We start from the raw sequence: 57671 nt of genomic DNA on the forward strand, positions 1-57671 counted from the left end.
CAGAAGTTAGGCAAGAAAGTTATGGTTGCCCTTCGTGAGCCATCCCTGGGACCTGTATTCGGTGTAAAGGGCGGCGCTGCAGGCGGCGGATACGCACAGGTAGTTCCTATGGAAGATATTAACCTGCATTTCACCGGTGACTTCCATGCTATCGGCGCAGCAAACAACCTGCTGGCAGCTATGCTGGACAACCACATTTATCAGGGAAATGAATTAAACATCGATCCAAGAAAGATCACCTGGAGAAGATGTGTAGATATGAATGACCGTCAGCTCCGTTTCGTAGTAGACGGCTTAGGCGGCAAGACAAATGGAAAGCCAAGAGAAGACGGATATGACATCACTGTTGCATCTGAGATCATGGCTGTTCTGTGTCTGGCCAGCGACATCACAGACCTGAAGGCAAGACTGGGACGTATCATCGTAGGTTATACATATGGAAAAGCATCTGAAGAGAAACCGGTTACCGCTCATGACCTTCACGCAGAAGGCGCTATGTGCGCACTGTTAAAAGACGCTCTGAAACCAAACCTGGTACAGACTCTGGAGCATGTACCTGCCATCGTACACGGCGGACCATTTGCAAACATCGCTCATGGATGTAACTCTGTGATCGCAACAAAGATGGCTATGAAGTTAGGTGACTACGCCATCACAGAAGCAGGCTTCGGCGCTGACCTGGGAGCTGAGAAATTCCTGGATATCAAGTGCCGTATGGCAGGCCTGACACCAAATGCAGTAGTAATCGTGGCGACTGTCCGTGCTCTGAAATACAACGGCGGCGTTCCAAAGGCTGACCTGAACAATGAGAACCTGGAAGCACTGGAAAAAGGACTTCCAAACCTGCTGAAACATGTAAGCAATATCAAGAATGTATACAAACTGCCATGTGTAGTTGCCATCAACGCATTCCCAACAGATACCAAGGCAGAGCTTGACCTGGTAGAACAGAAATGTAAAGAGCTGGGCGTAAATGTAGCCCTGTCTGAAGTATGGGCAAAAGGCGGCGAAGGCGGAATCGCTCTGGCAAAAGAAGTAATCCGTCTGGTAGAGGAACCAAACGACTTTACATATTCCTATGAACTGGAAGGAAGCATTGAGGATAAGCTGAACCAGATCGTACAGAAAGTATACGGAGGCAAGGGAGTAGTCCTTACTGCCAATGCACAGAAACAGGCACAGCAGCTTGAAAAACAGGGATTTGGCAACTGCCCGATCTGTGTAGCAAAGACTCAGTACAGCTTAACTGATGACCAGACAAAACTGGGAGCGCCTACAGACTTTGAAGTAACTGTCAGAAATCTGAAGATTTCCGCAGGAGCAGGCTTTGTAGTAGCTCTTACAGGAGAGATCATGACTATGCCTGGGCTTCCGAAAGTTCCGGCAGCAGAGCGTATTGATGTAGATGAGACAGGAAAGATTTCCGGCCTGTTCTAATTCAGCCATAGGGAGATATTCTCTTTTATAAGTGGGATACTGCCGTATTAAACAAAACTTGTTTAGTGCGGCAGTCCCATTTTACAAGGACAGCTTGAAGGGAGCGAATTACATATGTTTAAAGATGAATTTAAGGCGGTTGTCAATGGAGGTGTGGGAAAGGTCAACTTTCTGAAGAACAATCCTCTGGGGTATTTTGTTGCGGCAATGGTTGCCGGCATGTTTATCTCTTTCGGAAGTTTTGTTGCCTTTACCCTTGGTGCTGTGATCAATGCAGGAGATGCTGTTTCCTGGACAAAACCAGTGCAGGCTTTTGCTTTTGCATCAGCTCTGAGCCTGGTAGTCATGGCGGGAGCAGAACTGTTTACAGGAAACAATTTCGTAATGTCTTCTGCAGCATTCAGAAAAGCGGTAAGCTGGGCAGATACCATAAAGCTGTGGGTGGTTTGCTGGATCGGAAACCTGGTGGGATCTGTGATCTGCGTAGCCATTTTCCAGATAACCGGAATTCCCAGTGGTGATACAGCGGCATATTTTGGAAGTATTGCAGCCGGCAAGGTAGGATATGCGCCTATCCCTCTGCTGGCAAGAGCCATCCTCTGTAATATCCTGGTTTGCCTTGCCGTATGGTGTGCAACCAAGATGAAAACAGAATCCGGAAAACTGATCATGATCTTCTGGTGTATTTTCGTCTTCATGGTTTGCGGATTCGAGCATAGTGTTGCTAATATGAGCATTATCGGTGTGGCTCTGGCAAATGGATATGTAAGTATCGGCCAGTACGTATATAATGTTCTGCTTGCTACAATAGGAAACATGATAGGCGCCATTGTATTTGTGGCTCTGCCTTATCATCTGATTTCTAAAGAAAAATAGAATAGAGAGGGCATATTGGAAGCTCTACTCCGCAGGCTTCCATTGCTATAGAATAGACAGTCTGAGTAAACTTGGACTGTCTTTTCTTTATGAGAAAAGTCTTCTGGCAGCGGTATTTTATGAGATGGGCGGACATATGATTAACAACGCAGTAGACCAGTGAAAGGCGGAGAATATATGCAGGATCAGAAGGTGGAGAATTTACTGAACCTGGCTTTGGACGCTACCCCGGAGGAAAGAGAAAAATCCATTCAGCTTAACGTGGGATATGATTCGGCTGCAAATACTTGGGAGCTTATTGTAAAGTATTCGGGAAATCTGAGGGAGGTCCTGGATGAAAGTGTAGAAGTGGTGGAACTTTTGAATGGATTTGCCATTCTAACAGTACCGGAAGATCAGATAGATGCCCTGACCCAGTTAGAACAGATTGAGTATGTAGAAAAGCCTAAAAATCTTTTTTTTGCTGTAAGCCAGGGAAGAAGCGCTTCCTGTATGAATGTGGTGCAGGGTGATTTTTCGCCACTGGGAATATCCCTTACTGGGAAAGGAGTGCTGGTGGCCTGTGTAGATTCAGGTATAGATTATACCCATCCGGATTTCCGGAATCCGGACGGCAGCACCAGGATCCTGCGGCTGTGGGATCAGAGTCTTCCAGGAAGGCCGCCCAGGGGGTACCGGACAGGCACAGAATTTACCGGGGAAGATATTGACCGGATACTTCAGGGAGAAACAGAGGAAGTTGTGCCAAGCCGTGATCTGAGCGGACACGGAACGGGGGTTATGGGAATTGCGGCAGGAAACGGAAGGGCTTCAAGAGGAGTGAATCGGGGAGTTGCTTATGAGAGCAGTATAATGGCAGTAAAATTAGGGAATCCCCGGCAGGGTGGTTTTCCACGGACTACAGAGCTCATTCAGGGAATTGATTATCTGATCCGCCAGTCTTTAGAATGGAATATGCCTCTGGCCCTGAATCTCAGTTTTGGAAATAATTATGGCTCTCACAGTGGAGAATCCCTTATAGAGGTTTATATAGACAGTGTTTCAGACCTGGGGAGAAATGTGATCTGTGTAGGAACAGGAAATGAGGGAGGAGAAGCTCTGCATACTTCCGGGCTTTTGCAGGAGGGGAAAAAAACCTATGTGCAGCTGAATGTAGGAGAGTATGAGACCGGAGTGAATGTGCAGCTGTGGAAGCAATACGTAGATCAGGCAGAGATTGCTCTGATACACCCAAATGGACAGAGAGTGGGACCATTTCAGGAAATACTGGGGCCTCAGAGATTCTCTATAGGAAATACAGAAATACTGATTTATTATGGAGAACCCAGCCCTTATAGCATTTCTCAGGAAATATATATAGAGTGGATTCCTAAGGACAGCTATGTGGACAGCGGTACCTGGAGGCTTTTGCTGATACCGGAAAGGATTGTGGAGGGAAACTTTGACCTGTGGCTTCCAGGCGGCGGTGTATTGAATGAAGATACCAGGTTTCCTTTTCCTACGGCAGATACTACTCTGACTATTCCTTCAACATCCAGAAAAATTGTTTCTGTGGGGGCTTATAACTCAAGGCTGCTGTCCAATATGGAGTTTTCTGGAAGGGGATATACCAGAGTAAACAGGGAAATTAAACCGGATTTGGCAGCTCCGGGAGTAGATATCCTTACTACTGTGCCGGGAGGCGGATACGGGGCAAGAACAGGTACTTCTTTTGCAGCGCCTTTTGTTACGGGGAGTGCAGCTCTGATGATGGAATGGGGGATCATCAGAGGACAGGACCCTTATCTGTATGGAGAAAAAGTAAAGGCCTATTTGAGAAGGGGAGCCAGACGGCTTCCCGGAGGAACTTATCCGAATCCAGAGACCGGCTTTGGGTTTCTGTGTCTGAGGGACAGTTTTCCGGTATAAACCTGGAAATATCCGTTGCAAAGAAAAACTGCCGGGAGTATACTAATACAGCGATTCATAAATAGCGGACATATCTTTTGAGAAAAATCATAGAGAAAGATATAGTTATTTATGATAAACAGATCATTTATTGAAGGAGAAGAAAAATGCTGAAAACACTAAAGAAGCTTGGGGGATATTACAAGCCTTATAAGGGGCTGTTTTTTTCGGATATGTTTTTTGCCATACTGGGAGCGGCCATTACGCTGGTGATCCCGCTTATTGTCCGGTATATTACCAGTAATATTGTAAACCTGCCTGTAGAGAGGGCTACCGGTATGATCGTAAAACTGGGGATTTTTATGGTCCTCCTGGTACTGGTAGAGGCGTTTTGCAATTTTTATATTGCTTATTACGGACATATTATGGGAGCCAGGATTGAGCGTGATATGCGTAATGAAATCTTCGGCCATTATCAGAAATTGTCTTTTGCTTTTTACGACAATCAGAAGGTGGGACATTTGCTTTCCAGGATCACGGCGGACTTGTTTGATATCAGTGAGCTTCTGCACCATGGACCGGAAGATCTGGTGATCTCTATTATTAAATTCCTGGGGGCTTTTATTATTCTTATGCTGGTGAACGTAAGGCTGGCTTTGGCGGCTTTTCTTTTTGTCCCCTTTTTGATCCTCTATGCGGTTGTCTTTAACAGAAAGATGAAAACTGCTTTTAAGGAGAACCGGGCCAGGATCGCAGATATCAATACACAGATCGAGGACAGCCTTTCAGGAATCCGGGTGGTGAAGTCTTTTGCTAATGAGAAGCAGGAGATGGAAAAATTCCGGAGAGGAAACGAGAGATTTGTGGACTCTAAGAAGCTGAGCTATAAATATATGGGAGGCTATAACTCCGGAATGGGAGCATTTACTACCCTGATCACCATTTCTGTGCTGCTGGCAGGGGCATTTTTTCTTACCAGAGGAGAGATGCCGGTAGAGGATCTTGTGACGGCCCTTCTTTATATCAACAATCTTACCGATCCGGTGAAGAAGCTGATCACTTTTACAGAGCAGTTTCAGAACGGGTACAGCGGTTATTCCCGCTTCCTGGAGATTATGGCGGTGGCGCCGGATATCAAGGACCGGATAGATGCCAGAGAGCTTACGGAAGTAAAGGGGGAAATTGACTTCGAAAATGTATCTTTTGCTTATGAAGGAAATAAGGAAAAGGTATTAAGTCATGTAAATCTTCAGGTAAAAGCAGGAGAATATGTGGCTCTGGTAGGCAGTTCAGGGGCTGGAAAGACCACTCTTTGCAGCCTGATCCCAAGATTTTATGATGTGACAGAAGGAAGAGTACTTCTGGATGGTGAAGACATCCGGAATCTGAAGCTTCAGAGTCTGCGCAGCCATATCGGGATCGTACAGCAAGATGTGTATCTTTTTGCGGGAACGGTTATGGAAAATATCCGTTATGGAAAACCGGAGGCTTCAGACGAAGAGGTTATCCGGGCGGCAAAAGCCGCCAATGCTCATGAATTTATCATGGAACTGGAGAATGGATATGATACAGACATTGGTCAGAGAGGGGTAAAACTTTCCGGAGGGCAGAAACAGAGGATTTCTATTGCAAGAGTCTTTCTGAAAAATCCGCCGGTCCTGATTTTTGACGAGGCTACTTCGGCTCTTGATAACGAAAGCGAGAAAATAGTCCAGAAGTCCCTGGAGGAACTGGCAAAGAACCGGACAACTTTTGTTATCGCACATCGTCTTTCCACCATACGAAAAGCTCAGCGGATCCTGGTCCTGACAGAGGAAGGCATCGCTGAGGAAGGAACCCATGAAGAGCTGATGAAAAAAGATGGAATTTACAGCAGCCTGTATAAGCTGTCTTTTGCTTAAAAATTTCTGTAAAAGCTGATGTATGGAGGGCATGTCAGCAGACGGGTATCTGTGATAAAATGCAGATTTTGCAGAAATAACTACCAAAAATGCTAATATCTTGCGAGAAGGGTTTTCTCTGGGATATACTGTTTTTAGTGTCGGATTTTGACGAAAAAGTCAGTTCTGCATAAAGAACGGGGAGAAAAGAAAAAGATATGGTATTTTCAAGTTTATTATTTGTTTTCGTATTTTTAGTATTGAACCTGGTGATATATTTTTTGGTTGACAAAAAGTATAAAAATCAGGTTCTCCTTATTTTTTCACTTATTTTTTATGCCTGGGGAGGACCTCGGTTTCTGATCCTGCTGGTGGGGGAAACCTTTATCAGCTGGTTCTGCGGTGTCCGGATCCAGGAAGGGGGGAACCAGAGGATCCGGAAAATGTATATGATCCTGGAGTGCGTTCTCCTGCTGGGACTTCTGGGGCTTTTCGGAATCGGTACATCAGGATTTGCGGGACTGGAAGTTTCTACGGTGTTTATGGGAAATCTTTTCTTCCTGATCTTTGCGGTGATAAGCGTTACATCCTTGGGAAAAAATGTCCGGCGGTTTCTTTTTGAGACGGGAAAGACCAATGAGGCAGTGTTCATGATTTTTAATGTTCTGGAATTGCTTACACCGCCGCTGCTGCTGATTTTGTCAGTCCTTTCACTGATCGGGGCCAGCTACAATCCGTTTTTATATTTCCAGTTTTAAAAAACCAGGCAAATGAGAAGATGAGGAAAGATATATGAAGAGAAAATATACAAAAAACCAGAAAAAAATCATCGTGAAGTTCAGAAATCTGAGTGTCAGGATTTTTGCTGGGCTTATGCTCTTAGGCGGAATTGTGGGCCTGCTGTTTTTCTTTCGACCAGGCACTTCCACAGTGGAAAAAAGAGAATTGACAAAATTTCCCAAGCTGACGCTGAGCTCTCTTTGGGACGGTTCCTTTTTTACAGAGGTTTCTTTGTGGTATTCGGATACTTATCCCATGAGAGATAGATTGATAGCTGCAGATCAGACCTTGAAATCTGCTTACGGGGTCACTACTTCCACCATGATGGTAGGCGGTCACCAGCAGGGTGATGAGATTCCTACAGAGACGGCCAAGGCAGATACGGCAGATGAGACAGAGAGGGAAGAAATCCTCCGGGAAGAAAATACAGGTGAAGATACAGGCGCAGAAGAAAAGAAAGAGCCGGTAAGTGCTCCGGACAGCAAAGAGATGGAGGCTGAGATCCAGAATCAGATCCAACAGGGCTTATATGTGAAAAATGGAGCTGCCTACAGTGTTTATTACTACAGCCAGAGCGCTGCGGAAACTTATGCCCAGGCCTTGAATCAGGCGGCCAGGGAGCTGGAGGGCCAGGCCGATGTATATTCTATTCTGGTGCCCAATAACTCAGGAGCTATGCTCTCAGAAGAAGAGCTGGAAAGTCTGGGAGGTTCTGATCAGACTCAGGCGATTTCCTACTATCACAGTCTTTACGAAGGAGTAAAACCGGTGAAGACGATTGAGACACTAAGAGAGCATAATGACGAGTATCTGTATTTCCGTACAGACCATCACTGGACCCAGCTGGGAGCCTACTATGTATACCAGAATTTCTGTGAGGAAAAGGGAATCCAACCCCATGAACTGTCCGATTTTGATACTATGACATTTTCTCCTTTTCTTGGGACTTTTTATACGGAGCTGAAAAACCAGGATATGGAAGAAAACCCGGATACGGTGGAAGCTTATGTGCCTATGGGAACTAATGATATGACCTATTGGGATACAGACGGCACAGAGTATCAGTGGAACATTATCGAAGACGTGAGTGCCTGGGACCAAAGCTCCGGATATTACTGTTATATCGGCGGCGACAAACCGTTGAGTATTATAGAAAATCCAGAGATCCGGGACGGTTCTTCCTGTCTGGTACTGAAAGAATCTTACGGCAACTGCTTCGTACCCTTCCTGGTGGATCACTATGAGACGGTTTATGTGGTAGACTTCCGGTATGCCAATGTAAATGTGGTAGACTATGTAAAAGAGAAGAATATTCAGGATCTGATCATTATGAACAATATTACCATTATAGGCAGTGACAAGGTAGCTTCTACTATAGCCGGGCTGCTGTAAAAAGGCTGGTTCTGGAAAGCAAATCCGTAAGATATATCTATGGATTGGTCAGAGTACAGCCAATCTCCGGCAAACTGCTGAAATTAAAATGCATACTTACACAAAAGCATATTTTTTGGTAGAATATCACAGAAAATAAAATATTGGATCAGATGAAAATGGTAGTGAGATTATAGAACTGTAATCGCAGCGAAAGTTATAATGGCCCGGCAGAGGTATCTGCCGCCGCTGCTTTTACAGAAATAGAACTCGCTGCCTTTTTTTGTTCCATAAAAAAGAGGAGGACTAAAAATGCCAAAAACAAAATTTCAGGAAGTTATTTTTACGATTTTAATGGTGATGGTAATGGTTTATGCCATGGTGGTATATAATATCGCCTTTGACAAGGGAGAAATGAGCAACCAGATCTTCCTTCTGGCCTTTCATGAGTTTCCCATCATGGTGGCCGCAGGCTTTATTCTGGAGCTGCTGGTGGTGGGAAGAATCGTTCCGGGGCTGGCTTTCCGCATTGTAACACCTGGTAAAGACAGGCCAATAGCTGTGATCCTGGTGATTTCTGCTCTCACCGTATGTTTCATGTGTCCTATTATGAGCTTTATCGCAACTGTCCTTTTCCAGGGAGTGAACAGTGACCTGATCGTCAACTGGCTGCAGATATCTGTGCGGAATTTTCCCATGGCTTTGTGCTGGCAGATCTTTTACGCAGGACCTCTGGTAAGGTGGATTTTCGGAAAGATATTCAGACAAGGACGGGAACGTGCCACAGCACCGGCAGCCTGAGCTATATACTTTTACCTTTCTATTTGCTATAATGTGCGAAAAGACAATTCTGAATTAAAGCAACGGTATCCAATATCGTCGCTGTTTATGTAAAAGGCAGTATTCCTGTGATCATCAGAATCAAACGTAATCATCGTTCCAGACGTGCCTGCCCGATGGAACCTGCGGCTATTAGAAAAATAAGTCCCCCTGGAACTGGATGATACCAAGGGAAAAAAATGCTTTCAATAGGAGAGAGTTTATCATGGATCATTTTGAATTAGTATCAGAATACAAACCTACCGGTGACTAGCCCCAGGCCATTGAGCAGCTGGTCAAAGGCTTTAAGGAAGGCAACCAGTGTGAAACCCTTTTGGGCGTCACTGGTTCCGGAAAAACCTTCACGATGGCAAACGTCATCCAGCAATTAAATAAGCCGACCTTCATCATTGCCCACAATAAAACCCTGGCAGCACAGCTCTACAGTGAGTTTAAGGAGTTCTTCCCTGAGAACGCGGTAGAGTATTTTGTCTCTTAGTGTGCCGGGGTCGTGAAATGGGGGATATCTGGAGCTTTTTCGTGATGTTTCGTCCAGATTTTGTGGACAGAATGATACCAAACGGACTGGATGATACCAGGCGGACAAGATTATTTTGTGACTTTTGGCAGGAAAAATTCGTAATGGTAAAAAGTTATTGGGTTTAAAGGCGAAGAATATGAAAAAGAAATCCCTATATTACGCTCCTCGGTAACAAAGTATTTGACAGTTATTACTGCTACAGGAGAAAGTGATGTTAAGTATACATCGAATAAAACGGTGTATAGAAAAATAACCTTCGGCCTTTTATACTAGAAGATCAACGGTTATTGACAGAATCCTTTTACCAAGGAATCCGTTTTTGGCGTAAACCCTAAAAACTTTAATCCTAAGTTTATAGGAAAACCCTAAAGATTTCGCTATACGTTCTTATTTGATGTTTACGAAATAAAGAGTGGAGAGGTAGCGAAAGCTAAAGCTACCTCTTTTACATAAGATAGTAAAAGAGGATTATTTTCGTGAATAAATAAAAAAAAATTGTTAAAAATATTTGAAGCCAATTGCTTTTCATGCAACTTCAATGTATAATTAGATTGCAAAAATAGCGGAAAAACATTGACTATTATTGATTAGAAATGTATAATAGTTAGACTGTGCACATAATAGTTGATCAATAGTAGATGTAATGAGGAGGTAGATTATGGCTAACACAGGAAGGAAGATTGGCGTTAATATTTTTACGTTAATGCAGAACGCTGGAATTAGTCGAGAAGATTTGGCTGAAAAGTTGAACTATTCATATAGAGATATGTGTAGAATTCTCGAAGGCAAGCTGATGCTACCACCTGCAGAAGTGAGAAAGATTGCAGAATTTTTTGGTAAAACAAAGCAAGAATTAGTTCACTATGAAGCTGATAGATTTGTTCCAGAATTGCAATATATGAAAGAATTTAGCGATACAAACAATTTAGACAAAATTTTAGACTTGTTGGATGAATATGTAGATTTAAAGGAAGCTATGTAATATGAGGCTGTACGGTTTTCGTGCAGCCTTTTCTTCTAGAGGTGGTATTATGGATTGGAAAGAAATTGACAAAGTTATTCGGAAAATTGTTTCTGATATAAAAGACAAATGCATTATTAAGAATGTAGCTATTAGGGATAATATTTTTGGCATATTAGAAGATAATTGCACAGTAATCTACTATCCATTAGAGAATGAGAAAAATCGTGGCTTTCATATTAAGAGAATAGTAAAAAATGAATTAGAAGATTTTGTGTATATAAATACTGCAAAACCGATTGCAGAACAGATTTTTGCTGCTGCACATGAATTTGGACATATTTTTGAAGTATCTGATAAAGTTTGGAAGATGATGGAATATTCTGGATTTCCGACAGAAGAAGATGAAGAAAATATTACAAACAGATTCGCTGCAGAACTTCTCATGCCTGCCGAGGTATTCAAGCAATCTTTTTTGGAAAGCATGAAGGAATTGGGAATAAAAAGCGGAAAGGTGAAAGTAGATGATTTGGTTCGTGTAATGGTAATGCAGATGAATGCGTTTATGGTTCCATATGAAGCGGTCAGAAGAAGATTAGTAGAAGTAGGACTCATGCAACAGAGTGCAGCGGATTTTTTGGAATCTAAGGAAGAAGAAATATTACATTTAGTGGAACTGCTGACTCAGTATCAAAATTCCTATCTGGAAAAGGGAACAGGAAGAAAGACCATTTCTGGAATTAGAGAATTAATAGAAGAGGCTGAAACACGAGAAAATATAGATGATTTTTTAGTAAAAAGAATCAAAAGAGATTTAGAAATCGTGGATATGCCTGAAACAGATGAATTGGAGATTAATATAGGGGATAAGGACAATGAGTAAAAAAGAAGCAATAGTTGATACATGCTTTTTTAACAAGTTGTCTAATAATGGAAAAAACATTGAAGCTTTTAAAAAGGTATTAGTGGATTTAGAATACAAACCAGTCGTTCACCCATATATTGCAGAGAAAGAATTAGATGTATTCCCTCAGTTTAATAAATTGATAGAGGAAGGATTTATTCGGAAAGCGGAGTACAGCGAATTCATAGAAGATGAGGACGATGCTGAGCTGTATGAACAATATTTTCCAGAACTGTATGAGGAAATGAGGGAATATCTTGAAATAAAAGGGTCAAAAAAGCGAATTGAAAAGCTGGCAATACCAAAGGGTCAAACGATATACACATATCGTCGAGCTGGTATGAGTTTGGGAGACGTTCACATGATATTGATGGCCTTTTTTATGAGATTACCGATCATTCTTTCAGAGGATGGAGATATTGAATTTCTTCGTTCTGTTGCGAAAAGAAAAATATCGAGTAATTCCTACAATTTGGATATATATAATGTTGTGGACTTGATTATGATGATTGCACAAAAGGAAGATACTACATTTTCTAAAAAGGAATTGGAAAAAGTGGTTTTGGAGGTTAAGGAGAGGGCAAGATTATCCGAAGTCAAGCAAGCATGGAACGAGACCCATTCAAATGCATAATGACATATGAACAATAGGAATAAAATTGAATAGCAGTACATAGTAGTCATATCACATATGTTAGGGTATTCAAAAGAGATTATATCAGCAGACGTCTATGGGGATACTGCTGAAATTATTGAAGATTGCTTATATGCTATTGAACCATTTATGGAAGAAGTTCTTCCGGAAAGCCGGGAAGAGAAATACTATGATTACTCCGATCTAAAGGAAATAGACGAGGCAGCCGAGGAATATTTAATGGCAGCATGACAACAATATAAAGAAGAAACCATAAAAAAATACAGATGTACACCCGAACATTTGTACTTTTTTTGCTTTTCGACCTATATACTTTTATCATTATCTTTGCTATAATGTCCGAAAGGGCAGAGACAGGCATATACAAAACTGACTGCCATGCTCGTTAATGCTATCTTGTGTTATTTAGTCCTCAAAAAAGTGTTTTCCTAAAGGATACTGCGTAATGTGACTTTTGCCTTTCTGGATTCGTAATGGAGTCCTATAAGGCTATTATTTTGACATTTTCGTTACGAATGAATTTTTTGAGGGTGGCTGATATTGAACGTATCAAAAGTCACAAAGGAGAGATTTTGCTATGGATAAATTCGTTTTAAAGGCCCCGTATCAGCCTACCGGCGACCAGCCGCAGGCAATCGAGGCGCTTGTAAAAGGGTTCCGGGAAGGCAATCAATGCCAGACTTTACTAGGGGTTACGGGTTCTGGAAAGACGTTTACGATGGCCAACGTGATCGAGCAGTTGCAGAAACCCACACTGGTCATTGCCCATAATAAAACACTGGCCGCTCAGTTGTACGGAGAATTTAAGGAGATGTTCCCTGATAACGCAGTGGAGTATTTTGTCTCCTATTATGACTACTACCAGCCGGAAGCCTATGTCCCTTCCTCAGACACTTACATTGCCAAGGACTCTGCAGTAAATGATGAGATTGACAAGCTCCGTCTTTCAGCTACTGCGGCTTTAAGTGAGAGGAAAGATGTGATCATTGTTTCCAGCGTTTCCTGTATATATGGTATCGGAAGCCCTGATGATTACCAGAATATGATCATTTCTCTCCGCCCTGGCATGGAGAAGGACCGGGATGAGGTAATCCGGGAGCTGATCGACATCCAGTATGACAGAAATGAGATGGATTTCCACAGGGGAACCTTCCGGGTACGGGGAGATGTGGTGGAGATATTCCCGGCGGATTACAGCGATACAGCAGTGAGAGTAGAGTTCTTCGGAGATGAGATTGACCGTATCACAGAGATTGATGTGCTGACAGGGGAGATAAAAAGGTCTTTAAATCATATTGGAATTTTCCCAGCCTCTCATTACGTTGTGCCTATGGAAAAAATCCTGAAGGCAGCAGATGCTATTGAGGAAGAACTGAAGGAAAGAGTAGAGTATTTCAAAAGTGAGGACAAGCTGCTGGAAGCTCAGAGGATTGCAGAGCGGACAAACTTCGATATAGAAATGCTGAAGGAAACAGGCTTCTGTTCTGGAGTGGAGAATTATTCCAGGCATCTGGCAGGGCTAGAGCCGGGGCAGCCGCCATATACGCTGATCGATTATTTTGGTGACGACTTCCTTATTATTATAGATGAGTCTCATAAAACCGTTCCTCAGATCCGGGGTATGTTTGCAGGAGACCAGTCCAGAAAGCAGACTCTGGTGGATTATGGATTCCGACTGCCTTCAGCAAAAGATAACCGGCCTTTAAACTTTGAGGAATTTGAAAGCAAGATTGACCAGATTCTTTTTGTATCTGCCACTCCGGGAGAATATGAGGAAGAGCATGAGCTTCTTCGGGCAGAGCAGATCATTCGTCCTACAGGACTTCTGGACCCTATGGTTGAGGTGCGGCCAGTAGAGGGGCAGATTGATGACCTGGTAGGAGAGGTAAATAAAGAAGTAGAGAAAGGAAACAAAATCCTGATCACTACTTTGACTAAGCGAATGGCTGAGGATCTTACAGACTATATGAAAGATCTGGGAATCCGGGTGAAATATCTCCACTCGGATATTGATACCCTGGAGAGAACCCAGATTATTCGGGATATGCGCCTGAATGTATTTGACGTGCTGGTAGGAATCAATCTGCTGAGGGAAGGTCTGGATATTCCGGAAATTACTTTGGTGGCAATCCTGGACGCAGATAAAGAGGGATTTTTAAGATCTGAAACTTCTCTGATACAGACTATCGGACGTGCGGCCAGAAATGCCGAAGGCCGGGTTATCATGTATGCAGATGTGATGACAGACTCTATGCGGATTGCTATTGATGAGACTATGCGCCGCAGGAGTCTGCAGCAAAGGTATAATGAAGAACATGGCATTACGCCTACCACAATTAAGAAAGCAGTCCGGGATCTGATCAGTATTTCGAAGGCCGTAGCTGAGACGGAAGATAAGATGATGAAAGATCCAGAGTCCATGAGCAGGAAGGAGCTGGAGAAGCTGGTTAAGGATGTAGAAAAGCAGATGAGAGCTGCTGCTGCAGACCTGAATTTCGAGATGGCAGCGGAACTCAGGGACAAGATGATAGAGCTAAAGAAAAATTTAGAAGAAATCACTTGACAAATATTTTCAGTGGTGCTATCTTAAGAACATAGATGTTAGCACTCCACCACAACGAGTGCTAACAACTACAAAAGAAAGGAGCGAAAGATGGAATGGAAAACGAATTAGATGAAAGAAAACGAAAAATTCTGAAAGCCATTATCCAGACCTATTTGGAAACCGGTGAGCCGGTAGGTTCCAGAACAATTTCCAAGTATACGGACTTGAATCTTAGCTCCGCAACCATCCGCAATGAAATGTCTGACTTAGAGGAGCTGGGATATATTATCCAGCCTTATACATCGGCAGGGCGGATTCCTTCGGATTTGGGCTATCGTCTCTATGTAGATGAGCTTATGAAAGAGAAGGACAAAGAAGTAGCAGAGATTAAAGATCTGATGATAGAAAAGACAGACAAAATGGAAAAGGTGTTAAAGCAGGTAGTAAAAATCCTGGCTTCCAATACCAACTATGCAACTATGATCACGGGTCCAACTTATCATCGGAACAAATTAAAATTCATCCAGCTGTCCAGAGTAACAGAAACACAGCTTTTGGCAGTGGTGGTGGTAGAAGGAAATCTTGTGAAGAACCACATTATTGAACTTCGGGAACCAATGGATGAAGAAACAGTGCTGAAATTAAATCTTCTTCTGAATACACAGCTCAATGGACTTTCCATTGAAGAGATCAATCTGGCAATGATTTCCCGTATGAAGGAACAGGCGGGAATCCACAGCGAGGTGATCAGCAGCGTGATCGATGCAGTAGCTCAGGCTATTGCGGTAGATGATGAAGAGATGGAGATTTATACCAGCGGTGCAACAAACATTTTCAAGTATCCGGAGCTTGCAGATTCTTCCAAGGCCAGCGAATTGATTTCCGCCTTTGAAGAGAAAGAAGCTTTGGCAGAGTTCGTAAAGGATACGATGGATAACGAAAAGGATAGTGAGAACACCGGTATTCAGGTTTATATCGGAAATGAGAGTCCGGTGAAGACCATGAAGGACTGCAGCGTAGTGACAGCCACCTATGATCTGGGCGGCGGCATGCAGGGAACTATCGGAATCATAGGTCCCAAGCGGATGGATTATGAAAATGTAATGGATAATTTGAAAACCTTAAAAAATCAATTGGACAATATATTTAAGAAAACGTAGAAAGGTGGTAAGAATTCGTGGCAGAAGAAAAGAAAGAATTCAATTCCATGGAAGATGAAAACGTTTCTCCGGACCAAACAGAGGATATCCTGAAAGAGGATGACGAAAAAGCAGCAGAGAAAATGGAAGAAGCGGAAAATCAGGATCAGGCTGAAGAGACGGAAAGCCCGGAAGATACAGAGGCTTCTTCTGAAGACAGCAAGAAGGAACCGGAAAAAAAGGGATTCTTCGGAAAAAAGAAAAAAGACAAAAAAGATGAAAAAATAGAAGAGCTTACCGATATGGTTAAGCGGCAGATGGCGGAATTTGACAACTTCAGAAAACGTACAGAGAAGGAAAAAGCTTCCATGTATGAAATCGGAGCCAGAGAAGTGATTGAAAAGATCCTTCCTGTTGTGGATAACTTTGAAAGAGGTCTGGCTGCGGTTCCGGAAGAAGAAAAGGAAAGTCCTTTTGTAGATGGAATGAACAAGATTTACCGCCAGCTCCTTTCCTCATTTGAAGGGATGGGGGTTAAGGCCATTGAATCTGTAGGCCAGGAATTCAATCCGGATTATCATAATGCTGTGATGCATGTGGAAGATGAAGAAGCCGGAGAGAATGTAGTGGTGGAAGAGTTCCAGAAAGGTTATACCTACAAGGACACAGTGATCCGTCACAGCATGGTGAAGGTTGCCAATTAAGACAGGAGCCGGAACCATAACCAATTTTATATCCAGGAGAGATCCTGAAGGATTTTATCTTATAAACAGCCAATAATAACTAACAATAGAAATGATTCAAGGAGGAGTTATCATGAGCAAGATCATAGGTATTGACTTAGGTACTACAAACAGCTGTGTAGCCGTTATGGAAGGCGGACAGCCAACAGTTATTCCAAATGCAGAAGGCGCAAGAACAACACCTTCCGTTGTAGCTTTTACAAAATCAGGAGAGAGACTTGTAGGTGAGCCTGCAAAACGTCAGGCTGTTACTAACGCTGACAAGACTATTTCCTCTATCAAGAGACATATGGGTACAGACTACAGAGTTGCCATTGATGAGAAAAAATACTCTCCTCAGGAAATTTCCGCAATGATCCTTCAGAAAATGAAGGCAGATGCTGAGAACTATCTGGGCGAGAAAGTTACAGAGGCTGTTATCACAGTTCCGGCTTATTTCAACGATGCACAGCGTCAGGCTACCAAGGATGCAGGTAAGATTGCAGGCCTGGAGGTAAAACGTATCATCAACGAGCCTACTGCAGCAGCTCTGGCTTATGGACTGGACAATGAGAAAGAGCAGAAGATCATGGTATACGACTTAGGCGGCGGTACCTTTGATGTTTCCATCATTGAAATTGGCGACGGCGTTATCGAAGTTCTGTCTACAGCAGGTAATAACCATCTGGGCGGCGATGATTTCGACCAGAAGGTTGCTGACTATATGATTTCTGAATTCAAGAAGAAAGAAGGGGTTGACCTTTCTACAGATAAGATGGCTATGCAGCGTATCAAAGAAGCAGCAGAAAAAGCAAAGAAAGAGCTGTCTTCCGCTACAACAACTAACATCAACCTGCCATTTATCAGCATGAATGCCAACGGACCTCTTCACTTTGATATGGATCTGACAAGAGCAAAATTCGATGAGCTGACACACGACTTGGTAGAGAAGACTGCAGAACCTGTAAAACGTGCTCTTTCTGATGCTGGACTAAGTGCTTCTGAACTGGGCCAGGTACTGTTAGTTGGCGGTTCTACCCGTGTTCCCGCTGTACAGGATAAAGTAAAACAGCTGACAGGAAAAGAGCCAAGCAAGACTCTGAACCCAGATGAATGTGTTGCTCTGGGTGCTGCTGTACAGGGTGGAAAGCTGGCAGGAGACGCAGGTGCAGGAGATATCCTTCTGCTGGATGTTACTCCGCTGTCACTGTCAATCGAGACCATGGGAGGTATCGCTACAAGACTGATCGAGAGAAATACAACAATTCCTACCAAGAAGAGCCAGATCTTCTCCACAGCAGCAGACAATCAGACTGCTGTAGATATCAACGTAGTACAGGGTGAGAGACAGTTTGCAAGAGATAACAAATCCCTTGGACAGTTCCGTCTGGATGGAATTCCGCCAGCAAGAAGAGGCGTTCCTCAGATCGAAGTTACCTTTGATATCGATGCAAACGGTATTGTTAATGTTTCTGCAAAGGATCTGGGAACAGGAAAAGAACAGCACATTACCATTACTGCAGGTTCTAACATGTCTGATGATGAGATCGATAAGGCTGTAAGAGAGGCTGCTGAATACGAAGCTCAGGATAAGAAACGTAAAGAAGCTGTAGATACAAAGAATGATGCAGACGCTATGGTATTCCAGACAGAGAAAGCCATGGAAGAAGCTGGGGATAAGATTGATGCAAACGACAAGACTGCCGTAGAAGCAGATCTGAATGCACTGAAAGAAACTCTGGCAAAATGTTCCAATACAGATGAGATCACAGATGCTCAGGTAGAAGAACTGAAAGCTGGAAAAGAGAAACTGATGCAGAGCGCTCAGAAACTTTTCGCAAAAATGTATGAGCAGGCGCAGAGTGCACAGCAGGCAGGACCAAATCCAGGAGCAGGAACAGGTTCTCAGGACAGCGGAAATGAAGCATACGGCGATGATGTGGTAGACGGAGACTACAGAGAAGTTTAATCCGGGACATAAAAAGCAATAGAAAAGCATGGGGTGTTTTCGGGCATCCCATGCTTGTGTGTAGAAAGGGAAAAGACCAATGGCAGATAAAAGAGATTACTATGAAGTCCTGGGCGTGGACCGGGGAGCAGACGAGTCTGCAATAAAAAGTGCCTACCGGAAGCTTGCCAAGAAGTATCATCCGGATGTGAATCCGGGAGATAAAGAGGCAGAGAAAAAATTTAAAGAGGCTACAGAGGCATACAGTGTATTAAGCGACCCCCAGAAAAGACGACAGTATGACCAGTTCGGCCATGCGGCCTTTGAACAGGGAGGCGGCGGAGCCGGAGGATTTGACGGATTTGGCGGCTTCGGAGGTTTCAGCGGCGGAGATATGGGCGACATTTTCGGCGATATTTTCGGGGATCTTTTCGGCGGCGGAAGACGGAGACCTAATAATGGCCCTATGAAAGGTGCCAATGTACATGCTTCTGTAAGGATTACTTTTGAGGAAGCCGTATTCGGCTGTGAAAAAGAGCTGGACCTTACTTTGAAGGATACCTGTGAAACCTGTCATGGTACAGGGGCAAAGCCGGGAACTTCACCAGAGACCTGTTCTAAATGTCACGGAACCGGCCAGGTGGTATATACACAGCAGTCCATGTTTGGAACCATTCAGAATGTTCAGACCTGTCCGGACTGTCATGGAACCGGAAAAGTGATAAAAGATAAGTGTCCGGACTGCCGTGGAACCGGATTTATTTCCAACCGCAAGAAGATCAAGGTGACTATACCGGCAGGTATCGACAACGGACAGAGCATCCGTATCCGGGAGAAAGGCGAGCCGGGAACCAACGGCGGACCAAGAGGGGATCTGATGGTGGAAGTAGTGGTTGCCCGCCATCCGATTTTCCAGAGACAGGATATGAACATATTCTCTACAGCGCCCATTACCTTTGCTCAGGCAGCTCTGGGAGGAGAAGTGCGGATCAGCACTGTAGACGGCGATGTAATGTATGACATAAAACCGGGGACTCAGACCGATACAAAAGTGCGGCTGAAAGGAAAAGGAGTGCCTTCTCTGAGAAATAAAAATGTAAGAGGAGATCACTATGTGACCCTGGTAGTACAAGTGCCTGCCAAATTGAACGAGGAAGCTAAGGAAGCTCTGCGTAAATTTGATGCGGCTTGCGGTAACAGGCCGTCAGGCGGTGAAAAAAAGAAAAAATTCGGTGAGAAGCTGAAAGATATGTTTGAAAATTAATCTCCAATGACAGGAAGAACACGCTGCATAGATTTCTTTTTGAGATAGATGCAGCGTTCTTTTTTTTGAAGAGAAGCCCTGTTGCAATTTGAAATTTTTTCTTCTATAATAACATGAGGCCAGAGGCGAACTCTGTGGGCTCATTTGAGCATAAATACAAAGAAAGATAAATCAGAAAAAGGAAGAACGGGGAAAATGAGCGGTTTAGTAGTGCTGAAGCAGATGATCATGATTTTTATTCTGATCCTTACAGGCTTTATACTTTATAAAAAGAAAATGATATCTGACAGTGCTTCTAAAGATCTGTCGGCTTTAGTAGTCAATGTCTGCTCGCCAGGACTGGTAATCGTAAGTATGTTCAATGACCTTTCTCAGATTCCCAGAGAAAATGTGATTTTTGTAGGAATTCTTGCAGTTATTTTTTACCTCTTTCTTATTTTCTTCGGATATTTTCTTGTATGGGTGCTGAAAGTGCCGAACCATCTGAAAAATGCCTATGTGCTGATGACTGTTTTCGGAAATACAGGATTTATAGGAATACCTGTTGCCCTGGCAATTATCGGCCCGGAATCTATGGTATATGTGATCGTTTTCAATTTCCTTTTTAATTTTACTATTTTTACTTTTGGAATCATGCTGCTGAAAAACGGCGCAGAGGAAAAAAAACGGTCCTGGAAGGACTATCTAAGTCCGGGGCTTATTGCCTGTATGGCGGCATTTTTCATATACTGGTTTCAACTGGAATTACCGGAAGAAATTGAGACTCTTGCAGGATATTACGGCAATGCATGTACGCTTTTGTCTATGATCGTGATAGGAATCTCTCTGGCGGGAATGAAGCTCAAAGAAATGATAAAGAACAAAAGACTGCTTATATTTACAGCAATCCGGTTCATCGCATTTCCCATGATACTGGCTCTTATCCTGAAGCCGGTACTGACAGATTTTCTCATACGGGCTACGGTTGTGCTTATGGCGGCTCTTCCTGTAGGAAATTTTCCTGCAATGCTCTGCGAACAATATGGAAAGGACTCCAAACCTATTGCAGAGGGAATTGTGGTAACAACAGTTTTGTCGGTTTTTACGATTACACTGACTTTTATGCTGGTATAAAGTTAACATACAGTGGATATTTAAAAGAAAGGAATTCAATATGAAGTGGAAAAAATTCAGAATTAAAACGAAAACAGAAGCTGAAGATATTATTATCAGCAGCCTTTATGACATCGGCCTGGAGGGAGCTCAGATAGAGGATAATGTGCCTCTTACTGCACTGGAAAAGGAGCAGATGTTTGTAGATATCCTTCCCCAGATAGGTGAGGATGACGGCACGGCATATCTTAGCTTTTTTGTAGAAGAGACAGAAGAGGGAGAGCTTCTGGTAAACGGCGAGAAGACTACAGAAGAACAGGTGCTGGATATGGTGAATCAGGAGCTGGAAAGTCTGAAAGAGTTTTTGGATATAGGAGAGGGAACCATTGTTGTAGATGAGACAGAAGATATTGACTGGATCAATAACTGGAAGCAGTATTTCAAGCAGTTCTATGTGGATGATATCCTGATCATTCCTTCCTGGGAAGAGGTTAAGGAAGAGGATAAGGATCGGATGATCATTCATATTGATCCGGGAACTGCTTTTGGAACAGGTATGCACGAGACCACCCAGCTTTGCATCCGGCAGCTGAAGAAATATGTGACAAAAGACACGGTTCTTCTGGATGTAGGGACCGGCAGCGGAATTCTTTCCATTGTGGCTTTAAAGCTAGGCGCGTCTCATGCAGTAGGGACAGATCTGGATCCCTGTGCAGTGCCGGCAGTAGAAGAAAATAAAGAGGCCAATCAGATCCCAGATGGGGATTTTGAGATGATGATCGGCAATATTATCGATGACAGAGAAATACAGGATGCAGCAGGCTATGAGAAATATGATATCGTGACAGCCAATATCCTGGCAGACGTGCTGGTTCCTCTGACTCCGGTTATCGTACAGCACATGAAAAAAGGCGGAATCTATATTACTTCCGGTATTCTGGATGTAAAGGAATCTGTAGTGGTGGAAGCTGTGAAAAAAGCCGGACTGGAAGTGCTGGAGGTTACCCATCAGGGAGAGTGGGTATCTGTGACAGCCAGAAAGAATTAAGGTGGAAATATGTACCGTTTTTTTGCAGATCCTGCTCAGATAGGAGAAAAGCAGATTTCTATTACAGGCAGTGATGTAAATCATATAAAAAATGTCCTCCGTATGCGTCAGGGAGAAGAAATCCTGATCAGCGACGGAGGCAGCAAAGAATATACCTGTTATATCCAGGAGCTTCACGAAGAAGAGATCCTGGCTCACATTATGTATGTTCAGGAGGCAGGCTACGAACTGCCCTCTAAATTGTATCTCTTTCAGGGACTGCCTAAAGGAGATAAGATGGAGCTGATCATTCAGAAGGCCGTGGAACTTGGGGTCCACCAGGTGATCCCTGTGGCTTCCAAGCGTGCGGTGGTGAAACTGGATAAGAAAAAAGAAGAGAAAAAACTGGCCAGATGGCAGGCTATAGCAGAAAGTGCAGCCAAACAGTCTAAAAGAATGTATATTCCTGAGATTAAAGAGGTTATGAACTTTCAGGAGGCTGTCCAGTATGGGGCCCAGCTGGATGTGGTTCTGCTGCCTTATGAGCTGGCAAAAGATATGAAACACACAAGAGAAATCCTGGGACAGATTGCCAGGGGCCAGTCTGTGGGCATTTTTATCGGTCCGGAAGGCGGCTTTGAAGAAGAGGAAGTAAAACTGGCGGTTTCCGGGGCTGATGCCCAGGTGATCACTTTGGGAAAAAGGATACTGAGAACAGAGACTGCAGGTCTTGCGGTATTGTCTGTTCTGATGTTTGCATTGGAGGAATAGAAATGGAGGCATATCTGGATAATTCTGCTACTACCAGATGCTATGAGGCAGTGAAGGATATTGTGGTAAAGACTATGATGGAAGACTACGGAAATCCTTCGGCCATGCATTTAAAAGGCGTTCAGGCAGAGAATTATGTGAAAGAGGCGGCCAGGAAGATTGCAAAGACTCTGAAAGTACAGGAGAAAGATATATACTTTACTTCCGGAGGAACGGAGTCAGATAACTGGGCGCTGATCGGCACAGCCATGGCCAATCAGAGAAGGGGAAAGCATATTGTCACAACGGTTTTTGAACACGCAGCAGTATCTGCTCCTGTGGAGTGGCTGGAAGAACAGGGATTTGAGATTACCAGGATACCTGTGGATGAACAGGGAAATCTGTCTCTGGATGAGCTGTCTGCAGCCATAAGAGAGGATACGATCTTGGTGTCTGCCATGTATGTAAATAATGAACTGGGAGCCCTTCTGCCTGTGGAAGAAGTGGGCAGCCTTATCAAAGAGAAAAATCCGGAGACTCTTTTTCATGTAGATGCTATCCAGGCTTATGGCAAGTACAGGATTTATCCGAAGAAAATGAAGATTGACCTGCTTTCTGTAAGCAGCCATAAGATACACGGCCCCAAAGGCGTGGGATTTCTGTATATAGGCGATAAGGTGAAAATCCATCCCCTGATTTTGGGAGGAGGACAGCAGAAAGGCATGCGTTCAGGTACTGACAATGTACCGGGAATCGCCGGAATGGGAGAAGCCGCTAAAATCATATATGAACATCTGGATGAAAATACAGCTCATATGAGAGAGCTGAAAGAATATTTTGCCGGAGAGCTTGAAAAGCTGGAAAACGTGGTAATCAACGGCCCGGAACCTTCCAAAGGAGCTCCCCATATTTTAAATGTCAGCTTCCCGGGAGTGAGAAGCGAAGTGCTCCTTCATGCTCTTGAAGACAAAGGAATTTATGTCTCCGCAGGCAGTGCCTGCTCCAGCCACAAAAGGACAGGAAGCGCCTCTCTTGGGGCCATAGGTCTGAGTCCGGAGAGAAAAGAGTCCGCTGTTCGTTTCAGTTTCAGTGAATTTACTTCCAGGGAGGAACTGGACTATACCCTGGAGTCACTGAGAAGTCTTCTTCCCATGCTGCGGAGATATGCAAGAAAATAAAAGGAGAAAATTTGTATGTATAAGGCTTTTTTGATCAAATACGCAGAAATCGCTATTAAAGGAAAAAACCGTTATATCTTTGAGGATGCTCTGGTAGACCAGATCAGATATCAGCTGAGAAATGTAGAAGGCACTTTCAAGGTAGTAAAAGAAATGGGGCGTATCTTTGTATATCCCCAGGGCGATTTTGACTACGAGGAAGCTGTAGAGGCCATGAAACGGGTTTTCGGCATTTACGGCATCTGCCCTGCAGTGGTCCTGGAGGACCAGGGATTCGAACAGCTTTCTAAAGATGTGGCAGACTATGTGAAAAAGGTTTACGGGGAAAAATCCCTGACTTTTAAAGTAAATACCAGAAGAAATAAGAAAACCTATCCGATGCAGTCTATGGAGGTCAGCAGCGAGCTGGGAAGCGTGATCCTGGATGCCTGCCCCAATATGAAAGTAGATGTTCACAACCCTCAGGTGACAGTGAATGTGGAAATCAGGAATAAAATATATCTCTATTCTGAGAATATACCAGGACCTGGAGGTATGCCTCTGGGAACCAACGGAAGGGCTATGCTCCTGCTTTCAGGAGGAATCGACAGTCCTGTGGCAGGCTATATGATCGCTAAAAGAGGCGTGACCATTGACGCTGTTTATTTCCATGCGCCGCCATATACCAGCGAGCGTGCAAAGCAGAAGGTCATCGATCTGGCAAAACTGGTATCCAGGTATGCAGGACCTATTCGGCTTCATATCGTGAACTTTACAGATATCCAGCTTTATATTTATGACAAATGCCCTCATGAAGAACTGACCATCATCATGCGCCGGTATATGATGAAGATTGCAGAAGAATTTGCAAAGAAAGACGACTGTTTGGCACTGGTAACAGGGGAGAGTATCGGACAGGTAGCCAGCCAGACGATCCACAGCCTTGCAGCTACCAATGAGGTCTGCACTATGCCTGTATTCCGGCCTCTGATCGGCTTTGATAAACAGGAAATCGTAGATGTAGCTTTAAAAATCCAGACTTATGAGACATCTATCCTGCCCTACGAGGACTGCTGTACAATTTTTGTGGCCAAACATCCGGTGACCAAGCCTAATATCCAGGTGATCAAAAAATCTGAAGAGCGGCTCCAGGAAAAGATTGAGGATATGCTGAAAGAAGCAGTGGAGACTGCAGAAACGGTACTTTGTGAAGAATAAGGGGTAATATACCTTATTGCACCCTGAACGGAGGAATTTTATTCTATAGGAGGGTTGGAATACTTTCCTATAGAATAAAAAAGCTGCCGCATAAAGCGGCAGCCTTTTATATAAGTTCTGAGATTATACTAAGTATGGTTTTAATGTTTCTAAGATTTCATCAAGAGCGGCATCTGCTGCATGGATATTTAAGTCGATAGCTTTAGATAAATCTAAAGAAAAGATGCCCATGATGGACTTAGCATCGATTACATATCTACCGGAAACTAAATCGAAATCATAATCAAATTTTGTAATGTCATTTACAAAAGATTTAACTTTGTCGATAGAGTTCAGTGAAATTTTAACTGTTTTCATTGGAAAAATCCTCCCTTACCTCATTTTTAGTAATTGCATTTACAAGGATTATGTTACCGTTATTGGCAGAAAAAGTCAATATGAAAAAGGGAAAAATAAAACACAAAGAATCTGGTGACAATTCGTCAAAACGCTTAATGTATGGAGATAATAATAATGGAGAATATAAGAAAAAGAGTAGCATTGCACAATTTAGGATGCAAGGTTAATGCCTATGAAATGGAGGCTATGGAGCAGGACCTGAGGAAAGCAGGATACGAAATCGTACCCTTTGCCCCCGGAGCAGATGTATATATTATCAATACCTGCACGGTGACGAACATTGCTGACAGAAAGTCCAGACAGATGCTCCACAGAGCCAGAAAGATGAACCCTGAGGCCATTGTCATTGCCGCAGGATGTTATGTCCAGGCTCAAAAGGACTCTGAAAAAGTAGATGAAGCCATAGACATTGTACTGGGGAACAACCGAAAGCAAGAACTGCTGGATATTCTGGAAAATTATCACAAGGGACAGGGCCAGGAAAAGGTCCTGATGGATCTGGAAAAGCCAGTGGAATATGAAAATCTGGAACTTTCTTCCACAGGAGAACATACCAGAGCCTATCTGAAGGTACAGGACGGCTGCAATCAGTTCTGCAGCTACTGTATTATTCCTTACGTACGGGGACGGGTGCGTAGCAGGAAAAAAGAAGAGGTATTGGAAGAGGTAAGACGTCTTGTAGATAACGGCTACCAGGAATTTGTCCTTACTGGTATCCATTTGAGCTCCTATGGGATTGACATAGGAGAAAGCCTGCTGGGGCTGCTCCAGGCCGTCCATCAGATAGAAGGGGTAAAACGGATCCGTCTGGGCTCCCTGGAACCCAGGATCATTACAGAAGAATTCGGAAAAGCTCTGGGGAGTATGGAGAAAATCTGTCCCCATTTTCACTTATCACTTCAGAGTGGCTGCAATGAAACACTGAAGAGGATGAATCGGAAATATACGGCGGAAGAATATATGGAAGGATGCCGTATCCTGCGGAAATATTTCGAGAATCCGGCTCTTACCACAGATGTCATCGTGGGATTTCCTCAGGAAACAGAGGAAGAATTTGAAGCATCCAGAAAGTTTGTGGAGCAGGTAAACTTTTATGAGACTCATATATTTAAATACTCCAGAAGAAAAGGTACCAGGGCAGACCGTATGGAGGGACAGGTAGCCGAAGAGGAAAAGAACCGGAGGAGCCGTGTGCTTATTGGGATGGGAAAGGCTCATGAAAGAAACTATATGGAAAGTTTTCTGGGAAAAGAAGTAGAAATCCTTTTTGAGGAAACTGCAGAAATACAGGGAGAAACATATTGGACAGGACATACAAGAGAGTATCTGAAGACTGCGGTTAAAGCCAGTGAGAACCTGGAAAACCGCATAATGACAGCAACTGTTACAGGTTTTCTCCAGGATGGCATCTTTATTTGCAGAATATAATAGTTGAATTTCCGGGGAAGATATATTAGAATAAAGGTATAGTTGCAGTTGTATGTCCTTTTTTATCCCAGAGGGCTATAGCAGATTAGAACGAATTTTAGAGATAAGGGCGTGAATTGAGTATGGCAAATTTAGAGAATACACAATATTTTAATGTAAAATCAGACCCGGAAGTGAGAGTGAAAGAAGTTCTGGATCTGGTATATAATGCGATGTCAGAGAAAGGGTATAATCCGGTGAACCAGATTGTGGGCTATATTATGTCCGGAGACCCTACTTATATTACCAGCCATAAGGGAGCCAGAAGCACTATCATGAAAGTGGAGCGTGATGAGCTGGTAGAAGAGCTGCTGAAAGAATATATCAAGAATAAGTCCTGGAAACACGAATAAGCTATGAGGATCATGGGACTTGATTATGGCTCTAAGACCATAGGAGTGGCTATCAGCGACCCTATGGGACTGACAGCCCAGGGTTTGGAAATTATCAGGAGAGAAGAGGAAAACAAGCTTCGGAAATCTCTGCGGAGGATTGAAGAATTGGTACAGGAGTATCAGGTGGAAGAGATTGTTCTTGGTTTTCCTAAAAATATGAACAATACTATCGGTGAACGGGCAGAGAAATCACTGCAGCTAAAGGAAACCCTGGAACGCAGACTGGGATTGCCCGTTGTTATGTGGGACGAAAGACTTACAACCGTAGAGGCGGACCGCACATTGATCGAAGCAGGTGTGCGAAGAGAAAACAGAAAGAAATATGTGGATATGATAGCAGCTGTATTTATTCTGCAGGGCTATTTAGATGCAAAAGCAAACCCGGATACCGTTTGATTTCTGCTGGCAACGAGTCTCCGGGTTATGTGTATGCCTGAAAAACAAAAAGAAAGGACGAATGTATGGAAACAGTAGTATTTGATGGAGAGGACGGATCTGAATTAGAATTCGGGATTTTGGAACAGACCAGAGTGGGAGGAATAAATTATCTCCTGGTCATTGATCCAGATGAGGCAGAAAATGAAAACGGAAGTGCGGCGTACATTTTAAAGGACATTTCAGAGGACGGCGACAAAGACGGCTGCTATGTATTCGTAGAGGATGATACAGAATACGATGCGGTTTACAAGGTCTTTGCAGCCATGTTAGAGGACATTGAGTTTGAATAGTGTCATAAAATGACAGGAACGGAAATTATCGGAGGAATAACATTGAAAAGAAATCATAATGGAAAATTGAAGATCATTCCTTTGGGCGGACTGGAACAGATAGGAATGAACATTACAGCTTTTGAGTATGAAGATAGTATCGTTGTGGTAGACTGTGGTCTTTCTTTCCCGGAAAATGATATGCTGGGAATCGACCTGGTCATCCCTGACGTGAGCTACCTTAAAGAAAATATTGATAAAGTAAAGGGATTTGTGATCACCCATGGGCATGAGGACCATATTGGCGCCCTGCCCTATGTTTTGAAGGAAGTAAATGTACCGATTTATGCTACGAAACTGACCGTAGGACTTATTGATAATAAATTAAAAGAGCATAATTTACTGAGAACTACCAAGAGAAAAGTAATCAAACACGGACAGTCCATTAATCTGGGATGTTTCCGGATTGAATTTATCAAGACAAACCACAGTATTCAGGATGCTTCTGCCCTGGCAATCTATTCTCCGGCAGGAACTGTCATCCATACAGGAGACTTTAAAGTGGACTATACCCCTGTATTCGGAGATGCCATTGATCTGCAGAGATTTGCGGAGATTGGGAAAAAAGGCGTCCTGGCCCTGATGTGTGACAGTACAAATGCGGAAAGAAAAGGATTTACCATGTCTGAAAGGACGGTGGGAAAGACCTTTGATAATATTTTTTCTGAACACCGGAATACCAGGATCATTATTGCTACCTTTGCGTCTAACGTAGACAGAGTGCAGCAGATTATTAATTCTGCTTATAAGTATGGAAGAAAGGTAGCTGTGGAAGGGCGGAGTATGGTAAATGTTATTGGCACTGCCCAGGAGCTGGGATATCTGCAGGTTCCGGACAAGACCCTTGTAGAGATCGATCAGATTAAAAACTATCCGGATGATAAGGTAGTCCTGATCACTACAGGAAGCCAGGGTGAGTCTATGGCAGCCCTTTCCCGTATGGCGGCTAATATCCATAAAAAAGTTACCATCAAACCAAATGATACCATTATTTTTAGTTCGAATCCTATTCCGGGAAATGAGAAAGCAGTATCGAAAGTTATCAATGAGCTGAGCAGAAAAGGTGCAGATGTAATCTTCCAGGATGCCCATGTTTCCGGACATGCCTGTCAGGAAGAGATTAAGCTTATCTATTCTCTTGTAAAACCCAAGTATGCCATACCAGTCCATGGAGAGTACCGACATTTAAAAGCACAGGCGGGAATTGCAAGAGAACTGGGTATTCCTAAGGAAAATATCTTTATCCTCTCTTCCGGAGATGTTCTGGAGCTGAATGAGCAGGAACCAGCCAGAGTAACTGGAAAAGTCCGTACAGGAGCAATCCTGGTAGATGGACTGGGCGTAGGAGATGTTGGAAATATTGTTTTGAGAGACCGTCAGCATTTGGCAGAAGACGGTATTATGATCGTTGTCCTTACACTGGAGAAACACAGCGGAAATCTGCTGGCAGGTCCGGACATCGTATCAAGAGGTTTTGTATATGTTCGAGAATCGGAAGATCTGATGGACGAAGCCCGTATTGTGGTGGAAGACGCCATTGATGTGTGCCTGGATAAGCATATTACAGACTGGGGAAAGATTAAGAACATCATTAAAGATTCCCTGGGAGATTTCCTGTGGAAACGGACAAAGAGAAATCCGATGATCCTGCCGATCATTATGGAGGCGTAAAGAATGAGCTTTATTGATACCTGTACAGAAATGCTGATTTCAGCGATCAAAAACGGCAGTGTTTATAAACAGTACTGCGTGGCTCTGGAAGCAGTAAATAAGATACCTGGTCTGAAAGAACAGGTGGATGATCTGCGCCGTATGAATTACAGGGTCCAGAATGAGTATGAGGATAAGAATCTGTATGAGGTTATTGACGATCTGGATGAAAAAATGGAAGAGCTGTGCAAGATTGAGGAAGTAAATCAATTTCTGGAGGCTGAGTTGGCACTGTGCAAGCAGCTTCAGGGAATCAGCACGGCCATTCACCAGGGAATTAATCTGGATGTTCCGGAATTATCGTAGACCAAGGAGAATACTATGGGAAAACAAGTCAGAAAACAGAAAAAATCATCCATTGTAGCCGGAGGGTTTTTCCGTTTTGCCCTTTATCTGATCATAGCCATAGCAGTGATCTATATTGGAAAATCTGCATATGACTTTGGATACGACATTTTTTATCAGCAGCCTATGGATTCAGAAGAAGAGGGCAGAGACATTACCGTGGTGGTGGAAGATGGGGATTCCGTATATCAGATAGGGAAAACTCTGGAGAACAGAGGACTTATCCGTGATGCGAAAGTGTTTGTGGTTCAGGAGAAGCTTTCTAATTACAGCGGCAAGCTCCAGACGGGAACTTATATACTCAATACCAGTATGACCCCGGATGAGATGATGGAGATTCTGTCCAGAGAGAATATAAAGGGACAGCCCAATCAGACTCAGGAGGATGGTACTGCCCAGGAAGGAAGCTCTGACATCCAGAATGGAACCGATGCTGACGCAGAAGAAACCCAGGAAGAGGGAGGAACTGGAGAGTGATCGTAGACGAGAGGTTAGTCACCTATATCAATTCCCTGGACAGGGGAAATACAGACTTCCTCAATCAGCTGGAAATGGAGGCTCTCAGAGACCATGTACCCATTATCCGGCGGGAGACACAGAGTCTTTTGAAAGTTCTCCTGGAGCTTACAGCTCCCTCAAGGATTCTGGAAGTAGGGACAGCCGTGGGATTTTCTGCGCTTCTTATGAGTACTTACGGTCCGGGAGAATGCAGGATTACCACTATTGAAAATTATGAGAAACGGATATCAGCAGCCAGAGAGAATTTTAAAAAGGCTGGAAAAGAAAAGCAGATTACCCTTTTAGAAGGAGATGCCCAAAAGGTTCTGAAGACTCTTGAGGAACCTTTTGACTTTATTTTTATGGATGCGGCAAAGGGACAGTATATCCATTTTCTGCCGGACATTCTGCGCCTTCTTGTAAAAGGAGGAATTCTGATTTCTGACAATGTGCTCCAGGATGGAGATATTATCCAGTCCCACTTTGCAGTTGAGAGAAGGAACAGAACGATTTATAAACGTATGAGAGAGTATCTCGGTACGCTGAAGAACAGCAGCGAGCTGGAGACCGCCATTCTCCCTCTGGGAGACGGAGTGGCCCTCAGCGTAAGAAAGTAACAGGAGGAGAGAAATGAGGGAAAAACCGGAATTGCTGATTCCAGCAAGCAGCCTGGAGGTGCTGAAAATTGCAGTCATCTTTGGGGCTGATGCGGTATATATCGGCGGTGAAGCTTTCGGACTTCGGGCAAAAGCCAAGAACTTTTCTATGGAAGATATGAAGGAAGGTATTGCTTTCGCCCATGAGCATGGGGTGAAGGTTTATGTTACCGCCAATATCCTGGCTCACAATGAAGATCTTCCCAAGGTACGGGAATATTTTCAGGAGCTGAAGGAAATAAGACCGGACGCTCTGATCATTTCGGATCCGGGAATTTATATGATCGCTAAAGAGGTATGTCCTGAGACTGAAAGACATATCAGTACCCAGGCCAACAATACCAATTACGGAACTTATCTGTTCTGGTGGAATCTGGGAGCAAAAAGAGTGGTCAGCGCCAGGGAGTTGTCTCTTGAGGAAATCCGGGAAATCCGGGCCCACATTCCTGATGAGATGGAGATAGAGACTTTTATCCACGGAGCTATGTGCATTTCTTATTCCGGCAGATGTCTTCTTTCCAATTTTTTTACAGGAAGAGATGCTAACCGGGGAGCCTGCACCCATCCCTGCCGTTGGAAATATTCCATTGTGGAAGAGACCAGACCTGGAGAATATATGCCGGTTTATGAAAATGAGAGGGGAACCTATATCTTCAATTCGAAAGATCTGTGCATGATCGAGCATATGGACGATATTCTTGCCAGCGGCATTGACAGCCTGAAGATTGAGGGTAGAATGAAAACGGCTCTTTATGTGGCAACAGTTGCCAGGACTTATCGAAAGGCAATAGATGATTATCTGGAGGATCCGGCTAAATATCGGGAAAATATGCCCTGGTATCAGGAACAGATCAAAAGCTGCACCTACCGTCAGTTTACCACTGGATTTTTCTATGGAAAGCCCGACGAGACCAGCCAGATTTATGATAATAATACTTATGAAAAAGGATATACCTATCTGGGAATTGTCTGGGAGATAAAGGAAGGTCTGTGCAGGATTGAGCAGAGAAATAAGTTCTCTGTGGGAGAGACTGTTGAGATTATGAAGCCAGATGGCAGAAATATGCCGGTGACGGTGGAGAAAATTCTCAATGAAGAAGGACAGGAACAGGAGAGCGCGCCTCATCCTCAGCAGGTACTCTATGTAGCCCTCAGCCAGATGCCTGAGAAATATGACATTCTGAGAAGAAAAGAAGAGTAGAGATTTTTATATGTGCTTTGTACCGGATACAAATAAGGACCAGAAAAATTTGTATCCGGCATAGAGGCTGATCAAAAGTGTTCCCGCAGTTTCAGAAGAGCATTTTTTTCAATACGTGACACATAAGAGCGGCTGATATTCAGCCGCTTTGCTATTTCCCTCTGGGTCATTTCCTCCTTGCCGTAAAGACCATAGCGGAGGGTGATGATCTCCTGCTCTCTTTGAGAGAGGATTTTAGGGATAAGCTGATACAGATAGTCAATATCCTGTTTCAGAGAATAATTTTTTACCACATCTACAGGTTCTGTTTCAATCACATCCAGAAGGCTGATCTCATTCCCCTCTTTGTCTGTGCCGATGGGCTCATAGAGGGAAACTTCTTTACTGGATTTTTTCTTTGAACGAAGAAGCATAAGGAGCTCATTGTCAATACATCTTGCCGCATAGGTTGAGAGTCTGCTTGCTTTTTGAAAATCAAAGGTCTGAATGGCTTTGATCAGACCAATGGTTCCAATAGAGATCAGATCATCCAATTCTTCCGCAGCTCCCTGATATTTTTTTACAATATGTGCAACCAGTCGTAGATTTCGCTGAATCAGAATGTCTTTCGCTTCCAGGCTGCCCTGTTTGTATTCCTGAAGATAATATCTTTCCTCTTCCGGAGTCAGGGGCTTTAGAAATGTTTTCACACAAGCATACCTCGGAGGAATTTAATTATAGTTTATGTGAAGAGAGACGATTTAGTGCTTTTCCACTGTAAATTCCCCGATTTCTCGGAAAAGAAAGAAGAAATACGTCTTGCTGCCCTGGGAAAATAAGGCTATAATCATACATAAATACAACATCTGAATTTCTGGCGTTTCTGCCAAAAAATCCATTGGATCAAAACTGAAAACAATTAAGACTAAGGGGATATTATGCATTTACAGCGGGAATATACCCCGGAAAAGGAGGTATTATGTACAGCAGCGTTTTATCAGCCACGATTTCCGGTGTGGAAGGCGTGCCGGTGCTGGTGGAGGCAGATGTAAGCGGAGGTCTGCCAGTCTTTTCTATGGTAGGATATCTTTCTTCCAGAGTGAGAGAAGCCCAGGAGCGGGTGTGGACAGCACTTCGCAATACTGGTCTGACCTTTCCGCCCAAAAGAATCACAGTAAACCTTTCTCCGGCAGATATACGGAAAGAGGGAACCAGATTTGACCTTCCTATTGCGGCAGCTCTTCTGGGAGCTTTTGGATATCTGGAGCATGAGAAACTTCAGGGAGTATGTATGGCAGGAGAGTTGGGGCTCAACGGAGAGATCAAAGGCGTACGGGGAATCCTGCCTATTGTGGATACAGCAGTCAAAAACAGGTGCCCTTTGTGTATTGTTCCTTCTGCAAATCTGGCAGAAACAGCCGGATTCTGTGGAATCAAAGTCCTAGGCGTCAGCAGCCTGGAAGAATTTCTGGAGCTGGCAAAGCTGGAAGACTGGGGCGCCAGTCTGGTTTCAGAACCGGAAAGTAAAGAGGAGAAAGATGAGGAGTATCAGGATGACTTTTCCGATATATTAGGCCAGGAAGCGGCTAAGCGGGCAGCAGTTATTGCAGCAGCCGGTTTCCACAATATCCTTTTTATCGGAACTAAAGGTGCCGGAAAAACTATGATCGCAACCAGACTCCCCACCATATTCCCTGAGCTTGACAGGGAAGACAGTATGGAGCTTTCCAGGATATACAGTGTGGCAGGACTTCTTGGAGGAGAAAGAACCAGGATCAGAACCCGCCCTTTCCGCAGCCCTCACCACACAGCTACAGCAAAGGCTCTGGCCGGAGGAGGGGCCTATCCTACGCCGGGTGAGATTACTCTGGCTCATAAAGGCATACTGTTTCTGGATGAGCTTCCTGAGTTTTCCAGGTCTGCTCTGGAAATTCTGCGGCAGCCTCTGGAACAAAGAAAGATTTTTATTTCCAGAGTCCATGGAAATTATGAATTTCCTGCAGATTTCCTTCTGGCAGCCGCTATGAATCCCTGCCCCTGCGGCTATTATCCAGATAGGAACCGCTGTGCATGTACCAGACATCAGGTGGAAAACTACCTGGGAAAAATCAGCGGACCTCTTCTGGACCGGTTTGACATCTGTACAGAAATGAGAGAAGTACCTGGGGAAAAACTAAAACATCGGTCTGCTGGGAAGACCTCTGAAGAAATCCGCAGAGAAGTCCTTCGGGTCCATGAAATACAAAAAGAACGGTACAAAGGAACAGAAATTACCTTCAATAGCCGGCTTTCCGGAAAAGAAACGGAGAAATTCTGTATAACAGATAAAAATGCAGGAAGACTGTTGGGGAAGGTTTATGAAAAACTGGGGCTCAGCGTCAGAGGATACTATAAAATATTGAAAACTGCCAGGACCATTGCGGATCTGGAGGGCAGCGAGAAAATCAGAGAAAACCATATCAGTGAAGCAGTCTGCTACCGCTCTATAGATAAAAAATATTGGAAATAAAAAAGAGGAGGGGACATATGATGGAACAAAGAGACAGGGCGTGGATATGCAAGAGAGAAGACAGGCAATATCCGAAGAAACTGCAGTATTATGATTCCATGCCAGAGGTACTCTATATCAGAGGAGAACTGCCGGAGCCAGATAAGCCTGTGGTGGCTATAGTAGGCGCCAGAGCATGCAGCAGATACGGAGAGCATCAGGCCTATAGATTCGGAAAAATACTGGGAGAAAATGGGGTACAGGTCATCAGCGGCCTGGCCAGAGGCGTAGATGGGATGGCCCATAGAGGCGCTCTGGATGCAGGTGGAAAGACCTTTGCAGTCATGGGCTGCGGAGGTGATATCTGCTATCCTCCGGAACACAGAGAACTGTATGAGAGGATGAAAGAGGGAGACGGCGGAATCCTGTCAGAATTCCCGGACGGGACGCCTCCTTACGGAAGAAATTTTCCCAGAAGAAACAGGATCATCAGCGGCCTGGCAGACCTGGTCCTGGTAATCGAAGCCAGAACCAGGAGCGGTTCTCTTATTACAGCCGGCTATGCCCTGGAGCAGGGAAAGACAGTTTACGCTTTGCCGGGAAGAGTGGGAGATGCATTAAGCGAAGGCTGCAACCAGCTTATTGCAGACGGGGCGGGGATTGCCTGCTCTCCGGAAATGCTGCTGGAAGAAATAGGGATAAGGGCTGAAAGGAAAGTTAATTTCAGGCAAAATTCAAAGATAAGACTTGCAAGCCAGGAAGAAATGGTGTATAGTTGTCTGGATTTCCAACCAAAGAATATAGAAGATATTTATCAGGAAACACGTTTAGATACAAGAGTAATTGCAGAAGTTTTATTGAAATTGGAACTTGACGGGCTGGTTACAGAGCCTGTTAAGAATTACTATGCCAGAGCAGGAGGTTGACATGGCGAAATATCTGGTAATTGTGGAATCACCGGCAAAGGTAAAGACAATTAAAAAATTTCTGGGCTCAAATTATGAAGTAATGGCCTCTAACGGTCATGTGCGGGATCTTCCCAAGAGCCAGCTGGGGTTTGACGTAGAACATGATTATGAGCCTAAATATATTACAATCCGTGGTAAGGGAGATATTCTGGCTGCCCTGCGTAAAGCGGCAAAGAAAGCAGATAAGGTCTACCTGGCAACGGACCCTGACCGGGAAGGAGAGGCTATATCCTGGCATCTCTCCTATGCCCTGAAACTGGATAAGAAAAAAATGCGCAGGATTACCTTTAATGAGATTACAAAAAGTGCGGTGAAGGCTTCCATTAAACAGGCCAGGGATATTAATATGAATCTGGTAGACGCCCAGCAGGCCCGAAGAGTACTGGACCGTATGGTGGGCTATGAGATCAGTCCATTGCTTTGGGAAAAAGTAAAAAGAGGCCTCAGCGCAGGAAGAGTTCAGTCCGTGGCCCTGCGCATCATTGGAGACAGGGAGGAAGAGATCAATAACTTTATTCCCGAAGAATACTGGACCCTGGACGGAGAGTTCAATGTAGAAGGGGAGAAAAAGCCCCTGATCGCCAAATTTTACGGAAACAAAAATAAAAAGATAACCATACATTCTAAGGCAGAGCTGGACAAGATCCTGAAGGAACTCCAGGGAGTGACTTATAAAATTGCAGAAGTAAAGAAAGGTGAGAGGAGTAAAAAGGCTCCTTTACCCTTTACTACCAGTACCCTTCAGCAGGAGGCATCCAAGGTGCTGAACTTCTCAACTCAGAAGACTATGAGACTGGCTCAGCAGCTTTATGAAGGTGTGGATATAAAGGGAAGCGGCACGGTAGGTCTGATTACGTATCTGCGTACAGATTCTACTCGTATTTCGGAAGAAGCAGACCGGACTGCCAGAGAATATATTGCAGAGCAGTATGGACAGGAGTATGTGGCAGAGCCGGAAAAGAAAAATGATAACGGAAAACGTATTCAGGATGCTCATGAGGCCATCCGTCCTACGGATATTTCCAGACTGCCTGCCCAGGTAAAAGAGTCCCTGTCCAGAGACCAGTTCCGCCTGTATCAGCTGATCTGGAAGCGGTTTGCGGCCAGCAGGATGCAGCAGGCAAAATATGAGACGACTTCGGTAAAGGTACAGGGCGGGGAGTATTATTTCACCGCAGCGGCTTCTAAACTGAAATTCGATGGTTTTATGACTGTATATACACAGGATGATGAGGAGAAGCAGGAGAATCAGCTTCTGGCCAAAAACCTGGAAGAAGATACAGAGATCAGCCTGAAAGGATTAAAAGAGCTTCAGCATTTTACCCAGCCGCCGGCTCATTACACGGAAGCAGCTCTGGTAAAGACTCTGGAAGAACTGGGAATCGGAAGGCCAAGTACCTATGCGCCTACGATCACGACTATTATTGCAAGAAGATACGTGGCAAAGGAAAATAAGAATCTGTATATGACAGAGCTGGGTGAAGTGGTAAATAATATTATGAAAGAAGCTTTCCCCAGTATTGTGGATGTATATTTTACTGCTACCATGGAACAGCTTCTGGACAGTGTGGAAGAAGGAAAGGTACAGTGGAAGACGGTTATCCGCAACTTCTATCCGGACCTGGAAGAGGCAGTGAAAAAGGCCAGACAGGAGCTGGAACAGGTGAAGATCGAGGATGAGGTTACCGATGTGATCTGTGAACAATGCGGAAGAAACATGGTGGTAAAATACGGTCCTCATGGGAAATTTCTGGCATGTCCGGGATTTCCTGAGTGCAAAAATACCAAGCCTTATCTGGAAAAAATCGGTGTTCCCTGTCCTATTTGCGGAAAAGACGTGGTGATTAAGAGAAGTAAAAAGGGCAGGATATATTATGGATGTGAAAACAATCCGGACTGTGAATTCATGTCCTGGCAGAAGCCATCCAGAGAAAAATGCCCTTCCTGCCACAGCTATATGCTGGAAAAGGGAAACAAGCTGGTATGTTCAGATAAACAGTGCGGTTATGTGATGATGAAGCCTAAGGAAAAAACTGCAGAGGACAGCATTGCATAATATACGATTAAAAGGAGTTTTCCTGAAACAGAAGAGGTTTTTCTGCTTCGGAGAACTCCTTTTTTCTGCAGAACAGTCCTTCGGACTTATTCCGTTTTGCCTCAGAGCAGGGAGTAAATCCGGAAGATACTGAAGAATATAGAAAATAGTCTGGAAAAAGAGAAAACATTTCTTGATGAAGGAATTATTAGAAAACAGATAAAAAGACTGAAAATAGAAAAACTATACATTGATTTCAGAATAGTTGTATGCTAAAATAAATCATATAAACAGAAAGTATAGTTGCCGTCAGACTGTCAGCTTGTAATTTAAGTTGCCTTATTTTCCTTGTGCTGGAGCTCAGACATCTGTTTGCTTTCCGGTACAGGGAGGGTAACAAGATCATAAGAAAGGAGGTTCGCCATGAGCGTACAATTATTAGACAAGACCAGAAAAATCAACAAGCTGCTTCACAACAACCATGCGTCTAAGGTTCTTTTTAATGATATCTGTGAAGTCATGGTAGAGACATTGGATTCAAATATTCTGGTGATCAGCAGGAAGGGAAAGGTACTGGGCGTCGGTGCATGCCCTGGAGTAGAAAAAATAAACGAACTGATTGATAGCGAGGTAGGCGGTTATATTGACAAGCTGCTAAATGAAAGACTTCTGGGAGTATTATCCACAAAGGAAAATGTAAACCTGGAGACGCTGGGATTTGAAAGTGAGAATATCGGCCAGTATGTAGCCATTATCAGCCCTATTGATATTGCTGGAGAGAGGCTTGGAACTCTGTTTATGTACCGCAGTGAAAAGCCTTATGATATTGAAGACATTATCGTAAGTGAGTATGGCACTACAGTGGTAGGCCTGGAAATGATGCGGTCTGTACATGAGGAAAATGCAGAGGAAAACAGGAAAATCCAGGTGGTAAAATCTGCTTTTAATACCCTGTCATTTTCAGAACTGGAAGCAATCATTCATATTTTTGATGAACTGGACGGAGATGAGGGGATTCTGGTAGCCAGCAAGATTGCAGACCGTGTGGGAATCACCCGATCAGTTATTGTCAACGCACTGAGAAAGTTTGAAAGTGCAGGAGTTATTGAGTCCCGTTCTTCCGGCATGAAGGGAACCTATATCAAGGTACTCAATGAAGTGATTTTTGATGAACTGGAAGAAATTAAAAAACGAAAATTAGTGAAGAAATAAACATCGAAAGAGAAAAGGAGCCTTTCCTCAGAAATTGCTGATAAAGGAGTTTTTGAGGAAAGGCTCTTTTTCTTGGGATACACAAACAATGCTTATATTCTTACAATAAATTAACAGAAAAATAATAAAGATAAGAAAACAAAAGAAAAAATGAGATAAGATGAGATATAAGCATAATAAATGCAAATATACAGGTATAAATCCGGTTGCGAAAAAGTAATAAATTAACTAATATATGACTATCGGTTAGCACTCGACAGAAATGAGTGCTAATAAAACGAAAGAATGGAAATTTTGTAAGGAGGAAATAGATATGAAATTAGTACCATTAGGAGACAGAGTTGTATTAAAACAGTTAGAAGCAGAAGAGACAACCAAGTCAGGTATTGTACTTCCTGGTCAGGCCCAGGAAAAACCTCAGCAGGCAGAAGTTGTTGCTGTAGGTCCGGGCGGAGTTGTTGACGGCAAAGAAGTAAAGATGGAAGTTGCTGTAGGCGATCAGGTTATCTATTCCAAATATGCCGGAACAGATGTAAAACTTAACGAAGAGGAATACATCATCGTAAAACAGAGTGATATTCTGGCAATAGTAAAATAATAAATAACGATTAGAATTTATAGGAGGAATGTCATCATGGCAAAAGAAATCAAATACGGAGCAGAGGCTAGATCAGCTCTGGAAGCTGGCGTTAATAAATTAGCAGATACAGTAAGAGTAACACTGGGCCCAAAAGGAAGAAACGTAGTGCTGGATAAATCTTTCGGCGCTCCTTTGATCACCAACGACGGTGTTACTATTGCAAAAGAAATCGAGCTGGAAGACGGATTTGAAAACATGGGCGCTCAGCTTATCAAAGAAGTTGCTTCCAAAACAAACGATGTAGCAGGTGACGGTACTACAACAGCTACAGTTCTGGCTCAGGCAATGGTTCATGAAGGAATGAAGAACCTGGCAGCAGGAGCAAATCCTATCATCCTGAGAAAAGGTATGAAAAAAGCTACAGAAGCTGCTGTAAGCGCTATCCAGGAGATGAGTAAAAACATTGAAGGCAGAGACCAGATCGCAAGAGTAGCTGCTATTTCTGCAGGTGATGATGAAGTAGGCGAAATGGTAGCAGAAGCTATGGAAAAAGTCAGCAAAGACGGCGTTATCACTATCGAAGAGTCCAAGACAATGAAGACAGAACTGGACCTGGTAGAAGGTATGCAGTTTGACCGCGGATATATTTCTGCATACATGGCAACAGATATGGATAAGATGGAAGCAGTTCTTGAAGATCCATATATCCTGATCACAGACAAGAAGATCACAAACATTCAGGACATTCTGCCTCTGCTGGAGCAGATCGTTAAAACAGGCGCTAAGCTGCTGATCATCGCAGAGGATATCGAAGGTGAAGCACTGACTACTCTGATCGTTAATAAATTAAGAGGAACCTTCTCTGTATGCGCTGTAAAGGCTCCTGGATATGGCGACAGAAGAAAAGAAATGCTGAAAGATATTGCAATCCTTACAAACGGTACAGTTATTTCCGATGAACTGGGACTGGAATTAAAAGACGTAACTATGGATCAGCTGGGACGTGCAAAATCCGTTAAAGTTGAAAAAGAAAACACAGTTATCGTTGACGGTATGGGCGACAAAGAAGAAATCGCTGCAAGAGTTGCTCAGATCAAACATCAGATTGCAGAGACAACATCTGATTTCGACAGAGAAAAATTACAGGAAAGACTTGCAAAACTGGCAGGCGGCGTAGCTGTTATCCGTGTAGGCGCAGCTACAGAAACTGAAATGAAAGAAGCAAAACTTCGTATGGAAGATGCTCTCAACGCTACAAGAGCAGCTGTTGAGGAGGGTATCATCGCAGGCGGCGGCTCCGCTTACATCCATGCATCTAAAGAAGTTGCCAAAGAAGTAGAAAAACTGGAAGGCGACGAGAAGACAGGTGCAAGAGTTGTACTGAAAGCTCTGGAAGCTCCACTGTATCATATCGCTGCAAACGCAGGTCTGGAAGGCTCTGTGATCATCAATAAAGTAAGAGAGTCTGATAAAGGTGTTGGATTCGATGCTTTAAGAGAAGAATATGTAGATATGGTAAAAGAAGGAATCCTGGATCCTGCAAAAGTTACAAGAAGCGCACTGCAGAACGCTACAAGTGTTGCAGGAACTCTGCTGACAACAGAAGCAGTTGTTTCTACTATTAAAGAAGACACACCGGCAATGCCGGCTGGCGGACAGGGAATGATGTAATCCCCGAAAAATCGCTGCAATGACAGGATGTGCTCCCTTTCCAGGCAGACAAGAAACTGATAAAGACTTGCTGCCTGGCAGGGAGCATTTTTGTTTCTTGCAACAGAAATTTTTTTGTGATACACTGATTATCAGAACATATGAAATAACAGGAGGAACGTAAGATGACGGACATGTATTCGGAGCTTCTTGTAAAGAAGGAGACTACCGGAAAAGATCAGGCAATTAAGATTCTGATCATTGCGCTCATTGTGCTTACGGCAGCAGCCGGGCTGCTGATCACCCCTTTGGCGTGGGTGCTGACTATCGGATTGGGTATTGCGGCATATTTTGTATTACCCCTTCTGGACCTGGAATATGAGTATGTATTCGTAAATGGTGAACTGGATATTGACCGGATTGCTTCCAAAGCTAAGAGAAAGAGAATGAAAAGCTTTGACCTGGCTAAAATGGAAATGATGGCTCCGGTAAATTCTCACAGGATGGACTATCAGAACCATAATACGAATTTAAAGGTCCTGGATTTCTCATCAGGAAATCCCCAGCACAAAATTTTTGCAATGATCATTCCGGATGACAACAATGTATATAAAGTTCTTCTGGAGCCGGACAGAGAGCTGATAGATAATATCGCAAGAAGCTGTCCGAGAAAAGTTTTTCTGGATTGACAGTTTTGTCGTAATTTGTTATATTACTGTACTATAAACAAATTGAAGGGAGAATGAAAATGGGTAAGATTATTGGCGAAGGCATTACTTTTGATGATGTTCTGCTGGTTCCGGCGTATTCAGAAGTAATCCCCAATCAGGTAGAATTATCAACTTGGCTTACAAAAAAGGTAAAGCTGAACATACCGATGATGAGTGCAGGTATGGATACAGTTACTGAGCATCGTATGGCGATTGCCATGGCGAGACAGGGCGGTATCGGAATCATTCACAAAAATATGTCTATTGAAGAGCAGGCTGAAGAAGTAGATAAGGTGAAACGTTCTGAAAACGGCGTTATCACAGACCCATTTTTCCTGTCTCCGGAACATACGCTGGCAGATGCCAACGATCTGATGTCTAAGTTCCGCATTTCAGGAGTGCCTATTACAGAAGGAAAGAAACTGGTAGGTATTATCACAAACCGGGATTTGAAATTTGAAGAAGACTTTTCCAGAAAGATTAAAGAGTGTATGACTTCAGAGGGACTGGTTACTGCCAGAGAAGGTGTTACTCTGGAAGAGGCGAAAAAAATCCTGGCGAGATCTAGAAAAGAGAAACTCCCTATTGTAGATGAAAACTTTAATTTAAAAGGGCTTATCACCATCAAGGATATTGAGAAACAGATTAAATATCCTTTGTCCGCAAAAGATGCACAGGGCAGACTGCTGTGCGGTGCCGCAGTAGGAATTACAAATAATGTAATGGCCAGAATTGATGCCCTTGTAAATGCCCATGTGGATGTAGTGGTTGTGGACTCCGCACATGGACATTCTGCAAACATTCTTCGGACAGTACGGGAGATTAAGGAAAAATATCCGGATCTTCAGCTGATCGCTGGTAATGTTGCTACAGGTGAGGCTACTAAAGCATTGATCGATGCAGGAGTAGATGCTGTTAAGGTTGGTATCGGCCCTGGTTCTATCTGTACAACCCGTGTGGTTGCCGGTATCGGTGTGCCTCAGATTACCGCTATCATGGAATGCTATGAGGTTGCCAAGGAGTATGATATTCCGATCATCGCTGACGGAGGTATCAAGTATTCCGGCGATATGACCAAAGCTATCGCTGCAGGCGCCAACGTCTGTATGATGGGAAGCATCTTTGCAGGATGCGACGAGAGCCCTGGAGATTTCGAACTGTATCAGGGAAGAAAATATAAAGTATACAGAGGCATGGGCTCTATTGCAGCCATGGAAAACGGCAGCAAAGACCGCTATTTCCAGGAAGATGCAAAGAAACTGGTACCGGAAGGCGTAGAAGGCCGTGTGGCTTACAAAGGTCATGTAGAAGATACAGTATTCCAGCTTATCGGAGGAATCCGTTCCGGAATGGGATATTGTGGAGCAAAGGATATTGAGACTCTGAAGAGAACAGGAAAATTTGTAAAGATTTCTGCAGCAGCTTTAAAAGAATCTCATCCTCATGACATTCACATTACCAAAGAGGCTCCTAACTACAGTATTGACGAATAAGATAACAAAACACAGAGATATACGAATTTGGAAATGAGTATAGAGCAGAGGGGTTGCTGTAAACACGGCGGTCCCTCTGTTTTTTGCTTTGTACTGCAGCTTAAGAGGAAACGCTCTATGAAAAGACAAGAGTACGGAGAAAGCTACGAAAAAAGAAGAACAGAAAGAAAAAAACAGAGAAAAAAAGAAAGGCTTCGCAGGATTACAATTTTTGGCACAGCAGTCCTTACAGCTTGTGTAATCGCAGCAGGAGGCAATCGGATTACTGCGGCTATGGAGGAACAGCGGCTTTTGAAGGCCAGAAACGAGTCTTTTGTAGGGGCTCCTCCCTTTCAGGTGGACCTCCTGGAGGCGAACGAGTATTCCAGGCCGGGAATCCCTCTGGAAGAAATTAACGGAATCGTAATCCACTATACGGCAAATCCGGGAAGTACAGCTCAGAATAACAGAGATTATTTTGAAGGACTAAAAGACAGCCATGAGACAAAGGTGAGCAGCCATTTTGTGGTAGGAACTGAGGGAGAGATCGTCCAGTGCATTCCAAGCTCAGAGATTGCCTATGCCTCCAATTCCAGAAACAGTGATACGCTGTCTATAGAGTGCTGTCATTTAGATGAGACAGGAGCGTTTACAGATGCAACTTATACTTCACTGGTACGTCTTACAGGATGGCTGTGCTATCGATTCAATCTTACCAGCGAAGATGTGATCCGCCACTATGACGTAACAGGAAAGATATGCCCGAAATATTATGTGGACCATCCAGAGGCATGGGAACAGTTTAAAGAGGACGTGGAAGAACAGATAAAAGTTGTGGAGCAGGAGGTAGTGGCTGCGGAGGGGGAATAATATATGGAAGGTGTAGTAGAAAAGAAAGAGATATGTGGAATTAAAAAAGTGCGGGATTACTGCAAATCGCATATGTGGTGTTCGTTCGCAATGGCAATATTAGTTGCGATTATTTTGTTGATGACTATAATGTGGGTTTATATGAAAAATCAATATTATACTCATCTTGTAGAAACTACATATACCACGGAAGAAGCACTGATGAATTCCGTCAGGATTAATATGAAGAACCAAATGGAGACGTATATTAATTTGGGATCAGGACTTTCAATAAATGAAGAGACGGTAGATGCTATCCAGGATTTTGTGACAGGAGATGTGGATGCACAGACTAATAAAGACATGAGTAACGCTTTAAAGTCAGCAGCTAGAAGTTCTACTTTTATTGTAGGAATTGCAGTGGCTTCAGAGGAGGGGATCATATATCAGTATGATAAAAACGAAATGAGAATTGCTGGTTCAAGACCCATTTGGGAGGAAGACAGTGAAGAGATGATCAAAGAGGTTTTTTCAGAAATCAAAGAAAAAAATGGAAAAAATGAAATACCTAGATATAAGATTATCACACATCCTATGATACATCCTAATATGGAAAGTTTAGGCATGATTCATATTGCCTTTCCACTTAAAAATCTCAATTCTTATCAGAATGTAGAATATATGATGCTGGTTTCCTTTCAGACACAGCCTTTGACCAGTTTCCTTAGACAAATGAACCAGAATCAAGAAGAATATATACAAGCTTATATTGAGGACAGCGAAGGGGAGATCATGCTCCATACTCAAGGAAGGGAATATATGGGAATACGTTCATCAGATTATCAGAAGGAAAACCAGCTGACTGGGCTGACTGCACAGATTGGAAATTATGGCTGGACGCTTCATGCAGTGATTGACGAAGAAATGCTGATGAAAAAGGTGGACACTATATATGGACAGATGGTAATTATTTATGCTGGGGCTATATTGATTATTCTATTGATTCTCTTTTGGACTACGAACCGAATTCTCCGCCCCGTGAATATTATAAGCAACTCCATTAAAAGAGTAGAAGACAGTGAGACAAGAGAACAGATTGCTATTGAAGGGACCAATGAAGTTTGGCAGCTTGCCCAGGAATATAATAATATGCTTCAAAAAATCAGAAAAGCAGCCCAAGATGTAGAGGAGCAGCATGATAAAGTGATAGAGTCTCTGAAGATGAAGCAGCGGGCTGAAAGAGAGGCTTTAGAATCTCAGATCAATGCTCATTTTATTTGTAATATGCTTAATGCAATTAATTATGAGGCTATGGAAAGCGGAAATTTTAAAGTCTCCATTTTACTAAAAAAGCTGTCTAATATTTTAAGGTATACTTTTGACCAGAAGCACCAGAATGTATACATGTTTCAAGAGATTTCCTGGATAGAGCAGTATCTTTTCCTTCAAAGGGAACGGCTTGACAATGCCTTTTCCTATGAGATTGATTTTGATTCGGACTATGATAACTGGCCCTGTAGAAAATTAATGCTCCAGCCCTTTGTGGAAAATTCGATTGTTCATGGATTTGAAGGTATGGAGAATGGCGGAAATATTAAGATAACCGGAAAGGGATATAAAGAATTTTTAGAAATCATCATAGAAGATAATGGACAGGGGATAGCCGAGAAGAGAAAGGCTGTCATACAGGAAATTTTGGATGACCCTATGCTTGCAAAGAAAAGAGAAGTGGGGATTGGTATTTCTAATGTTATTACGCGAATGAGAATGCATTATGGAGAAAAAATGAAAGTGGAATTTTGGACAGAAGAGGGGAAAGGAACTAGATTTGTTTTTATTCTCCCTATGCCAGAATAAAAAAGATGTGATGAGGGTGAGATATTTATGAGGATTTTAATTGCAGAAGATGAAAGAAGAGCAATGAGGGGATTAAAAAATTTGATTGTCTCTATTTCTGAAGAGTACGAAGTTGTAGCAGAGGCCTCGAATGGACGGCAGGCACTGGAAATGGTACAGATTGTAAAACCCGATGTAGTTTTCACAGACTTAAAAATGCCTTATATGGATGGAATGTCTTTGATAAAAGCTGCTCAGGCTGCGGGAATATCTGCTCAATATGTGATCGTTACAGCGTATGAAGAATTTGAGGCGGCCAGAGAAGCAATCGTACTGGGAGTCAAAGACTATCTGGTGAAACCGATAACTTATGATGAAGTTTATGATCTTATGAAGCGTCTGGAGAGAAAAAAGGGAGTAGACGGAAGTGAACAGATAGGAAAGCTGAAGGAAAGATATCCGGACGCCCATCCTTTAGTAATAAAGTGTCTTAATTTTATTGACAATGGATATGGATCAAAGATTAATCAGAAAGAACTGGCAGAGAATTTAGGGGTATCTCAAGAATATCTATGTTATCTTTTTAATAAAGATATAGGAGAAACTTTTACAAAGTTTTTAAAGAACTATCGAATAGAGACGGCAAAAAGACTTCTGCTAGCAGGTTATCCTAGGGAAGAACTTCCCTATCATGTAGGGTTTTCAGACCCGAAGTATTTTAATAGAGTATTTCGGGAGACTGTAGGAATGAGCGTTGGGGAATTTGTGGAAAAAAATAATTCTATTATATGAGATTGATATAATCTTACAGAAACGGCGTTAGATGATGAGATTATTGTCTAGCGCTATTTTTATGCTGAAAAATATTTATCTTAAAATTTTCTCCCAATATTAAAAATTTACCTTAAAATTTTCTTCCAAATCTTAAAATGAGAAGTTTCGTATAATATGACGAAAATGTATAATAAAAACATCAAAAAATATACAAAGTGTAAGGAGGAAAAGATATGAAAAAACGATTTCAAAAGCTAGCAGCTCTATTTTTGGTCGGCTCATTAACTGCAGCTCTTGTATCTGGTTGTGGAGGCTCATCAGGAGGAAGCGATTCAGGGGATTCTTCAGATGGTGGAAGCTCATCGGGAGAACCAGCAGAAGTAACCTTGTGGCATTATTTTGAGGCTGAGGCACCTGCATTTGAGGCACTGATCGAGGAATACAATGAATCTCAGGATGCCATCCATATTACGCCAACGTTTGTTTCCAGGGAAGAATTGATGAATCAGTATACAATTGGTGCCGTTTCCGGAGAACTTCCGGATATCGGAATGGTGGATTCACCAGATATGGCTTCTTATATTTCTCTGGGGGTTTTTGAGGACATTACAGAGGATATACAGGATTGGGAAGATTTGGAGAACTTCTATGACGGTCCACTGTTAAGTGTTCAGGATGCAGAAGGACACTATTACGGTCTGCCACAGAATTCTAACTGTCTGACACTTTGCTGCAATATGGATATCTTGAATGCGGCAGGTTTTGATGCTCCTCCTACTACATGGGAAGAGTTCAGAGAAGTATGTGAGAAGACAACAGATACAGCAAATGGTGTTTATGGATTCTCCATGTGCGCTATCGGAACAGAAGAAGGTACTTTCCAGATTCTTCCATGGATCTGGTCAGCAGGCGGCGATATTGATAATCTGACCAGCGAAGGTTCTGTGAAAGCTATCCAGTTCCTTACAGACCTGGTTCAGAATGGATATATGAGCAAAGAAGTTGTAAACTGGCAGCAGTCTGATGCATATAACGCATTCTGTGCAGGAAAAGCAGCAATGTTTGAATCTGGTACATGGCAGCTCCAGGATATTGATGAGAAGATTAACGGCGCATTTAATTATGAATATGCATTGCTTCCAATGGATCAGGAATATGCTTCCTGTATCGGAGGTGAAAACTTTGGCGTCTGCACAGGCACAGAATACAAAGATGAATGTGTAGATTTCCTGAAATGGTTTATGAGTGCAGAGAAAAATGCAGAGTTTACAGCTGCAGCAACAAAACTTCCTGTTCGTTCTGATGCTGTTGGACTCCAGGAGATCTTTACAACAGATGAGAGATATGCAGTATTTAATGAAGCGATGAATTATGCAAAACCTCGTGGACCACATGCTCAGTGGCCGACATTGTCAGAAGCTTTATATAATGCAACACAGCAGGCTATGTTGGGAGATCAATCTGTTGAGGATGCTCTTTCTGCAGCTGCAGCTGTTATCGATCCGATTCTTGAAGAAGATCCTCTTCCAGAATCTACAGCCGGCGGAGGCGTAGCGGAGGATGTTAACCAATAAAATTACATAGTCCTATAGTTTATGCTAGATAAATAATGAGGGAGCCTCGGAAACAGTCTGGTATCCGGCTGGATTCCGGGGCTCTTTATATAGAGTCAAAAGAAGGGAGTGCATGAAATGAAGCTGAGTATAGCTGCAAAAAAGAAAAGAGAAGCATATATTTTTATTCTTCCCGGATTTCTGTATTTGCTGATTGTCTGTGGATATCCATTGGTTTACAATGTAGTGTTAAGTTTTAAAAATATGAATGTTAAAAATATGGCGACTGGCACATCTGTATTTGTCGGGTTAGAGAATTATAAGACTCTGTTTGCAGATCCGACATTCCAGATGGTTTTTAGAAATACCATTATTTTTACATTGGCTTGTCTGGTTATTCAATTTACTATTGGATTCCTGTTTGCGATGTTTTTTTCAAAGAAATTTACGCTGGCAGGACCTGTGCGTGGATTAATCCTGGTAGGTTACATGATGCCGATGTCTGTTACAGCTCTTTTAGGAAAAAATATGTTCCTGCTGGACGGAGGCGTTATTAATGATCTTCTTATGAAACTGCATATAATTTCTACGCCTGTTGACTGGCTGGTAAATGGAGGAACCGCATTAGCTGCAGTTATTGCAGTAAACTGCTGGGTAGGAATTCCTTTCAATATGCTCCTTTTGACATCTGGATTAACAGGTATCTCTGAAGATATCTATGAAAGCGCATCTATTGATGGAGCTAATAAATTTCAGCGATTTTTATATATCACTTTGCCTTTGATGAAGCCTGCAATGCTTTCAGTATTAATGCTTGGATTCATCTATACTTTCAAAGCATTCGACCTTATGTATATCATGACGTCAGGCGGTCCATATAATTCTACAGATGTTCTGGGAACTTATGCTTATTCCAAAGCTTTTACCCAGTATGAATTTTCTCAGGGCTCTGCTATTGCTATGATATTGTTCGTATGTCTGTTCCTGGTTGGCCTGTTTTATCTGAAATTATTAAGTAAGGAGGATGACTAGAATGAGTAATGAGAATGTAAGAACTGTTAAAAGACATTATTGGCAGACAAAAGAAGGACGGAGAAATGTGATCAACTGTGTTATTGCAGTTTTGATAGCTATATTCTTTCTGTTTCCGATCTACTGGCTGATCCAGATGTCATTTAAAACAGATATGGAGAGTTTCGGAAAAATTGTTACATATTATCCTCATGAATTTACCATAGACCCATGGCTGCAAAATCTTCAGGACGCAGATTTCCTTACATCATTGCGCAACAGTGTTCTTATCGCATTCTGCGCAATGCTGATTTCCCTAGTGTTTGGCGTACCAGCGGCATATGGAATGGGGCGTTATCAGGTAAAAGGCACAAAGTCCTTTATGCTTACATTTTTGGTAACTCAGATGCTTCCTGCATCCGTAATGCTTACACCTATGTATTTGACATTTTCAAAGCTGCATTTGCTGGGGACTTATTGGGCACCTGCTATTGCAGTTGCTTCAGGCTCAGTTCCTTTTATTGTGGTAACATTACGTCCATACTTTAAGAGTATACCGGTTTCTCTTGATGAGGCGGCCAGGATTGACGGATGCGGTGTGTTCCGCTCTTTCTTTAAGATTATGATACCTACTATAAAAACAGGTATTATTACAGTAGTTGTTATTTCATTCTTAAATGGCTGGAACGACTTGATCTATTCTATGACATTCAATGTAGATGCAGATATGAGGCCTTTGACAGCAAACATACGTAAGTTCCAGAGTAAATATGGAACAAAATGGAACTGTATCATGGCATATGGAGCTATTTTGGTTATCCCCGTTATTTTGGCCTTTGTCTTCCTCCAGAAATATATCGTAGGCGGTCTTACTGCCGGAGCGGTAAAAGAGTAAGAAATAAAACAGGTAAATATTTGACTAGTTTTCTATATGATTTGGCTGGCATAGAAGAAGGCTTAAATCTATAATCAGAGCTATAGAAAGGAGTAGTATTATGACAGACATTATCAAAAGAGAGGGGGAGCCTACCGGGGACTTCCGCTCAGACAACAAATTTTTATTAGGGTATTTTGAAGTGAAGGACAATGCCCTTTATTACCGCTATGACGCAGAGCGGGTGATCGTGGAACCATGGGGAAAAAACAGCCTCAGGGTCAGGGCCTCTAAGATGCCTGAAATGCCTCAGGAGCTCTGGGCACTGGATAAAAAGCCGGAAGATGACCAGCCGGAGATTAGGATTCATGAATTCAGCGCGGAGATTAAAAATGGTAAGATCAAAGCAGTGATCAATAACATCGGAAAGATTATTTTCTACAATCAGAAGGGCGAGACGCTTCTGGAGGAGTATGTACGTAACCGGGAGGACATGTTTGCGGATACCTGCAGCTCTCTGGAAGTAGAAGCCAGAGAGTTTAAGCCTATCATTGGCGGAGACTATCAGCTTACTATGCGTTTTGAGTCTAATCCTAATGAGAAAATCTATGGCATGGGACAGTATCAGCAGAAATTCCTGGATGTAAAAGGCGCTGAACTGGAGCTGGCTCACAGAAATTCACAGGCCAGCGTACCCTTTGCCCTGTCCTCTTTGGGATATGGATTCCTCTGGAACAACCCTGCAGTAGGAAGAGTAAGCTTCAACAAAAATATTACTACCTGGGTGGCCCAGTCTACAAAGAAATTAGATTACTGGATCACTGCAGGAGATACTCCGGCAGAGATTGAAGAAGCTTATGCAGACGCTACAGGAAAGGTTCCCATGATGCCGGAATATGGTATGGGATTCTGGCAGTGCAAGCTCCGGTATCAGACACAGGAAGAACTGCTGGAAGTAGCCAGAGAGTATAAGCGGAGAGGGATTCCTATTGATGTGATCGTAGTAGACTTTTTCCATTGGCCAAAACAGGGAGACTGGAGATTTGATCCCACTTATTGGCCGGATCCTGATGCAATGATACAGGAATTAAAGGAAATGGGAATTGAGCTGATGGTATCTATCTGGCCTATGGTAGATTACAAGAGTGAGAATTTTGAAGAGATGAAGGCCAAAGGACTTCTCACAAGAGTAGAGAAAGGCGTTCGCATTGACAATACTTATATGGGAAATACGATTCAGTACGATCCTACCAACCCGGAAGCCAGAGAGTATGTCTGGGGTAAGGCAAAGAAAAACTACTATGATAAAGGGGTTAAAATCTTCTGGCTGGACGAGGCAGAACCAGAATATACAGTTTATGATTTTGAAAACTATCGTTATCATCTGGGGCCTAACGTACAGATTGGAAATATCTATCCTGCCATGTATGCCAAGACATTTTTTGACGGTATGAGAGCTGAAGGCCAGGAGGAAGTTGTAAACCTGCTCCGCTGTGCCTGGGCTGGAAGCCAGAAGTATGGAGCATTGGTGTGGTCCGGGGATATCCATTCTACTTTTGAAAGCCTGCAGAACCAGTTTGCAGCAGGATTAAATATGGGAATTTCCGGAATACCATGGTGGACCACAGATATCGGAGGATTTTTCGGAGCGAATATTTACGATAAGGACTATCATGAGGTCTTTGTCCGCTGGTTTGAGTATGGAACCTTCTGTCCGGTAATGCGGCTTCATGGTTACCGGATGCCTTATCAGCCTCAATACGGAACTACCGGAGGCGCTGAGTGCGTGTCAGGAGCTCCTAATGAAATCTGGTCCTATGGGGATGAAGTATATGAGATCTGTAGGAAATACATAGAGTTGAGAGAGGCCATGCGTCCTTATATAAGATCCCTGATGGAGGCTGCTCATGAGAAAGGAACACCGATCATGCGTCCGCTGTTCTATGATTTTCCTGAGGATAAGATATGCTGGGACAATGAAAGCCAGTATATGTTCGGACCGGATATTTTAGTTGCTCCGGTTATGGAGAGGGGACAGAAAACGAAAGAAGTTTATCTGCCGAAGGGATATACCTGGACAAACCCATGGACCAAAGAGAGCTTTGAAGGCGGACAGACTGTGACCGTTGAAACTCCATTGGAGCAGATTCCATTATTCACTAAAGGAGAATTTAAACTGGAGGTATAAGTTTCTGAAACGCCGCTGCATTTTCAGCATCCGACCTTTGTGCTGAAGGGAGATATGCATTATAATGCAGCGGCTTTTATGAAAATATTGGGAGGAAAAACATGCTGAAACAAATAGGGAATAAAGTATACAGACGCTTTGATAAAGAATTATTGTGTATTCAGCCCTGGGGTAAAAACAGCTTTCGCGTACAGGCTACCCAGAGACATGAGCTTATAGAAGATGAGGATATTTCCGCCCTTCTTCCGGCGGAAGAAGTTTCTGTAAAGATATATGAGAGAGGAACAGACACAGTTATAGAAAACGGAAAGATTATCTGTGAGATCACAAGGACAGGAAAACTCCGTTTCCTGAACCAGAATGGAAAGCTTCTCCTGGAGGAATATGAGAGAATCCGTGGAATGCAGGAAGAAGGGAGAGAGGAGTTTAACAGCGCCCTTGAGATCGTGCCAAGAACCTTTGAACCAAGGCAGAGTACGGATAACTATCGGCTGACAGTACGCTTTGAGCCTGTGGATGGGGAAAAGCTTTATGGAATGGGACAGTATCAGCAGCCTTATCTGGATGTAAAAGGCTGTACTCTGGAGCTGGCTCACAGGAACTCTCAGGCAAGTATTCCCTTTGCTCTTTCCAGTAATGGATATGGATTCTTATGGAATAATCCGGCTATCGGCGCGGTAACTTTCGGCAAAAATGTGACTCAGTGGACAGCAGAATCTACGAAGCAGATGGACTATTGGATCACTGCAGGAGATACTCCGGCGGAAATCGAAGAAGCCTACGCTAATGCTACAGGAAAAGTTCCTATGATGCCGGAATACGGCATGGGATTCTGGCAGTGCAAGCTTCGCTATCAGACCCAGGATGAGATTATGGAGGTGGCCAGAGAATATCACCGCCGGGGACTTCCGGTAGATGTGATCGTAGTAGACTTTTTCCACTGGCCCCATGAGGGAGATTGGAAGTTCGACCTGGATTACTGGCCAGAACCGGAAAAGATGGTACGGGAACTGAAAGAAATGGGAATGCATTTGATGGTATCTATCTGGCCTACTGTGGACGGAGAGAGTGAGAACTATGAGGAAATGGAAGAGCTTGGCTATCTGACCCGCTCTGAACATGGAAAGAGGTTAGGACAGCTGGGAAATGCGGCAATCATCGATGTGACCAATCCCGATGGAAGAGAATACGTTTGGAGTAAGATCAAGAAAAATTATTATGAAAAAGGTATCCATATTTTCTGGCTGGATGAGGCAGAGCCTGAGTTTACTGGTTATGAATTTTCTCATTACAGGTATTTCCGTGGGGCAGACATGGAAGTGGGAAATATCTATCCAAAAGAATATGCCCGCATGGCCTATGAAGGAATGGAAAAAGAGGGTCAGGAGAACATCCTGAATCTCCTTCGCTGCGCCTGGGCCGGAAGCCAGAGATATGGCACTTTGGTATGGTCAGGAGATATTGATTCCTCTTTCCGCTCTCTGAGAAATCAGCTGGCGGCAGGACTGAATATGGGTATTTCTGGAATCCCCTGGTGGACTACAGATATCGGAGGTTTCCATGGAGGAAACATTCATGATCCTAAGTTCCATGAGGTGCTGGTTCGCTGGTTTGAATTTGGAGCCTTTTGTCCGGTCATGCGTCTTCATGGATTCCGGGAGCCTTTCAAGGCACCTTTGGGAACTACAGGCGGCGGAAAACATAACAGCGGTGCAGAAAATGAGATATGGAGCTACGGAGAAGAGGTTTATAAAATCTGTGAAAAATATATCCACCTTAGGGAAAGAATACGTCCCTATGTGAGACAGATCATGGAGGAAGCACATGAAAAGGGAACTCCTGCCATGAGGCCTCTGTTCTATGATTTCCCAGAGGATGAAAAAGCATGGGAAATCGAGGACGAGTATATGTTTGGACCAGATCTTCTGGTGGCGCCTGTTTTGTATGAGGATCAGAGAGAAAGAACTCTCTACCTGCCGGAAGGCCTCTGGAGGAACATCAATGATAACAGGGAGTATGAAGGAGGAAGGACGATTACTGTCAGCGCTCCTCTGGAACAGCTTCCCGTATTTGCAAAAGCAGGAAAATTAACGGAACTGTAAGAAAAGAAAGGGTGTAGAACATGGGTAAGAAGAAAACAGGAAGAAATATATTCGGATTTGATGGCAGCTTTATCAATATCTGTGATAAGATATTTGATGTAATGGCCCTGGGATTTTTATGGATCCTGTGCAGTCTTCCTATTGTGACCATAGGAGCTTCTACCTCGGCTTTATACTATGCCATGGTAAAATGTGTGAAAAAGGGCGACGGCTATATTGCCAGAGAATTTTTCCGGTCTTTCCGGCTGAATCTGATGTCCGGATGCTTTATCTGGATACTGGTAGTAGCAGCCACCTTTGCCATGCATTTAAATATTGGAATCCTGATGAAGGAAACCGACGGATATGTGGGACTTTTCTTTATCTGTGTCTACGCCCTGACTTCTGTATTTATTCTGGCGGTTTCCTGCTATGTATTTCCAGCTCTGGCACGGTTTGATATGAGCAGCGGCTGGCTGATCAAGCTGGCTATGTATATGACAGTGCGGTATTTTGGCACTACTTTGGCCCTGTTTCTCATACTGTTTTGCACAGGAGCCATCATCTGGCGCTTTCCTATACTGATGATCTTTGCGCCGGGGCCGGTAATCTTTCTCATGTCAGAGTTCCTGGAGCGAGTGCTGAAAAAACATGAGCCCGGAGAGGAAGACCAGAAGGAAGAGCCTGTGAGAGAAATACAGAAAAGGGATGACAAATTAGATTTACAGGAGGAATGATCGTGAAATTTACAAATGGATACTGGCTTTTGAGAAAAGAAATGGAGCCTGCATATGCAGTAGAATATGCAAGCCACCAGATTGATGGAAGCACATTAACGGTGTATCTTCCCAGCAAACATATTTCTGGGAGAGGAGACTGCTTAAATATCCCGATGCTGACGCTGACCCTTTCCAGCCCTATGGAAGGAGTGATCAAGGCCTCGGCAGTGCATCATGCAGGAGCTCTGTATAAGGGACCTATTGCTCAGGTGAACCAGAGAGATACCCAGGTTGAGATCACGGAGACAGATACCCAGGTAATCTATCGTTCCGGCTCCCTGCGGGCAGTGATCGATAAGGCCCCTTCCGGTTATAAACTGGCTTTCTATGAAGGAGAGAAATTCCTTACAGAGTCCAGTTTCCGGAATCTGGCCCATATGTATAATAATAAGACAGAGAAGGCTTATATGCTGGAACAGCTTTCCATTGACGTAGATGAATACATCTATGGTCTTGGAGAACGGTTTACGCCTTTTGTGAAAAATGGACAGGTTGTAGAGATGTGGAATGAGGATGGCGGTACAGCCAGCGAAATTGCATACAAGAACATTCCATTTTATGTAACGAATAAAGGATACGGGGTTCTGGTGGACAATCTGGGAGATGTTGCTTTTGAGATTGCCAGTGAAAAGGTAGAGAGGATCCAGTTTTCCGTAGAAGGAGAAAGACTGGATTATTACTTTATCAGCGGCGGAAGTCCTATGGGAACTGTGGAAAAATATACGGATCTTACAGGAAAACCTGCTCTGCCCCCGGCCTGGTCTTTTGGTCTTTGGCTGACTACATCTTTTACAACGAATTATGACGAGGAGACAACCTCCAGCTTTATCCAGGGAATGGCAGACAGGAAGATTCCTCTCCATGTATTCCATTTTGACTGTTATTGGATGGACGCCTATGAGTGGTGCAATTTTATCTGGGATCCCAAGACTTTCCCGGACCCCAAGGGAATGCTGAAAAGATACCATGACCGGGGACTGAAAATCTGTGTGTGGATCAATCCCTATATCGGACAGAAATCTGTGCTTTTTAAAGAGGGCATGGAAAAGGGATATCTGGTAAAGAAGAAAGATGGAAGCGTATGGCAGTCTGACTTGTGGCAGCCAGGTATGGGACTGGTGGACTTTACCAACCCTGACGCAGTGGCCTGGTATCAGGAAAAGCTGAAGACTCTTCTGGATATGGGTGTGGACTGCTTTAAGACAGACTTCGGTGAGAGGATACCGGTGAAGGATATTGAATATTTTGACCATTCTGATCCGGTGAAAATGCACAATTACTATACATACCTTTATAATAAGACAGTATTTGAGCTTCTGGAAAGAGAGCGGGGAAAGGGAGAAGCAGTGCTTTTTGCCCGTTCCGCTACAGTAGGAGGACAGCAGTTCCCGGCTCACTGGGGAGGAGACTGTTCTGCCACTTATGTTTCTATGGCGGAGACTCTCCGTGGAGGACTGTCTCTTTCTCTGGGAGGTTTTGGATTTTGGAGTCATGACATCAGCGGTTTTGAGAGTACCGCTACTCCTGATATCTATAAGAGATGGTGCCAGTTTGGGCTTTTAAGCTCCCACAGCCGTCTCCATGGCTCTGGCTCCTACCGTGTACCCTGGCTTTTTGACGAGGAGGCCTGCGATATCCTTCGGGAGTTTGTGAACCTGAAATGCCGGCTGATGCCTTACATTTATGGACAGGCAGTGAAATCTCATGTAAAGGGAACTCCTCTGCTCCGCCCAATGTTCCTGGATTTCCCCCAGGACAGAGCCTGCGATACTCTGGACCGTCAGTATATGCTGGGAGATTCTCTTCTGGTTGCCCCTGTATTTAAAGAATCAGGGGAGGTGGACTATTACCTGCCGGAAGGAACCTGGGTGAATATCCTGACCGGAGAGAAGAAAACAGGAGGAAAGTGGATAAAAGAAACTCATGATTATCATTCTCTGCCTGTTATGCTCCGGCCCAATACGGTTCTTCCTATGGGAAATAATGATCAGGTTCCGGATTATGATTTTACAGACCAGGTGACATTGGTGATCGGAGAATTCGAAGAGGGAGCCCGTACCTGCGTGGAGATTCCGGATACAAAAGGAAATACCGTAATGAAGGTTCAGGCCAGAAGAGAGGGAGAAGAGATTCTTCTTTCCGTGGAAGGCGGAAAAGGTAATTTCCAGATTAAAAACCTGGGAAGCCAGGCTGTTAAAGTAGAAAGTTAAGAGGATAAAAA

General features: G+C 43.4%; 50 protein-coding genes and 1 pseudogene. 49 read left to right on the forward strand and 2 right to left on the reverse strand.

Translation table 11 applies throughout. The annotated features are described in order from the left end of the window. The 22 genes and pseudogenes from B5G33_RS04925 to thiI all read left to right on the forward strand — a co-directional run. Positions 1-1437 (forward strand): formate--tetrahydrofolate ligase (locus B5G33_RS04925; RefSeq protein ID WP_087416919.1); only part of this gene is annotated, 1437 nt, incomplete at its 5' end. 114 nt (positions 1438-1551) lie between these two features. Continuing rightward, positions 1552-2313 (forward strand): formate/nitrite transporter family protein, encoded by a 762-nt coding sequence (locus B5G33_RS04930; protein ID WP_087269872.1) that lies wholly within the window; start codon positions 1552-1554, stop codon positions 2311-2313. Positions 2314-2490: 177 nt separating this feature from the next. Next, entirely contained in the window at positions 2491-4221 is a 1731-nt protein-coding gene (locus tag B5G33_RS04935) for a S8 family peptidase (RefSeq protein ID WP_087269875.1), read from the forward strand. A gap of 146 nt (positions 4222-4367) precedes the next feature. Further along, entirely contained in the window at positions 4368-6101 is a 1734-nt protein-coding gene (locus B5G33_RS04940) for an ABC transporter ATP-binding protein (protein ID WP_087269878.1), read from the forward strand. 260 nt (positions 6102-6361) lie between these two features. Then, positions 6362-6838: a hypothetical protein gene (locus B5G33_RS04945; RefSeq protein WP_140403116.1), complete on the forward strand. Its 477-nt coding sequence runs from the start codon at positions 6362-6364 to the stop codon at positions 6836-6838. 34 nt (positions 6839-6872) lie between these two features. Continuing rightward, the gene (locus B5G33_RS04950; RefSeq protein WP_087416920.1) at positions 6873-8252 is read left to right on the forward strand and encodes a DHHW family protein; all 1380 of its coding nucleotides are present in this window, start codon (positions 6873-6875) and stop codon (positions 8250-8252) included. A 291-nt stretch (positions 8253-8543) separates the two neighbouring features. Continuing rightward, complete coding sequence (locus tag B5G33_RS04955) at positions 8544-9032, forward strand: DUF2798 domain-containing protein (RefSeq protein ID WP_087416921.1); 489 nt, start codon at positions 8544-8546, stop codon at positions 9030-9032. Between the two features lie 301 nt (positions 9033-9333). Next, positions 9334-9546: pseudogene (locus B5G33_RS04960) on the forward strand (DEAD/DEAH box helicase family protein); the annotation flags it as partial. A 703-nt stretch (positions 9547-10249) separates the two neighbouring features. After that, positions 10250-10573 (forward strand): helix-turn-helix domain-containing protein, encoded by a 324-nt coding sequence (locus B5G33_RS04965; RefSeq protein WP_072525204.1) that lies wholly within the window; start codon positions 10250-10252, stop codon positions 10571-10573. Between the two features lie 49 nt (positions 10574-10622). Next, positions 10623-11435 carry an ImmA/IrrE family metallo-endopeptidase gene (locus B5G33_RS04970; RefSeq protein WP_158229579.1) on the forward strand — a complete coding sequence of 271 codons (813 nt, stop codon included), beginning with the start codon at positions 10623-10625 and terminating at the stop codon, positions 11433-11435. Next, positions 11428-12090 carry a hypothetical protein gene (locus B5G33_RS04975; RefSeq protein ID WP_087269896.1) on the forward strand — a complete coding sequence of 221 codons (663 nt, stop codon included), beginning with the start codon at positions 11428-11430 and terminating at the stop codon, positions 12088-12090. Before B5G33_RS04970 ends, B5G33_RS04975 begins: the two co-directional genes overlap by 8 nt. Positions 12091-12147: 57 nt before the next feature. After that, the gene (locus tag B5G33_RS04980) at positions 12148-12342 is read left to right on the forward strand and encodes a hypothetical protein (protein ID WP_087416923.1); all 195 of its coding nucleotides are present in this window, start codon (positions 12148-12150) and stop codon (positions 12340-12342) included. Positions 12343-12688: 346 nt separating this feature from the next. Further along, positions 12689-14674, forward strand: coding sequence for an excinuclease ABC subunit UvrB (uvrB, locus tag B5G33_RS04985; protein WP_087416924.1), 1986 nt, complete (start codon positions 12689-12691; stop codon positions 14672-14674). A gap of 95 nt (positions 14675-14769) precedes the next feature. Then, complete coding sequence (gene hrcA, locus B5G33_RS04990) at positions 14770-15816, forward strand: heat-inducible transcriptional repressor HrcA (RefSeq protein ID WP_087269905.1); 1047 nt, start codon at positions 14770-14772, stop codon at positions 15814-15816. A gap of 47 nt (positions 15817-15863) precedes the next feature. Further along, positions 15864-16499, forward strand: coding sequence for a nucleotide exchange factor GrpE (gene grpE, locus B5G33_RS04995; RefSeq protein WP_191386568.1), 636 nt, complete (start codon positions 15864-15866; stop codon positions 16497-16499). Positions 16500-16611: 112 nt separating this feature from the next. Then, the gene (dnaK, locus tag B5G33_RS05000; RefSeq protein ID WP_087269911.1) at positions 16612-18486 is read left to right on the forward strand and encodes a molecular chaperone DnaK; all 1875 of its coding nucleotides are present in this window, start codon (positions 16612-16614) and stop codon (positions 18484-18486) included. Between the two features lie 79 nt (positions 18487-18565). Then, positions 18566-19729, forward strand: coding sequence for a molecular chaperone DnaJ (dnaJ, locus tag B5G33_RS05005; protein ID WP_087416926.1), 1164 nt, complete (start codon positions 18566-18568; stop codon positions 19727-19729). Between the two features lie 195 nt (positions 19730-19924). Beyond that, positions 19925-20842 (forward strand): AEC family transporter, encoded by a 918-nt coding sequence (locus B5G33_RS05010; RefSeq protein ID WP_087269917.1) that lies wholly within the window; start codon positions 19925-19927, stop codon positions 20840-20842. A gap of 40 nt (positions 20843-20882) precedes the next feature. Beyond that, complete coding sequence (gene prmA / locus B5G33_RS05015) at positions 20883-21869, forward strand: 50S ribosomal protein L11 methyltransferase (protein ID WP_087269920.1); 987 nt, start codon at positions 20883-20885, stop codon at positions 21867-21869. A gap of 9 nt (positions 21870-21878) precedes the next feature. Next, complete coding sequence (locus tag B5G33_RS05020) at positions 21879-22619, forward strand: 16S rRNA (uracil(1498)-N(3))-methyltransferase (protein ID WP_087416927.1); 741 nt, start codon at positions 21879-21881, stop codon at positions 22617-22619. A gap of 2 nt (positions 22620-22621) precedes the next feature. Then, positions 22622-23776, forward strand: coding sequence for a cysteine desulfurase family protein (locus B5G33_RS05025; RefSeq protein WP_087416928.1), 1155 nt, complete (start codon positions 22622-22624; stop codon positions 23774-23776). Positions 23777-23791: 15 nt separating this feature from the next. Further along, the gene (thiI, locus tag B5G33_RS05030; RefSeq protein ID WP_087416929.1) at positions 23792-24973 is read left to right on the forward strand and encodes a tRNA uracil 4-sulfurtransferase ThiI; all 1182 of its coding nucleotides are present in this window, start codon (positions 23792-23794) and stop codon (positions 24971-24973) included. A gap of 123 nt (positions 24974-25096) precedes the next feature. Here the strand turns inward: thiI and B5G33_RS05035 are convergent, their stop codons facing one another. Then, positions 25097-25330, reverse strand: coding sequence for an HPr family phosphocarrier protein (locus B5G33_RS05035; protein WP_087269932.1), 234 nt, complete (start codon positions 25328-25330; stop codon positions 25097-25099). 156 nt (positions 25331-25486) lie between these two features. Between B5G33_RS05035 and mtaB the strand changes: the two genes are divergently transcribed. From mtaB to B5G33_RS05080, 9 genes are all read left to right on the forward strand, one after another. Beyond that, positions 25487-26800, forward strand: coding sequence for a tRNA (N(6)-L-threonylcarbamoyladenosine(37)-C(2))-methylthiotransferase MtaB (mtaB, locus tag B5G33_RS05040; protein WP_164496688.1), 1314 nt, complete (start codon positions 25487-25489; stop codon positions 26798-26800). A 122-nt stretch (positions 26801-26922) separates the two neighbouring features. Further along, positions 26923-27192: an IreB family regulatory phosphoprotein gene (locus tag B5G33_RS05045; protein ID WP_087269935.1), complete on the forward strand. Its 270-nt coding sequence runs from the start codon at positions 26923-26925 to the stop codon at positions 27190-27192. 3 nt (positions 27193-27195) lie between these two features. Beyond that, positions 27196-27630: a Holliday junction resolvase RuvX gene (gene ruvX, locus B5G33_RS05050; RefSeq protein ID WP_087416930.1), complete on the forward strand. Its 435-nt coding sequence runs from the start codon at positions 27196-27198 to the stop codon at positions 27628-27630. Between the two features lie 65 nt (positions 27631-27695). Further along, positions 27696-27962, forward strand: a complete 267-nt coding sequence (locus B5G33_RS05055; RefSeq protein WP_087269940.1) for a DUF1292 domain-containing protein — start codon at positions 27696-27698, stop codon at positions 27960-27962. 42 nt (positions 27963-28004) lie between these two features. Continuing rightward, a complete protein-coding gene (locus tag B5G33_RS05060; RefSeq protein ID WP_087417022.1) occupies positions 28005-29672 on the forward strand; it encodes a ribonuclease J in 1668 nt (555 codons plus the stop codon). 3 nt (positions 29673-29675) lie between these two features. Continuing rightward, entirely contained in the window at positions 29676-30017 is a 342-nt protein-coding gene (locus B5G33_RS05065) for a YlbF family regulator (RefSeq protein WP_087269943.1), read from the forward strand. Between the two features lie 15 nt (positions 30018-30032). Beyond that, a complete protein-coding gene (locus tag B5G33_RS05070; protein ID WP_087269946.1) occupies positions 30033-30533 on the forward strand; it encodes an endolytic transglycosylase MltG in 501 nt (166 codons plus the stop codon). Beyond that, complete coding sequence (locus tag B5G33_RS05075; protein ID WP_087416931.1) at positions 30530-31171, forward strand: O-methyltransferase; 642 nt, start codon at positions 30530-30532, stop codon at positions 31169-31171. The genes B5G33_RS05070 and B5G33_RS05075 overlap by 4 nt, the downstream gene beginning before the upstream one ends. A gap of 13 nt (positions 31172-31184) precedes the next feature. Next, the gene (locus B5G33_RS05080; RefSeq protein WP_087269951.1) at positions 31185-32411 is read left to right on the forward strand and encodes a peptidase U32 family protein; all 1227 of its coding nucleotides are present in this window, start codon (positions 31185-31187) and stop codon (positions 32409-32411) included. A 71-nt stretch (positions 32412-32482) separates the two neighbouring features. Here the strand turns inward: B5G33_RS05080 and sigK are convergent, their stop codons facing one another. Then, positions 32483-33100, reverse strand: a complete 618-nt coding sequence (gene sigK, locus B5G33_RS05085) for an RNA polymerase sporulation sigma factor SigK (protein ID WP_087269954.1) — start codon at positions 33098-33100, stop codon at positions 32483-32485. Positions 33101-33369: 269 nt separating this feature from the next. Between sigK and B5G33_RS05090 the strand changes: the two genes are divergently transcribed. The 18 genes from B5G33_RS05090 (at position 33370) to yicI (ending at position 57660) form a co-directional block, all read left to right on the forward strand. After that, positions 33370-34899 (forward strand): YifB family Mg chelatase-like AAA ATPase, encoded by a 1530-nt coding sequence (locus B5G33_RS05090; RefSeq protein ID WP_087269957.1) that lies wholly within the window; start codon positions 33370-33372, stop codon positions 34897-34899. A gap of 17 nt (positions 34900-34916) precedes the next feature. Beyond that, entirely contained in the window at positions 34917-35804 is an 888-nt protein-coding gene (dprA, locus tag B5G33_RS05095) for a DNA-processing protein DprA (protein WP_242971290.1), read from the forward strand. A gap of 1 nt (position 35805) precedes the next feature. Further along, positions 35806-37902, forward strand: coding sequence for a type I DNA topoisomerase (gene topA, locus B5G33_RS05100; RefSeq protein WP_087269960.1), 2097 nt, complete (start codon positions 35806-35808; stop codon positions 37900-37902). A 402-nt stretch (positions 37903-38304) separates the two neighbouring features. Then, positions 38305-39093, forward strand: coding sequence for a GTP-sensing pleiotropic transcriptional regulator CodY (gene codY, locus B5G33_RS05105; protein ID WP_087269963.1), 789 nt, complete (start codon positions 38305-38307; stop codon positions 39091-39093). A 313-nt stretch (positions 39094-39406) separates the two neighbouring features. After that, a complete protein-coding gene (groES, locus tag B5G33_RS05110; RefSeq protein ID WP_087269966.1) occupies positions 39407-39691 on the forward strand; it encodes a co-chaperone GroES in 285 nt (94 codons plus the stop codon). A gap of 36 nt (positions 39692-39727) precedes the next feature. After that, complete coding sequence (gene groL / locus B5G33_RS05115) at positions 39728-41344, forward strand: chaperonin GroEL (protein WP_087269969.1); 1617 nt, start codon at positions 39728-39730, stop codon at positions 41342-41344. Between the two features lie 164 nt (positions 41345-41508). Beyond that, a complete protein-coding gene (locus tag B5G33_RS05120; RefSeq protein ID WP_087269971.1) occupies positions 41509-42012 on the forward strand; it encodes a DUF6106 family protein in 504 nt (167 codons plus the stop codon). A 59-nt stretch (positions 42013-42071) separates the two neighbouring features. Continuing rightward, positions 42072-43526 (forward strand): IMP dehydrogenase, encoded by a 1455-nt coding sequence (gene guaB / locus B5G33_RS05125; RefSeq protein WP_087269974.1) that lies wholly within the window; start codon positions 42072-42074, stop codon positions 43524-43526. A gap of 117 nt (positions 43527-43643) precedes the next feature. Then, positions 43644-44375, forward strand: a complete 732-nt coding sequence (locus tag B5G33_RS05130) for a peptidoglycan recognition protein family protein (protein ID WP_087269977.1) — start codon at positions 43644-43646, stop codon at positions 44373-44375. Between the two features lie 3 nt (positions 44376-44378). Further along, positions 44379-46211, forward strand: a complete 1833-nt coding sequence (locus tag B5G33_RS05135) for a cache domain-containing sensor histidine kinase (protein ID WP_087416932.1) — start codon at positions 44379-44381, stop codon at positions 46209-46211. Positions 46212-46238: 27 nt separating this feature from the next. Beyond that, positions 46239-46982 carry a response regulator transcription factor gene (locus tag B5G33_RS05140; protein ID WP_087269984.1) on the forward strand — a complete coding sequence of 248 codons (744 nt, stop codon included), beginning with the start codon at positions 46239-46241 and terminating at the stop codon, positions 46980-46982. 215 nt (positions 46983-47197) lie between these two features. Beyond that, positions 47198-48538 carry an ABC transporter substrate-binding protein gene (locus B5G33_RS05145; RefSeq protein ID WP_087269987.1) on the forward strand — a complete coding sequence of 447 codons (1341 nt, stop codon included), beginning with the start codon at positions 47198-47200 and terminating at the stop codon, positions 48536-48538. A gap of 117 nt (positions 48539-48655) precedes the next feature. Then, positions 48656-49549: a carbohydrate ABC transporter permease gene (locus B5G33_RS05150; protein WP_087269990.1), complete on the forward strand. Its 894-nt coding sequence runs from the start codon at positions 48656-48658 to the stop codon at positions 49547-49549. Position 49550: 1 nt separating this feature from the next. Further along, entirely contained in the window at positions 49551-50423 is an 873-nt protein-coding gene (locus B5G33_RS05155; RefSeq protein ID WP_087269993.1) for a carbohydrate ABC transporter permease, read from the forward strand. Between the two features lie 100 nt (positions 50424-50523). Continuing rightward, positions 50524-52590 carry a glycoside hydrolase family 31 protein gene (locus B5G33_RS05160; protein ID WP_087269995.1) on the forward strand — a complete coding sequence of 689 codons (2067 nt, stop codon included), beginning with the start codon at positions 50524-50526 and terminating at the stop codon, positions 52588-52590. A gap of 101 nt (positions 52591-52691) precedes the next feature. After that, complete coding sequence (locus tag B5G33_RS05165; protein ID WP_087269998.1) at positions 52692-54692, forward strand: glycoside hydrolase family 31 protein; 2001 nt, start codon at positions 52692-52694, stop codon at positions 54690-54692. Positions 54693-54712: 20 nt separating this feature from the next. Next, on the forward strand, positions 54713-55408 hold the full coding sequence (locus B5G33_RS05170; protein ID WP_087270001.1) for a YesL family protein: 696 nt from the start codon (positions 54713-54715) through the stop codon (positions 55406-55408). A gap of 2 nt (positions 55409-55410) precedes the next feature. Next, positions 55411-57660 carry an alpha-xylosidase gene (gene yicI / locus B5G33_RS05175; RefSeq protein ID WP_087270004.1) on the forward strand — a complete coding sequence of 750 codons (2250 nt, stop codon included), beginning with the start codon at positions 55411-55413 and terminating at the stop codon, positions 57658-57660. The last annotated feature ends 11 nt before the right edge of the window (positions 57661-57671 follow it).

Source organism: Blautia sp. An81 (genome assembly GCF_002161285.1).
Classification (GTDB): Bacteria; Bacillota; Clostridia; order Lachnospirales; family Lachnospiraceae; genus Blautia; species Blautia ornithocaccae.

What these genes read in the sequence shown, in the direction of transcription:
- B5G33_RS04930 (WP_087269872.1), top strand. Translation starts at nt 1,552, where the DNA reads ATGTTTAAAGATGAATTTAAGGCGGTTGTCAATGGAGGTGTGGGAAAG.
- B5G33_RS04935 (WP_087269875.1), top strand. Translation starts at nt 2,491, where the DNA reads ATGCAGGATCAGAAGGTGGAGAATTTACTGAACCTGGCTTTGGACGCT.
- B5G33_RS04940 (WP_087269878.1), top strand. Translation starts at nt 4,368, where the DNA reads ATGCTGAAAACACTAAAGAAGCTTGGGGGATATTACAAGCCTTATAAG.
- B5G33_RS04950 (WP_087416920.1), top strand. Translation starts at nt 6,873, where the DNA reads ATGAAGAGAAAATATACAAAAAACCAGAAAAAAATCATCGTGAAGTTC.
- B5G33_RS04955 (WP_087416921.1), top strand. Translation starts at nt 8,544, where the DNA reads ATGCCAAAAACAAAATTTCAGGAAGTTATTTTTACGATTTTAATGGTG.
- B5G33_RS04965 (WP_072525204.1), top strand. Translation starts at nt 10,250, where the DNA reads ATGGCTAACACAGGAAGGAAGATTGGCGTTAATATTTTTACGTTAATG.
- B5G33_RS04970 (WP_158229579.1), top strand. Translation starts at nt 10,623, where the DNA reads ATGGATTGGAAAGAAATTGACAAAGTTATTCGGAAAATTGTTTCTGAT.
- B5G33_RS04975 (WP_087269896.1), top strand. Translation starts at nt 11,428, where the DNA reads ATGAGTAAAAAAGAAGCAATAGTTGATACATGCTTTTTTAACAAGTTG.
- B5G33_RS04980 (WP_087416923.1), top strand. Translation starts at nt 12,148, where the DNA reads ATGTTAGGGTATTCAAAAGAGATTATATCAGCAGACGTCTATGGGGAT.
- uvrB (WP_087416924.1), top strand. Translation starts at nt 12,689, where the DNA reads ATGGATAAATTCGTTTTAAAGGCCCCGTATCAGCCTACCGGCGACCAG.
- hrcA (WP_087269905.1), top strand. Translation starts at nt 14,770, where the DNA reads ATGGAAAACGAATTAGATGAAAGAAAACGAAAAATTCTGAAAGCCATT.
- grpE (WP_191386568.1), top strand. Translation starts at nt 15,864, where the DNA reads ATGGAAGATGAAAACGTTTCTCCGGACCAAACAGAGGATATCCTGAAA.
- dnaK (WP_087269911.1), top strand. Translation starts at nt 16,612, where the DNA reads ATGAGCAAGATCATAGGTATTGACTTAGGTACTACAAACAGCTGTGTA.
- dnaJ (WP_087416926.1), top strand. Translation starts at nt 18,566, where the DNA reads ATGGCAGATAAAAGAGATTACTATGAAGTCCTGGGCGTGGACCGGGGA.
- B5G33_RS05010 (WP_087269917.1), top strand. Translation starts at nt 19,925, where the DNA reads ATGAGCGGTTTAGTAGTGCTGAAGCAGATGATCATGATTTTTATTCTG.
- prmA (WP_087269920.1), top strand. Translation starts at nt 20,883, where the DNA reads ATGAAGTGGAAAAAATTCAGAATTAAAACGAAAACAGAAGCTGAAGAT.
- B5G33_RS05020 (WP_087416927.1), top strand. Translation starts at nt 21,879, where the DNA reads ATGTACCGTTTTTTTGCAGATCCTGCTCAGATAGGAGAAAAGCAGATT.
- B5G33_RS05025 (WP_087416928.1), top strand. Translation starts at nt 22,622, where the DNA reads ATGGAGGCATATCTGGATAATTCTGCTACTACCAGATGCTATGAGGCA.
- thiI (WP_087416929.1), top strand. Translation starts at nt 23,792, where the DNA reads ATGTATAAGGCTTTTTTGATCAAATACGCAGAAATCGCTATTAAAGGA.
- B5G33_RS05035 (WP_087269932.1), bottom strand. Translation starts at nt 25,330, where the DNA reads ATGAAAACAGTTAAAATTTCACTGAACTCTATCGACAAAGTTAAATCT.
- mtaB (WP_164496688.1), top strand. Translation starts at nt 25,487, where the DNA reads ATGGAGAATATAAGAAAAAGAGTAGCATTGCACAATTTAGGATGCAAG.
- B5G33_RS05045 (WP_087269935.1), top strand. Translation starts at nt 26,923, where the DNA reads ATGGCAAATTTAGAGAATACACAATATTTTAATGTAAAATCAGACCCG.
- ruvX (WP_087416930.1), top strand. Translation starts at nt 27,196, where the DNA reads ATGAGGATCATGGGACTTGATTATGGCTCTAAGACCATAGGAGTGGCT.
- B5G33_RS05055 (WP_087269940.1), top strand. Translation starts at nt 27,696, where the DNA reads ATGGAAACAGTAGTATTTGATGGAGAGGACGGATCTGAATTAGAATTC.
- B5G33_RS05065 (WP_087269943.1), top strand. Translation starts at nt 29,676, where the DNA reads ATGAGCTTTATTGATACCTGTACAGAAATGCTGATTTCAGCGATCAAA.
- B5G33_RS05070 (WP_087269946.1), top strand. Translation starts at nt 30,033, where the DNA reads ATGGGAAAACAAGTCAGAAAACAGAAAAAATCATCCATTGTAGCCGGA.
- B5G33_RS05080 (WP_087269951.1), top strand. Translation starts at nt 31,185, where the DNA reads ATGAGGGAAAAACCGGAATTGCTGATTCCAGCAAGCAGCCTGGAGGTG.
- B5G33_RS05090 (WP_087269957.1), top strand. Translation starts at nt 33,370, where the DNA reads ATGTACAGCAGCGTTTTATCAGCCACGATTTCCGGTGTGGAAGGCGTG.
- dprA (WP_242971290.1), top strand. Translation starts at nt 34,917, where the DNA reads ATGATGGAACAAAGAGACAGGGCGTGGATATGCAAGAGAGAAGACAGG.
- topA (WP_087269960.1), top strand. Translation starts at nt 35,806, where the DNA reads ATGGCGAAATATCTGGTAATTGTGGAATCACCGGCAAAGGTAAAGACA.
- codY (WP_087269963.1), top strand. Translation starts at nt 38,305, where the DNA reads ATGAGCGTACAATTATTAGACAAGACCAGAAAAATCAACAAGCTGCTT.
- groES (WP_087269966.1), top strand. Translation starts at nt 39,407, where the DNA reads ATGAAATTAGTACCATTAGGAGACAGAGTTGTATTAAAACAGTTAGAA.
- groL (WP_087269969.1), top strand. Translation starts at nt 39,728, where the DNA reads ATGGCAAAAGAAATCAAATACGGAGCAGAGGCTAGATCAGCTCTGGAA.
- B5G33_RS05120 (WP_087269971.1), top strand. Translation starts at nt 41,509, where the DNA reads ATGACGGACATGTATTCGGAGCTTCTTGTAAAGAAGGAGACTACCGGA.
- guaB (WP_087269974.1), top strand. Translation starts at nt 42,072, where the DNA reads ATGGGTAAGATTATTGGCGAAGGCATTACTTTTGATGATGTTCTGCTG.
- B5G33_RS05130 (WP_087269977.1), top strand. Translation starts at nt 43,644, where the DNA reads ATGAAAAGACAAGAGTACGGAGAAAGCTACGAAAAAAGAAGAACAGAA.
- B5G33_RS05135 (WP_087416932.1), top strand. Translation starts at nt 44,379, where the DNA reads ATGGAAGGTGTAGTAGAAAAGAAAGAGATATGTGGAATTAAAAAAGTG.
- B5G33_RS05140 (WP_087269984.1), top strand. Translation starts at nt 46,239, where the DNA reads ATGAGGATTTTAATTGCAGAAGATGAAAGAAGAGCAATGAGGGGATTA.
- B5G33_RS05145 (WP_087269987.1), top strand. Translation starts at nt 47,198, where the DNA reads ATGAAAAAACGATTTCAAAAGCTAGCAGCTCTATTTTTGGTCGGCTCA.
- B5G33_RS05150 (WP_087269990.1), top strand. Translation starts at nt 48,656, where the DNA reads ATGAAGCTGAGTATAGCTGCAAAAAAGAAAAGAGAAGCATATATTTTT.
- B5G33_RS05155 (WP_087269993.1), top strand. Translation starts at nt 49,551, where the DNA reads ATGAGTAATGAGAATGTAAGAACTGTTAAAAGACATTATTGGCAGACA.
- B5G33_RS05160 (WP_087269995.1), top strand. Translation starts at nt 50,524, where the DNA reads ATGACAGACATTATCAAAAGAGAGGGGGAGCCTACCGGGGACTTCCGC.
- B5G33_RS05165 (WP_087269998.1), top strand. Translation starts at nt 52,692, where the DNA reads ATGCTGAAACAAATAGGGAATAAAGTATACAGACGCTTTGATAAAGAA.
- B5G33_RS05170 (WP_087270001.1), top strand. Translation starts at nt 54,713, where the DNA reads ATGGGTAAGAAGAAAACAGGAAGAAATATATTCGGATTTGATGGCAGC.